Raw genomic sequence first — 57,671 nt, 5'->3', positions numbered from 1 at the left:
GCCGAGGTGAAGCGCGACGTCGCGGACCTGGTCAACCTCATCACCACGGCCCGCCACCGCGCCGCCGCCGGACTGCCGGTGCCCTCGCTCAGCCACCACCTGGTCTTCACCGGGCCGCCCGGCACCGGCAAGACCACCGTCGCCCGCCTCTACGGGCAGATCCTCACCCAGCTCGGCATCCTGGAGCGGGGCCAGCTCGTCGAGGCGGCCCGCGCGGACCTGGTCGGCCGCTACATCGGCCACACCGCCCAGCTCACCCGCGAGGTCTTCGAACGGGCCCGCGGCGGCGTGCTGTTCATCGACGAGGCGTACACCCTCACCCCGCGCGGCGGCGGCGCCGACTTCGGCCAGGAGGCGGTGGACACCCTGCTGAAGCTGATGGAGGACCACCGCGACGAGGTCGTCGTCATCGTCGCCGGCTACACCGACGAGATGGAACGCTTCCTCGCCTCCAACCCGGGCCTGTCCTCGCGCTTCCCGCGCCGGGTCGCCTTCGCCGACTACTCCTCCGAGGAACTGGTCACCATCGTGCGCTCCCACGCCGCGGCCATGGGCTACGAATGCGGCCCCGGCACCGGCGCGCTGCTCAAGGAGTACTTCGACGCGCTGCCCCGGGACCGGTCCTTCGGCAACGCCCGACTCGCCCGCCAGGTCGTCGAGTCGATGATCACCCGCCAGGCGGGACGGCTCAGCTCGCTGGCCGCGCCCACCCTGGACGACCTGCGCATCCTCCTGCCCGAGGACGTCGTCGCCGCCGCACCGAAGGCGGCCGGCCGGTGAGGCGGCCCACCCGGGCTGCCGTCCGCCTCGTGACCGGCGCCGGCCTCGCCGCCGCCCTGCTGCTGCCCACCGCCGCCCCCGCTCCGGCGGCCGACGGCGCCAAGGGCCAGGAACTGCCCGCCATGCCCTCGGCGTTCGACCCGGAGGCGCCCGAGGTGACCTGTACGCCGGCCTCCCGCGAGAAGGCGAAGAAGCAGGACTGGTCGCGCCAGCGCCTCGACCTGGACCGGCTGCACCGGCACACCACCGGCGCGGGCGTGACCGTCGCCCTGATCGGCACCGGTGTCGCACCCGGCGCCGCCGGACTCGACGGCCGGGTCACCGCCCGGGGCCAGGCCGGTGACGACTGCGTCGGGCACGGCACCTTCCTGGCCGGGCTCATCGCCGGGACCGGCGGGGACAGCCCGCGCCTGGCCGGGGTCGCCCCCGGCGCCGAGATCCTGGCCCTGCGCGGTACCGACCGGCGCGGCCGGGCGACCGCCGGCCTGGTCGCGGCGGCGCTGCGCGAGGCGGCCGAGGCGCGGGCCGAGGTGATCGCGGTCGCGGTGGCCCTGCCGGAGCGTGACGCCGAACTGACCCGCGCGGTCGCCGAGGCCCGCCGCGCGGGCGCGGTGGTGGTCGCCGCGGCCACCCCAGACGCGCCGCGCGGCGGCACCGACGACATCCCGTCCCGCACCTACTGGCCCGCCGCCGAACCCGGTGTCCTCTCCGTCGCCGACATGCTCCCCGGCGGCGCCCGCCCGGACGGCGCCCTGCCCACCACCGGCGTCGACCTGGCCGCACCCGGCGCCGGGGTCGTCTCCGGCGGCCCGCGCGGCGCCGGCCACTACCTCGGCGGCGGCGCCTCGGTCGCCGCCGCCTACGCGGCCGGAGCCGCCGCCGTGGCCCGCGCCGCCCACCCCGGTGAGGCGCCCGACGCCGTCGCCCGCCGCCTCACCGCCACCGCCTACCCCGCCGACATCCCCCAACTGGACCCCTACGCCGCCGTCACCGCCGTCCTCGACGACCCCGGCGCCCCGGCCGCCGCCGAACGCGCCGCCGCTCCGGTGACCGTCCGCGACACCTCCGCCGCGGACCACGCCACCGGCCGTGCGCTCCTGTTCGTCCTGACGGGCTCGGCGGGCGTCCTCGCCGTCCTCTGGGCCGCCTACGTCCTCCCCCGGGCCCGCGCCCGCGGCTGGCGCCCGGCGCAGCCGGGCGGAAGCACGGCGAACGACTGACCCGAGGCCGGGCCCACGCACCGGCCGGCCGTACCCGCTCGTGCGCACTGCCGTGAACGGGGTTGCCGACCCCCGGGCGGGCGCCCGGCGCGGCGGCGTACGGGCCTGCCGTACGGGGAGGCGCAGTCGGCGTCCGGTGGAAGGGGGCGGGAGCACGGGGGGCGACTGGACCCAGACCGGGCTCATGCGCCGGCCGTACCCGGCTGGCGCGCTGTGCCGGCCGTATCCGGCTGGCGAGAGGGGCACCTCAGACCTGCCCTGCCATCCGCCGCGACCGCGCCCCAGGGCGGGCGCCTCCCCGGGCCAGCGCCCACGGCCGGCACCCGGCGGAGACGGGTGGGGAGCGGCGTCGCGCCCAACAGGGTCAGCCTCGGCGGTCAGTGGCCGGCCCTGGCCTCCGCCGCGTACCCGCCGCAGGCCGAAGTGCGCCTCCTGCGCCACACCCAACGGCCGCGGGGAGCCACTCAAGTGGCTCCCCGCGTCGCTCAGTTCTCCTGTTCCACCAGCGCCGTCTGTATCAGCCGTGCCCGGCGGCGGGCGACGTGCAGGGCGCGGCCCGGGGGCAGGTTGAGGGGCTTGGCGTCGCCGAAGAGGCGGCCCTCGGTCGGCGGGCAGGACAGCAGGACCGCCGGGTTGTTGGCCTCGTCGAGGCGGCGGAGCAGGGCGTCGCCGAGACCCCGCCCGGCACCCATGGCGCTGCGCGCGACGACCAGGTGCAGGCCCATCTCGAAGCCGAGGGTCAGATGCTCGAAGAGCGGCTCGAAGGGGCTCTGGAAGGAGTTGCCGGAGACCATGTCGTAGTCGTCGACCAGGATGAACAGGCGCGGACCGGTCCACCAGTCGCACTGGCGCATACGGGCCGGGGCGATGTCCGCCCCCGGGACGCGGGTCTTCAGCGCGCGGGCGGCGCCGTCGATGGTCTCCTTGAGATTGTCCAGGGAGATCACGTGCCCGATGCGGTACTCCTGCGGGACCGCGTCCACCAGGGTGCGGCGGTAGTCCACCACGATGATCTTCGCCTCGTGGGGCGCGTAGCGGGCGGTGATGCCCTCGGTGACGCGGCGCAGCAGGTTGGTCTTGCCGCTCTCGGTGTCGCCGACCACGATCAGGTGCGGGGTGCGGCTGAAGTCGTGCCAGACCGGTTCCAGGGCGTCCTGGTCGATGCCGAGCGGCAGGCGCATGCCGCCGCCGTCGGTGGCCTCGGGCGCGGGGAGTTCGGCCAGCGGCAGCCGGTGCGGCAGCATCCGCACCTGCGGGGCGGCCGGGCCCGACCAGTGCCGGGAGACCTCCCCGACCAGGTGCGCCACGCCCTCGCCGAGGTCGTCGAGGGAGCCGCTGCCGTCCAGGCGGGGCAGGCCGGCGAGGAAGTGCATCCCGCTGTCGGCGGTGATGCCGCGGCCGCCGCTGCGCGGCACCGAGCGCGCCTTGCGGGTGTCGATCTCGGAGTCCATCGGGTCGCCCATCCGCAACTCCAGCCGGGTCGCGGCCTGGTCGCGGACCTGGGCGGACAACTCCACCCAGCGGGTCGTCGTGATGATCAGGTGGATGCCGTAGTTGAGGCCGCGGGCGGCGAGTTCGTTGAACTTCGGGATCAGGTCATCGTAGTCCTGGCGGACCGTGGACCAGCCGTCGACGACCAGGAACACGTCGCCGAAGGGCTCGTCCGGGAACTCCCCGGCGGCCCTGCGGCGGCGGTAGGACTGCATGGAGTCCAGGGTGTGGTCCACGAAGAACTGCTCACGGCGGGCGAGCAGCGTCATCACCTCGGCCACGGCCCGGTGCACCCGCTCCGGGTTGAGCCGCGCCGCGACCCCGCCGACGTGGGGGAGGGCGGCGAGCTGGGAGAGGCCGCCGCCGCCGAAGTCGAGGCAGTAGAACTGGATCTCGGCGGGGGTGTGGGTGAGGGCGAGTGCGGCGATCAGGGTGCGGGCGAGCGTCGACTTGCCGCTCTGCGAACCGCCCGCGACGGCGACGTGGCCGCCCGCCCCGGCCAGGTCCACGACCAGCGGGTCGCGGCGCTGCTCGAAGGGCTTGTCCACCAGTCCCACCGGGACCCGCAGCCGGCCGGTCCCGGACCAGCCCGTGGCCGTCAGGCCGCGCTCGGGGTCGGGGGCGATGCCCCGCAGCAGGGCGTCCAGAGGCGAGGGCTCGTCCAGCGGCGGCAGCCACACCTGGTGCGCGGGCGGCCCCGAGTCGCGCAGCCGGTCGAGGGCCACGTCGAGGAGGGTCTCCTCGTCACCGCTCTCCTCGGCCTCCGGCTCCGGCTCGGCGGACGCGTCCAGTGTGCGCGGCACCACCCAGCCGCTGGTCCACGGCACCACCTGGCTGGCCACCCGGGCCTGCACCACCGCGCCGGTGCGCCGCCGGTACGTCCCGGAGGAGTAGGCGGCGCGGAACCGGGTCAGGGCCTCCACCCCGGACTTCAGATAGCCGCTGCCGGGCTGGGCCGGCAACTGGTACGCGTCCGGCACACCGAGCACACCGCGGCTCTCCATGGCGGAGAAGGTCCGCAGGCCGATGCGGTACGACAGGTGGCTCTCCAGCTGGTGCATGCGGCCCTCGTCCAGGCGCTGCGAGGCGAGCAGCAGATGCACCCCCAGCGACCGGCCGAGACGGCCGATCATCACGAACAGCTCCATGAACTCGCGGTGCGCGGACAGCAGTTCGCTGAACTCGTCGACCACGACGAACAGGCTGGGCAGCGGCGCCAGGTCCGCCCCGGCCGCGCGGGCCCGCTCGTACTCCAGGGCGGAGGTGTAGTTGCCGGCGGCGCGCAGCAGCTCCTGGCGGCGGATCAGCTCGCCGTGCAGGGCGTCCTGCATGCGCTCCACCAGCGCGACCTCGTCGGCCAGGTTGGTGATGACGGCGGAGGTGTGCGGGAGTTCCTCCAGGCCGAGGAAGGTGGCGCCGCCCTTGAAGTCGACCAGCACGAAGTTGAGGGTCTCGGAGGAGTTCGTCAGGGCCAGGCCCAGGACCAGGGTGCGCAGCAGCTCGCTCTTGCCGGAGCCGGTGGCGCCGATGAGCATGCCGTGCGGTCCCATGCCGCCCTGCGCGGACTCCTTGATGTCGAGCTCCACCGGCCGGCCGTCCACGCCGACCGCGATCGGCACCCGCAGCCGTGCGGAGCCGGTGTGCCGCTCGAACAGGGTGCGCGGGTCGTGCCGGTGCAGGTCGGGGATGCCGAGCAGGGTGGTCAGCTCGACGTCGGTGTCCAGCGGCTGCGCGATGTCGGTGCCCAGGCTGATGCGGCGGGAGGCCAGCAGCCGGGCCAGGGACTCCGCGCCGAGCGGGCCCAGCCGGTCCGGCCGGCCGAGCGCCACCGAGCGCTCCTTGCGGCTGCGGTCGGTGCGCACCAGGCTCACCCGGTCCGGCCCCACGGTCAGCCGCAGGGTGTTGCGGCCGGGCCGCCAGCGCAGCGCCCCGGACACGTCGAGCGCCAGCGCGTTGCGGTAGCCGTGCCCCTCCCAGCGATGGCCCTCGGGCACGGTGACACCGTCCAGGACGACGATCGTGTACGGCTCGTCACGCCCGGGGCGGGCGTCCGGGTCGAAACCGGGACGCTCGGCGAACTCGGCGCCCAGCAGGTCGTCCAGCTCGGTGAGGTCGCCGGTGATGCGGCGGACCTGGCCGGCACCGTCCTCCTCGTGCGGGTGCAGGGCGTGCGGCAGCCACTTCACCCACTCCCAGTCGGGGCGCCGCTCGTCGCTCACGCACAGGGCGATCCACAGCTCCTCCGGGGCGTGGAACACCGCGAGCTGGCCGATCATCGCCCGCACCAGGGCCCGTGCCGCCTCGGTGTCCGGCGCGCCGCCCGCCGCCGAGGACTCCTCACCGGGCGTCTCCTCGCCCCGCAGCAGCACCCGGGCCGAGGAGCGCAGGTACAGGCCGAGGGGCTGCTCGGGGATGGTCGAGTACGCCCGGATGAAGCGGCGCAGGGCGTGCGCGCACAGCGGTTCCAGGTCCTCCACCGGCCGCGTGGACACCGGCTCCAGCGTGAGGGCGAGCTGCTGCTCGCCGACCGCGAGCCGGACCTCGCCGAAGTCCTCGTCGGCCGGGCGGCGCTCCCACAGCCGTGAGGTGCGCGCCAGCGAGCGCAGCGAGGCGGGCTCCGGGTGGCGCCAGGCCAGCGCCCGCTGCTGCTCGGCGATGGTCGCCCGGACCCGCTTGCGGGTCTGCGCCAAGTACCTCAGGTAGTCCCGGCGTTCGCCCTTGAGGCGCTGCTTGCGCTCGCTGGAGCGGCGCATCAGCTGACCCAGCAGCATGGCACCGGCGGAGAGCGCCATCACGCCCATCGCCAGGTACATGAAGACGCCGTTCCCGCCGCCCGGGCGCAGGAACATCAGCATCATCGACACCGACATCAGCGCCATCGGCAGATAGGTCCACACGGCCGAGGTGTCCGGCACCGTCTCGGCGAGGACCGGCGGCTCCTGGAGGGTCAATTGCCCCTCGGGCATCTCCGGTCCGCGCCTGCGGGCCGGCCGGCGAAAGAGCACCACACTCAAGGAACGAAACCTCCGGTTTCACTGACTTTCCGGCCCGCGCCGAATACCGGCACACCCGGGGGAGCGGGAAACACCGGACCGCGCCGAATCTCCGGGCCCCCCGTGACACGGTGAACGGCGGATGAATGTTTCCGGCGGATTGCGGGGGACGGCCGACTCCCGGGACGGTCGACTCCGAACCGGACGAGGAGTCCGGACCGCAGCACGATCCGCCGGGCGCAGGCAGTAGTCTGCATTCACGGAACACGCCCTGTCCACGCGGGAGGTGGCAGCGCGGGGAGGCAATTCCCGTTTTCGGCCCCCCTGTTCACGGCCGCGCCCGGCTTTCCGTACCCTTCGCACGTTCGCCTTGCCGGGGACAATCCTCCGGTCGAAGCCCCCCACGGAAGACGAGAGTTCAGCTGATGACCGACAGTGCGGTGGCCGAACTGTGCCGCCTGACCGTACGTGCGCCGAGCGTCTCCGTCGATCTGGCCGTGCCCGCCGACGTGCCGGTCGCCGACCTCCTGCCCACCCTCCTGCGCTACGTCGGCGAGGAGGCCGAGGAAGCCGGCCTCGACCACGCCGGCTGGGTGCTCCAGCGGCTCGGTGACGCCCCCCTCGACGAGGAGACCACCCTCGGCCGCGCGGGGCTCGCCGACGGCGCCGTGCTCTACCTGCGCCCGCACACCGAGGCGCTGCCCGAGGCCCGGCTCGACGACCTGGTGGACGGCATAGCCGACACCGCCGGCCGGCGGCTGCACGACTGGCACCCCGGGGCCGCCCGCGGGTTCCTCGTGGGCACGGTGGTGGCGACCGTGGTGGCCGCCCTCGTCCTGGTGCTGTCGCCCGGGGTGGGCGGCTCCGGCTCCCTGCGGGCGGTCTGCGCTGCCGTGATCGGGCTGCTGCTGCTCGCGGGCGCGGGCTCGGCCAGCCGCGCCGTCGGCGACCGGCTGTCCGCCACCGCGCTCGGCCTGCTCGTCGCGCCCTGCCTGGCCCTGGCCGGCTGGCTGCTGCCCGGCGGCGACCTGACCGGCCCGGACACCGCCCGGGTGGTGGGCGCGCGGCTGCTCGCGGCGGGCGCCGCGGGCGCGGGCGGCGCGGTGCTCGCGCTCGCCGCCACCGCGGTCGGCGCACCGGCCCTGCTGGCCACCGCGGTGGTCGCCGTGGCCACCGCCGTCGCCGGGGCCCTGATCGGCTACTCCGGCCTGGACGCGCCCGCCGCCGTGGCGCTGGTGTCGGCCGTGGCCGCCCTGGCCGCCGGGGCCGTGGCACCGTTCGCCTTCAAGCTGGCCGGGATGCGGATGCCCGCGCTGCCGTCCTCCGCAGGCCAGCTCCAGGAGGGCATCGAACCCTACGCCGGCAGCGAGGTCGCCGAGCGCACCGAACTGGCCGGGCGCTGGGTCACCGCGCTCTTCGCCGCCACCGGCGTCATCGCCGCGGCCGCCCTGGTGGTCCTCGCCGAGCACCCGAACCTGCCCGAGGTGCTGACCGCGCTCACCCTCAGCGTGCTGCTGCTCCTGCACTCCCGCGGCCTGGTGCACATCGGGCAGCGGCTGACCCTGACGGTGCCCGGCGTCTGGGGGCTGCTGCTGCTCGCCCGCGCCTGGGCGGTGGACAGCGACGGCGACGGCCGTCTGGTGGTCCTCGCGGTGCTGCTCGCCGCCGCGGCCGCGCTCGTGGTCGCCGCCTGGACGGTGCCCGGCCGCCGGATGCTGCCGTACTGGGGCCGGGCCGCGGAACTGGCCCACACCGGCCTCGCGGTGGCGCTGCTGCCGCTCAGCCTGTGGGTGGCGGGGCTCTTCGGCTGGCTGCGCGGCCTGTTCGGCTGACCGGCCTTCGAACGCCACCACGTCGACGAGGAGTTGAGGAGAGGCCGTGCAGTCCAAGCGCGACCAGGTACACGCCCACACGTTCATGATGGGCAGGCTCAGCTCGGGCCTGCTCATGGCCGACCCGGACGCCCCGGAGAGCCCGCTGGGCCGCACCACCCGAGGCGTGGTCTTCGGCCTCCTGGCCACCGTCCTGATCGGCGCCGGAGCCGTCGTCTACGGACTGCTGCGGCCCGGCGGCAACGACGGCTGGCGCGACGGCGAGCACCTGGTCGTCAACCGCGACACCGGCGCCCGGTACCTGTGGACCGGCAGCGACGGCGTCCTGCACCCGGTGCGCAACTACGCCTCGGCCCGGCTGATCGGCGGCGCGGACCTGCCGACCGCGGACGTGCGCACCCCTTCGCTGCGGGACGTGCCGGTGGGCGCCCCGGTCGGCATCCCCGGCGCCCCGGACACCGTGCCCGAGCCGGGTCGGCTCGACGACGGCCCCTGGCACCTGTGCGTGACCGGACCGGACGGGGCGCTGCCCGACACCTCCGGCGCCGTGGCCGACACCGGCGTGAACGAGCCCGGCGCCACCACCCTGGTCGCCGGGGCGCCCGTGGACTCCCGTGCCGTCGGCGCCGACCGCGGGGTGCTGGTGCGCGGCCCGGACGACACCGAGTACCTGGTGTGGCGGGGGAGCAGGCTGCCCCTGGACCGCGCCTCCGACGCCCGCACCGCCCTCGGCTACGGCGCCGAACGCCCGATGCCCGTCTCCGCGGCCTTCCTCGACGCCCTCGCCCCCGGCCCGGCGCTGAAGCCCCCCGCGGTCCCGGGACGCGGCGGGAAGGGCCCGGACCTCGGCGGCGAGGCCACCCGGATCGGCCAGCTGTTCGAGGTCAGCGTGCCCGGCGGCGGCAGCACCTACCACCTGCTGCGCGAGGACGGCCTGGTGCCGCTGACCCGGCTCGGCGCCGCCCTGGTGCTGGGCGACCCGGCCACCCAGAAGGACGCCTACCAGGGGCGCTCGCCCGAGGCGCGCACGGTCGGCGCGGACGCGCTGCGCGAGCACCGGGCGAAGGACGCGGGCACGGCCGGCTCGGCGGAACTGCCGGACGCCCCGCCCGCCCCGCAGTCCGCGCCGCGCGGCAGCGCGCTGTGCGCCCAGGTGGACGGCGGCGACGGCGGCGCCCGGATCAGGTCGGTACTGGTCCCGCTGGCCGGGCTCGCCCCCGTCGCCGTGCCGGACGGCACCGCCGAGCCGCTGGAGCCGGCCTGCGCGCCGACGGACGCCACCGTGGTGCGGCCCGGAAGCGGCGCCCTGGTCAGGGCCCTGCACGCGAGCGGCGCCGCGCACGCGGGCACCACCTACCTGGTGGCGGAGAACGGCGTGAAGTACCGCGTGGCCGACAAGGATGCGCTGCAGGCGCTCGGCTACGGCGCCTCCGACATCGGCTCGGTCCCGGCGCCCCTGCTCGCCGCGCTCCCCACCGGGGCGGACCTGGACCCGGCCGCCGCCTCGGGCGCCGCCCGGGCGAAGGTCACGGCACCCGCGTGCGGGGCCGCCGGCGGCACCGGGCGATCCACGGCGAAGAACGACGAGCCGGACAAGAGCGGCAAGGCGGAAGCGGCGGGCACCGCGCGCAGAACCGACACCGCACGCTGATCGCGGCAAGGAACACGAAAGGCACCGAAGGAAAGGAAAACACCGGCCGGGCGCGGGAAGACTTCGAGCCGAATGAAAGCTCAGGAAAAGCTCAAGTAATCCGGCCGGCGGGACGCGCGGAAATACCGTGGGTGTGCGCGGATCCGAAACGGTCGTCCCCGATGACCGTTCGGGTCCCCGGCGTGCCCGTTTCCCGCCCGAATTGCACGCCGCCGCCGGATGTCCCAGGTCTTCCCGCCCGATCGGCGGGCCAACCTGTTCACCGCGGCGCAACCTGACCACAACTCCGTTGCCGTAGAACCGAATTCCGTCCGGCTGACCTATGCTCAGAAACCAGCCGATCGCGTTGCGCGGAACTCCGGGTTCTCTTTAGCCTCAACGTGCAACGGTGCGACGAGACCTGCCTGAACGAAGGGAACAAGACATGGCTGACGGTGCCGCGAGGAAAGCGGACTATGCCAAGGGCTTGGGGGGCGTCTCCTCCCTGGAGTCGGCCCGGGACCAGGTCGAGCGGATCCAGAACAACGTCGCCGAGATCGCCGCGCGTTCGGGCGTCGGCGGCGACGAGGGCCAGGCCCTGCTGAAGCTCTTCCGCAGCTGGAACGCCGAGGCGCAGAAGGTCGTCATCCAGATCAGCAAGATGGTCGACGCGCTCCAGGAGAACGTGACCTCCGCCAACCGCCTGGCGAAGGAGAACCAGGATCTCACCGAGATCCTCAACAGCAAGACCAGCCAGGGCGTCTTCGAAGCGCTGCGCTGACCCACCCCCCACCCGCGCGGCACCGGCCCCCTTGCGGTGAGGCCGTACCCCGTGAGCCCGCCGGGCCTTCGCGCCCGGCCCCCCGAGAGGAGACGTCATGGCCGACGGCATCATCGACGTGCAGTACGCCCAGGTCCGGCACGCGGTCGAGGAGCTGATGGACCAGACCCAGGCGATCATCAAGACCCTCAACAACCTGGAGGACGAGCTGAAGCCGCTCGTCATGTCCTGGGAGGGCGCGGACCAGCAGACGTACCGCGAGGTCCAGGCCGAGTGGGACCAGGCCACCAAGAACATGGCCCAGCTGCTCGGCGACAACGGGGAGCTGGTCCAGATGATCCACGACAACCACTCCCGGGACGAGCGCCGCAGCGCGGACAACTGGGGCGGTGTGCGGGCCCGTTAGGGCTACCGGGTCGGCCACGGGACCCGGAACGGCCGGGGCCGCGGGATCCGTCCGGGTCCCGCGCCCGCCGCGCTCGCTCCGGGCTCCGCCCGGCTCGCCGGGAGCGGCCGGGTCCCGCGTTCGCCGGGGGCGGCCGGGGCTTGCGTCCGCCGGGGTGCCGGTTCCGCCGGCTTCCGCGTCCGCCGGGCTTCCTGGTCCCGCCGGCTTCCGCGTCCGCCGGGCTTCCCGGTCCCGCCGGGTTGCGCGTTCGCCGGGGTGCCGGTTCCGCCGGCTCGGCGGGATCCTCCGGGCCTGCGGTTCCGTCGGATTCCCGGCCCGCCGCGGTGGTGATCCCGCTGCTCCCGTCCGTGCAGCCCTTTCGCCGGTCCGGGGCGCTGCCCCCGGGTCGGCTCCGGGTCCCGGTCCCGCCCCGGCGTCTGCCCGGCCCCGGCCTCTGCCCGGCCCCGGTGCCTGACCGGCGCCGCGCAGCCGGGAGACGCCGGGCCGCCCGTACGAACACCGCCGTGCGGGCGGCCCGGCGGCCCCACGGCCCGCCCGAAGCCCCCGGAAACCCGGCGGCGTCGCGGGGGTTCGCCGGACCCAGCCCTCGCCCCGCCCCGGCGCCGCCGACCGCCGCCACCCCCCCCGCCCCCTTCGGCACCGAACGGCAGGAGAGCGTCCCATGGCCGATGAGAAGGCCGACGTCAAGCACTTCGACCTCAAGCAGATGGAGAACTTCCGGGACTACGAGGTGCAGCCGGTGTACACCGCCGCGAAGAAGCACCGCGAAGAGGGCGAGAAGAACATCCGCCCGCTCGGACAGCTCATCGACGGGCACACCACCCCGGACAACCTGGACCAGAAGCAGCAACTCCTGCGCATCGGCAAGATGGTCACCGATCCGCTGGTCTCGGGACCGACACTGATCGAGGACATCCGGGGCGCCGCCGAGGCCATCGACAAGCTGCTCGGTGACCAGATGGAACTGTTCAAGGAGTTGAAGGAGGCCCTCTCCGACACGATCGAAGAGGCCAACAAGACCAAGGACAAGAACCTGGACGCCATCGACGCGCAGACGCTGCTCCAGACCTTCGAGGACGTCGACGGCCTCACGTCCGGCACGTCCGGCACGACGGACGAGGACGACTGAACCCGCGCCGCGCGGACCGGAGCCGGCCACGGCCGTCCGGCTGACCTCCTCACGACAGACGTCCGGCTGCGAACCCGTGTGACCGAGCGGCGCGCCGGCACGGACGAAGACCGACCAGAAAGGGTGCCCGGTGCCCGAGCGGTACGACCCCGAGTCAGAGCAGCACATCGACGACATGGACGAACGGACCGACGCGTCGTCCGACACCTGGGCCACTCTGGTCACCCACATCACCGGCTACCCCGTGCCGGACCGCAACACCGTCTTCGACACGCTCCGCTCCGACCACGGCGGCAAGCTGTTCCGGATGGACATCAAGGAGCGCAGTCTCGGCCTGCTCGTCAAGGACTCCGGGTTCCTGACGAACAAGGGCGAGGACTACGACATCTGGTTCTTCAACGGAGACAAGAAGCGCTCGATCATGCAGGCGCGGATCGTCTTCGAGGGCCGCGTCAAGGTCGACGACGAGGTCGTGTTCGCCGCACCGGGCTCCGACAACGTCGAAGACGCCCAGGTCCGTGAGGGCAACGAGTTCACGGACTACAACAAGGACAAGATGAGCACGATCCCGCTCGCCCGGTACATGAACGGGCCGCGGACGGCGCTCCTGAAGCTTCTGGAGGGGGACACCCAGAGCGCCCGGTTCAGCGAACTGGGCGTGTCCAGCGGCGACGCGGTGGTCCTGGACTCCTTCAACCGCACCGGCGAGTCCTTCGACTTCGCGGCCAAGTTCTTCAAGGACCAGGCACCGAAACTGAAGGACTGGGAGGACCGGTTCGGCCGGGACGACGCGAGCTGGAAGGGCGAGGCGGCGGACGTCTTCCGCAGCCTGCTCAAGAAGATCCGCGAGAACTACGACAGTTACGTCGAGACCTTCAACAAGTCCGTCGCCGGCGACGACACCGGCACCGGCGACACGGTGTACTCCCGCGCCCTGTCCCTGGGCCGGAAGTACCTGGAGGACGCGGCCAGGGAACTGCTGAAGGCGTGGCTGGACTGGGCCAAGTCCCCCTACTACGACCCGCACCAGGTGTTGCGCTACGTCCTGGACGATCTCGCCAGGTGGGCGGACTCGGACAACGTCGCCAGGACGGAGATCAAGTCGTACACCACCCGCTACGGCACCTCCGTCTACCACAGTCCGCAGGCGGGCTTCACGCACGTGCACCCCGATTACGGCGACCTCACCGACATCGCGAACTGGGCGAAGGTCGGCGACGAGGCCGTGAAGATCTGGTATCGGGGGATCGACAAGCACCTGGGTGAACCGGCGGCCAAGGTGCAGTCCGCGCTGAACAACCACTTCCTCGACCTGGGCAAGGAGTTCTCGGGGAACATCCCCGAGCCGAAGTCCACCGCAACGGCCTCCGAAGAGTACGAGAAGCGGAAGCTGGAGGAGGAGAAGGACGAGATCAACCGGCAGAACGAGGAGAACAGGCGCTACCAGGACGAGCTGCGGGAGGAGCAGCGCCGGCAGCGGGACGAGGACAAGAAGTACCAGGACGAGCTGCGGGAGGAGCAGAACCGGCAGCGCGAGGAGGACAAGAAGTACCAGGACGAGCTGCGGGAGGAGCAGAACCGGCAGCGGGAGGAGGACAAGAAGTACCAGGACGAGCTGCGGGAGGAGCAGAACCGGCAGCGCGAGGAGGACAAGAAGTACCAGGAGGAGCTGCGCAAGGAGGCCGAGCGTGAGGCCGAGGAGCAGCGGGCGAGCCTGGAGGACAGCCTGGGCGGCCTCAACGACCCCAACGCGGTCAACGAGCAGAACCTGGACGGCCTCGACGACCTGCTGAACCAGAACACGTCCGCGTTCCTCACCGAGAGCCCCGGCAATCTCGACGACCTGAACACGCAGGGCGGCTCCGGCGAGCAGGGGCCCCTGGGTCCGCTTCCGACCGTCCAGAACCTGGGCAGCCTGGGCGGCCTGAACGACGGCCGGGGCGGCACGGACAACTCCGTCAACGACGCGATCTCCCAGAACCTGGGCAGCCTCGGCGGCCTCAACAACGGCACCGGCGGCTCCCTCAGGACCCCGACCGGCGGCAGCACCCGCCTCGACGACGGCAAGCTCACCACCGCCTTCCCGGACGGCAGCAGCACCAGCTTCGACCCGGACAGCGGAGTGCTCACCACGACCCACCCGGACGGCTCGGTCACCACGCAGGATCTGGGCGACGGCCTGAAGGTGACGAACCCGGACGGTTCGGTGACGTCCCTGGGCGACGACGGCAAGCTGACCACGACGTTCCCGGACGGCACCGTCCAGACCGTGGACCCCACCACCGGCCAGACCGCCACCACCGACCCCGACGGCACCACCACGACGACCGACCTGGGCAGCCTCGACGGCCTCAACGCCGGCCTGGGCAACGGCCTCGGCGGCGGCGACGGCGTGCTCGACACCCCGACCGGCGGCAGCACCCAGCTCACCAGCGGCGGGGACGTGACCACCGACTTCCCGGGCGGCGGCAGCAGCACCTTCGACCCGGACAAGGGGGTGCTCACGACGACCCACCCGGACGGCTCGGTCACCACGCAGGATCTGGGTGACGGCCTGAAGGTGACGAACCCGGACGGTTCGGTGACGTCCCTGGGCGACGACGGCAAGCTGACCACGACGTTCCCGGACGGCACCGTCCAGACCGTGGACCCCACCACCGGCCAGACCGCCACCACCGACCCCGACGGCAGGACCGTCACCGAGAACCTCGGCACCCTGGGCGGCCTCAACGGCGGCGACTCGCTGGGCAGTCTGGACGACCTGGGCGACCTGAACTCCGACCTGACGACCGAGTCGATCGGCGACCTGGGCGGCCTCGGCAACCTCAACAGCGGCCCGGGCGACGGCCTGGAGACCCCGACGGGTGGCAGCACCGCCTACGACGACGGCGATTTCACCACCACCTTCGCGGACGGCAGCACGGCCACGTTCGACCCCGACAACGGGATGCTCACCACCACGCGCCCGGACGGCACCACCACGGTCACCGACCTCACCCACGGGGCGAACGTCACCAACCCGGACGGCTCCCGGACGGCACTCGACAACGGCCGTCTGACCACCACCTTCCCCGACGGCAGCACCCAGGTCATCGACCCCGACACCGGCATCGCCACGATCACCGACCCCCAGGGCAACACCGAGCAGGTCGACCTGCGCGAGCTCGACTCCCAGGGCGGAAAGGACGTCTCGGACCTGCTCGACGGCCTGGACCTCACCGGCGGCGATGGCACGACGAGCCGCGACGTGCCGATGTCCGAACTCGGCATCGGCGGCGGTGGCGGCACGAGCGCCGGGGGCCTCGGCGGCGGCCTGGCGGGGACCGGCTCCCTCTCCCCGGACGTCACCGCCACGACCGGCGTCGCGCCCCTCTCCGACGCCGCCGCGGACCAGCTCGGCACCCCGCTCCAGTCCACCGCCGCGGCCGGCGCCCCCGGCGCTCCCGGCATGCCCGGCACCCCCGGCATGCCCATGGGAGGCATGGGCGGCATGGGCGCCGGAGCAGGCGGCGAGAAGGGCAACGGGGAGCGGGTGCGCGCCGTCCTCGTCGACGCGGTGGAGGAGAGCGAACGCCGCAACCGCCGCCGCCGCAACCCGTGGCACCGGCAGGAGGACAACGACACCTTCCTCGCACCCGCCCCCCGGGTGTCGACCACCGGCGGCGACTCCCCGGAGCGGGAGGAGGAGCCGGACCGCAGGTCCACCAGCTCCGCCGGCTACCTGGAGGAGGACGAGGACGTGTGGGGCACCGAGGAGGGCGGCAGCCCGGCCGTCATCGGCCGGTGAGCACGGCGGCGGCCGCCGCCCGCCGCCCCCGCGAGACGGCGGCGGACCGGCCCCGGCTTCCCCGGCCGGGCACGCACCAGGCAAGATCAGCACAGCAGTTGACGCCGCGGGTGCCGGGGCCGCAGGCACAGACGAAGGTCCGACACGGAAGGGCGGAGCGGGAGTGACGGAGCCGCTGGAGAAGCGTCTGGAGAAGGCGATGGCCGAACTCCGGTCCGCGCAGGAGGCGGTCGCGCGCACCGAACGCGAGCTGCGCCAGGCGTCGTTCGCGGTGCTGTCCTCCGACCGCGCGGTCCGCGCCACCGTGGGACCCCAGGGCGAGCTGACCGGGATCGAGTTCCTGGACCACAAGTACCGCTCCATGTCGCCCCAGGAACTGGCCGCCAGCGTCCTGGAGGCAGCGAGCGCGGCCCGGGTGAAGATGAACCGGCACGTGATGAAGGCGATGGCGCCCTTCACGGAGCCCAGCAGCGGTGTACCGGAGCTGAAGGGCTTCGAGCTGGACTGGGAACGCATCTTCGGCCCCGAGGTCCTGCGCGACGACGACGAGGACAAGACGCGCGGCGACCAGGCCACCCCGGCCTGGCGGGACGCGCTCGGCGAGGACGGGGAGGACTGACGATGGGACAGCGGTACTACGTCGACCCGCACCGCATCGAGGCCCTGGCGGGGCAGTTGGAGGAGATCGGCAACCTGGCCCGGAGCATGACCGAGGAGTTCCTCGACGAACTGGCCCCCACGGTCGGCTGGCCCGGCACGGAGGGCGAGTTCGCCGAGAAGGCCAGGCCGCAGGAGCAGAAGGAGCGGCAGACCACCAAGGAGACCATGATGTCGTTCCGCGACGCCCTGGTGGAGATCACCGACGCGACGGTCGGGCAGGTCCGGATGATGAAGACCACCCGCGACCGCAACCTCGAGGAGATCGAGCGGAACAACAACCTCCTCGACACCCACGGCCTGAACGGCGACGGCGGCCCGGGCGGGCATGGCCGCCGCTGACCTCCGCACCGCCGGCCGCTCCCGTGCCCTGCCGGGAGCGGCCGCCCCGGCCTGCCCGAACGGCCCCCGGAACGGCCTGCGGCCCGGCCACCAGGACGGCCTGCGGCCCGGACATCAGGGCGGCGTCCGGAACGGCCTGCGGCATGGTTGCGAGGGCGGCCCGGGGCTCGGCCACCGGAACGGCCCGCGGCCCAGCCCTCAGGGCGGTCCGAGGCCCGGCCTCCAGCACGGCCCGCAGGACACCCCCCGATGAGCATCCAGCCGTCGCCCGAGGTCAACGCGATGATCTTCATCCTGACCGGGGAGAGGCTCATCGACGCCGACGAGGACCTCGCGTACGAGAGCCGCCGTCCCTACTCGGGGCTGGGCCGCAAGCTCGACCGGATGTCCTCGCTCATCGACAAGTCGATCCACGACATCGCCGAGGTCATGCCGGACGACCTGTCCAAGTCGTACGCCAGGGCGATGGGCATGCTCATCGACGACGGCGGCAAGAACTACCTGCGCGAGTTCGCCGAGCAGCTCGACAAGATCGCCGAGGGGCGCCGCAAGACCTCCATGGACATCATGGAGTCCAAGTGGCAGGTCATCGCCGAGGTCATCCGGCTGCTGATCGAGATCGCCATCTACCTGGCGATGTCCTTCTTCACCGGAGGCGCCACCGCCAGCCAGATCATGATGGCCAAGCTGCGCAGCCGCTTCATGATCCTGACCACGCTCACCCACCTGCTCCAGCGGCTGCACATCGCGCCCTCGCTCACCGAGGCGTTCGCCGAGGCGTTCACCACCTTCGCGGTGCGGCTGGCGATGATGAACTTCGCCCCCGACGGCCGCCGACCCGACCGCTTCGACTGGAACGACATCCTCAAGTCCGCCGCGTTCGGCGCCGCGGCGGGTGGTCTGACCAGCATCTTCGACGACTTCGCCAGGAACATCGTCAAGAGTTACGACAACAACTTCCTCAAGACCGGCCCCGACCTCGACTTCAAGTACAACCCCAACCCGCGCACCATCCCGGACCCCGACCTCAGGACCGACGGCCCGGGCCCCGGGCCGAACCCCCAGGACCGCCCCGATCCCGGCCCGCACGGCAACGGCCCGACCCCCGGCACCAACCCGCCGGTCACCTTCCGGAACGACCCGCTGTCCTTCCGGAACAACCCCGACCTGTGGCGGAACAACCAGCTCCTGCGCCACAACGCCGACCGCCCGGGCGCGCTGGCCGGGCACTACGGGCTGAAGGGGACGTCCGACTTCCTCGCCGCAGGCGCCGGCGAGGCCCTCGCGGAGATCCTCATCAAGGGTGCCTTCGACGGGGACTGGTCCACCAGCTGGTCCACGTTCGTCGGCGCGGGCCTCAGCAGCCAGGTCGAGGCCACGCTCACCGGCATCGCCCAGAACAGCGGCGCCGAACTGCGCCACATGATCGACAAGTTGCGCAACCAGCCCCCGCCCACGGTCTCCGGCGGCAGCGGCGACGGCACCGATCGCCCACGGTCCTCCGACGCGAAGGACACCGACGGCGCCGCCCACCCGGACACCACGGGCGGCGCGGGCAGCGCACCGCTCCTGTCCCCGCCGCTCGGCGCGCAGGGCACCGGCCCGGGCGACGGCACACTCAGCCAGTCGCCCCCGCCGTACGCCGCCGGGAACCCGCCGCCGTACACGACCCCGGCCCCGCCGCCGTACTCCCCGGGCACGCTGCCGGTGACCGCCGCCGAGAACCAGCTGTGGCAGCAGGTCCACCAGGGTCCCGCGGAGGTGCGCGAACAGGCCCTGCGCGACCTCGCGGCCCTGCGCGGCGCCCAGCCGCCCGGCAGCCACGAGATCGGCGTCCGCGACGCCCTGCACGGCGACCTGTCCCGGCGCCCCGAGGTCCGGGTGGCGCCGGTCGGGGACAGCCCCGGCGCCGAGACCGACACCGACGCGGTGCGCCGCGCGCTCGACGGCTTCGGCACCCCGGTCACCGTGGACGCACCGGTCACCATGGACGCGACGGCCGCCGCCCCGCGCTCCTCGGGTCACGGTCCCGCGCCGGCGACCTCCTCCCCGGTCGCCGGCGCTCGCCCCGACACCGACGACAGGACCGGCACCACGCCGGAGCAGCGAGGTGTCGCGTTCGACGTCGCTGACGCGACGGACATGACCGACGTGTCCGATGCGGTCGACCCGTCATCCCGGAACACCCCGGGCGTGGTGGCCGACGTGGGCGGCCACACAGCGGTGGCGACCGGGGACGGGGACAGCGGTTCCGTCACCTCCGACGGACCCGGCGCCTCCGCCACGCCCGGCACCGGTACCGGTGTCCGGACAGGGGGAGCCCCGGCCCCCACCCCCGGAAGTCCCCAGGCCACCACCACCTCCCCCGGCCCGTCGCCCCAGCACACAGCAGGCCGGGGCACCACGGCCACGCCGGACAGCGGGCAGACCCCGGCGGACGACGTCACACGCACGACCGAGTCGCCGCGGACCACGACGGGCGACGTGACCGGGACAGCCGAGCCGTCGCGGACCACGACCTCGCCCCAGCCCCGGTCCGCTGTGCCCGTCGCCGACTCGTCAGGCACCGCCGCCCCTTCGGACACGGACGACGACTTCCTCAGCCCGGACCCGGAGACCACCACCTCCGATCCGCCGAAGGTGCCCACGACCGGCTCCTATCCCTCCACCGGCTCCGGCGGCCCGGACACCCGGAGCGACGCGGAGGCCGGGACCGCCCGGACCCTGCCGCTGACGGTCCTGGTCTCACCGACGCGGCCACCCGTGGACGGCTCACCCGAGGCGACGGGGTTGCTGGACGGCGCCGGCACCGACCACGCCGTGGTGCTCGGGCCCGCGGTCACGCCGGACAGCCAGGCACGCCCGGTCCGCACGGCCGTCGAACTGACCCGCGAGGGACCGGGAGCCCCGGTCCGGGTCCGCCCGCTCATCTCGGCACCGGACGGCATCGCGGACACCGGCTTCCCCGGCTCGGACGTGCTGCTGCCGCTCGCCGACGCGCTCGGCACCGGACCGGCACCGCGGACGCTCCCCGCCACCGAGAGCACCGCAACGAGCACCACAACGAGCACCGCAACGAGCGTCGCCGACTTCTCCGCCCCGCTCGGCAAGGTGCTCACCGAGACGGCGGGCCCTGTCCACGGTGCCGGCCCGGCGCCCTCGTACGCACCCGAGGCAGCGGGCACCCCGCACGACGAAGAGGCGTTCGGGCTGAGCACCTTGACCGGCGCCGAAACCGCCGTGGGCACACGCGCGAATCCCGCCCCCGTGCGGCAGGACGGCACCGTCGTGCCGGAGACCGAGGGCACGACCACCGCCCCGCCGCGCCGCAGGATCCTGGTCGTCTGCGACGAGAGCGGGTTGGGACTGGGCGGCGTGCCCGTATTCAACATGGAGCTGGTCAAGGGGCTCCACCACGACCACGACGTCACCCTGCTCACGGTCGACGACCACGCGGACTACGACCCCGAGAACATGCGGGAGCAGCACGGCGGCGCGAAGATCGTCAACGTGTCGGTCCCCGGCGTGGGGGAGGGGCGCGACCGCCTCGGCGTCCTGGCGAAGGGCTCACCGGACCAGTACGGACTGCCCGGCGAGAGCGACGCCTTCGACATCGTCATCGGGCACTCCCGCTTCTCCGGTCCGGCCGCGCAGGAGATACGCGACTCCTGGTATCCCGGCGCCCGCGTGGTGCACTTCCTGCACACCAGTCCCGTACGGCTGGACAGGATCAAGCAGCAGCCGGAGAAGGGCGCCGCGAAGGCCACCATCGAGCGCAGACTGATGCAGAACGCCGACCTGGTGGCCGGTGTGGGACCACTGCTCGCCCAGGAGGCCGAACGCCTCTCCGAGGAGGTCCTGCGCATCCCCGCGCTGCACGGCTTCGTGCCGGGCACCGAGATCGGCACGCCGGTCGAGCCGTCGGTCATCAACAAGGCCAAGTACCTGCTGCATCTGCCGAGGAAACTCAAGCTGCTGCTGCCGGGACGCGCCACGGACGAGATCAAGGGCGTCGAGGCGGCCGTCCAAGCGGTCGGTATGCTGCGCCGCCCGCGCGCCCGGGGCGGCTACGGCCTCGACGTCCGCCTGACGATCCGCGGCGGGCCGCACCCGGAGAAGAACCCGGAGGAGCACGCCCGCTGGACGTCGATCATCCAGGCCCATGGTGAGGGCGGCGTCACCATGCTCCCGTTCAGCACGAACCCCGCCGATCTGGTCAACGACCGGGAGGCCACCCACGCACTGATCATGCCGTCGCTGCACGAGGGCTTCGGGCTGGTCGCCACCGAGGCCGCGGGACGCAGCATCCCGGTCCTGGTCAACGGGGAGAGCGGTGCGGCCGAGTTCCTGAAGACGGTGACCGAGCACGGCGCCGGGATGACCGTGGACGCCCCCTTCACCATCGACTCCGGCACCGGAACGGAGATCGAGGGCGGCGCCGACGCCCGGGCACAGGCGTGGGCCGCGGCCATCGCGGCCCTGCACGGCAAGCTGCCGGAGGCGCGCGGCGAGGCCCGTCAGCTGTACCGCACCCTCACCGGTTTCACCTGGCGCCATGCGGCGCAGGCGCTGGTCGAGGCGGCCATGGCGACCGCGGCCCCCGTGCCGGACAGAGCGCACCCCGAGAGGTACCCCCACCGCGGCGCTGTCACCCAGCAGGGGCCGCACGGCAGTGTGGAGAAGCTCAAGGACCGGTCGGACTGGCAGCCGCACGACTTCTGGGACGGCTCCACCCCCAAACCCACCACGGGGCTGTGGAGTGAGGCGGAACAGCTCGCCCGGCTGTCGGAGTTGGCAGGTGTCCTGGACCTCAGCGGAGTGCCCGCCTCGTCGTCCCCGCCGGCCGGCCCAGGCAGGCCGCGGTCACAGTCCGCGCTGGGACCGGCCCCCGAAGCCACCCCGCATCCCTCCGGCTCGGCGCCTGCCCCGAGCCGGTCGGCCGAGCCCGCCACCGACCTGCGTCTGGAGTCGGGCGGCCGCGACGGTGTGGACGCCGGCGACCACGTCCCCGGCCCCGGCCCCGGCGTCGAACTCGGCTCTGCGCGGAGCCTCGGACGCCACGCCGGAGACGGCCTCGAGGACATCGACCCGGCCCCGGAGCCGCCGGCCCCGACCGGTGGACACGACGGCGCGCAGGGTCTCAAGGACGTCGGCGAGCACAGCCGCGGAGACGGCGGCACCCCGCCACCTGCTCCGGCCACCGGACCGGACGACTCCGCGGCCGTCCCCACCGCGACGCCCCCGCCGTCGCCGGGGCGGATCATCGTGCGGCCCCCGGACGGTGGCACGGCCGACGCCGACAGCGGCCCACGGCGCCCGGCCGACGAGCCCGCCGTCACCACCCTGGACGGCCACACGGTGCCCGTCGCGCAGCTGCGGCGCTGGGTGCCGGACACGGCCGTGACGCCCGAACCGGGCCGTGCCGTACGGACGTTGACCATCTCGCAGGGCCCGGCCGAGGACGGCACGGCGCACAGCGCGGGGCGTCGCGCGCTGCTCGGCCAGGACACCTTCCGGGGCGTACGGACCATCTCCACGGCATCGGCCACCCCGCCGGACTCACCGGCGCGCATACCCGACTCACCGGCCGGCATACCGGGCTCACCGGCGGGCACCCCTGGCTCCCCGGCGGGCACCCCTGGCTCCCCGGCGGGCACCGAGGCGCCGGTCGTCCGCCGTACCGTGTTCACCGGGCCGCCCGCCCCGCTCCCCGGCTCGGGCACCGAGCACGGTGCCGACTTCTTCGTGTCGCACGGCACGCCCCGTATCGTCGTCCTCGGCACCAACGACCCCGCGCGCCCCACCGTCAAGGTCAGCGGCGTACAGCTCGGCGAGGTGCTCAAGTCCTGGGCGGGGGACGGCGATCAGGACCGGCCCCTGGTGCTGTTCTCCTGCGAGACCGGGCGGCAGCCGGAGGTGGCGGGTCTGCCCGTGGCGCAGCACGTGGCGAACCGGACCGGCCGGCCGGTGTACGCGCCGACCAGCGAGGTCGGCACGGCCCGGGACCGGCAGGGCGAGGTCCGTGCGGTGCTCACCGAGGGCCCGGACGGGCCCGGGCGGTGGCGGCTGTTCACGCCGGAGCCCGGCGGTGCCGACCTGGACGAGCTGGCGCGCGTGGCCGGACTGCACGCGGGCCCGGAACCGGCCGACGCCTTCGCCCGGGCCCGTACCCTCCAGCAGATCCGCACGCTGCGCGACGCCCTCGGCCCGGACGCCGAACAGCGCCCTGAGAACCACGAGTTGCTCGCCGGACTCGCCTTCGTGGACGGCCTGCGCTGGCTCAGCCCGGACACCGCGGCCCGCTACGGCGACGGCCGGATGACCCCGGACCTGCTGCGCCGGATGGTCCTGGACCGGCCCGGCGCGGCGAACGGCACCGGCTCCGATCCGGCGACGGCCGGTCCCACGGCCGAGCAGTACACCGAATTCCTGCGCGCCGCCGCGGAGTTGCGTGCCACGGCCGGTCCCGGCACCACCCTCGACGCCCTGCTGCCTCCGCCGCCGCCCGCGCTCCCGCCGAACACCCTCGTCTCGCCGGAGGACGTGCGCGGGCTCTCCTACGCGCCCTCCGCCCAGATCACCTGGTCCCTGTCCACCACCCCGCTGCCCCTGTCCGAGCTGGCCCTCAGCCCCGAGGACACCGCCGAACTGGCCCGCCGCAGGCCCGACCTGGTGCCCGCGACGAGCCGCCCGGCGACCCTCGCCGAGGACATGACCCTGCTCAGCAAGGACCCGGCGGCGCCCGGTCCGGCGGACCTCGTGGACGCGGACGGCACGGCCTTCAGACGGCTGGACACCCCGGGCGGCGGCGACTGCCTCTTCCGCTCGCTGCTCGACAGCGCGCGGAGCCTGGACGTGCCGCCCGCCTGGGCCGCGCGCAACGTCACCGGGCTGCGCACCCTGCTGCGCGACCGGCTCGCCGGGTCGGAACTGCTCGCCGCGGCGACCGAGGCGACCCCCGACCCGGTGCTCGCCGTGGTGGACGACCTGCGGGTGCGTGCCCTCGCCGGCGAGAGCGACCCGGACCGGCAGCGGCGGCTCAACCGGCGCTGGAACCGGATCGCCCGGGCGGTCGTCACCGGCGGTGACGCCGACCAGTGGCGGCGGATCCTCCGGGACAGCGCGTACCCGCACCTCGCCCGTGTGGCGCCGACTCCCGCCGACGCCCGTCGCCTCGGCACCGGAGGCCTCGTCACGGCGGCGGCCGAGCAGCCCGGTCTCTGGGCGTCCCCCTTCGGCGACCTGCTCCCGCAGGCCCTGGCGCACACCCTCGACCTCGACCTGCGGCTCGTCCAGCCCGACCCGCACGCGCAGGGCAGCACCTTCGTCGTCCCCCTCCATCCGGGAGGACAGGGAGGCACCCTGCACCTGGCCTACAACGGCCGCGACCACTTCGACGCCCTGGTCCCGGCCTCGGCGCCGATCACCGCCGTACCCGACCCGGCCCCCACATCCGACGAGACCGGCACGGCTGCCCCGCCGTCCCCGCACGGCCCGGAGACGAAGCCGTCCACCGGGACCCCGTCCACCGAGAGCACCCCCACCCCGGACACCCCCACCCCCTCAAAGGAGAGCACCCCCACCCCCTCAGAGGAGGGCACCCCCACCCCGGACGGCTCCGTCCAGGACGGCTCCGGCTCCGACCCCTTCGGGGACTGGCTGCGCAGCATGGGCGGGATCACGGATCTCGACGGCCCCGGCACCGAGGCCCCCGACAAGGGCGACCCCGTGCCGCTGGAGACCCAGCTCGACCGGTACCGCCCGGCACGGCTGCTGACCGGCGAGGACGCACCACCCCCGGGCCCGGCCCCCCGCACCGTCACCTTCGAGGACGGCAGCAGGCTGCCCGCCGTACTGATCAGCCCGGACGCCGACCCGAGCGGCGGCGACCCCGGTACCCGTACGGACGGCACCCGGCGCACGCCGCCGAGCGGGCTCCTCACCGGCCCCGGCGTCCTCACCCTGCGCTCGCCCGAGGACGTGGCCCGGCAGATCCTCGGGGAGTTGCCGAAGAGGCTGCGCGACCAGTTCGACGAGGCGGAGCTGCTGCGCCTGCTGACCACGCAGCCCGGCGCCTTCACCGCCCCGCGCGGCGCGCGCCTCGTGGGCCGGGAGAAGTCCGGGGTCGGCCACGAGATGACGATCGAGGCGATCCCGTACCACCGTTGGGAACGGTTCTCCGACGTGGACGGCTCGACCGTGCGGGTGGACACCATGCGGCGCGGCCAGGCCGGTACGGGCGGCGGGCGCAGTGTCGGCTTCGGGCGCCGGATCGCCGCCGGGATCAGCATGGGCCCGCCGCTCAGCTGGCTGGTGAAGATCGGCGTGTCGCTGGGCTGGACCCGCAGGACCGACTACTCCCAGGGCACCCAGGCGTACAACCAGTCCGAATACCGGGCCGTGGACGGCTCGCACCTGCACCTGGACGACGTGCACTACCGGGTGCGCGTGGAGCGGGTCACCGAGGCACCGGCGGCCGGCGGCCGGGACACCGCGTCCGGCCCGCCCGCACAGGGACCCCACTGGCAGCGCAGCGAGGTCCACACCGCCCGGTTCGCCGTCCGGGACGGGCTGAGCTGGCGACTGCCCGACGATCTCACCGTGCCCTTCGAGGGCCCCCGTCGCGCACCGAAGACGCTGACCTTCCCCGACGGGCAGCAGCCGCGGGCCACCGACATCACCGGACTGCACTTCACGGACCCGCCGGAGGACCTGGCGATCGCCGTCTCCGGGGCGCGGCCCGGCAGTTCGGCGCACCGCACGATCGTCTCGTACGTCAGGCCGGGGCGGCTGCTCGCGCTGTTCGGCCGGCTCGCCGGGCCCGTCAGCGGTCCCGAGCTGACCCGGGGCAGCGGTCACCACCCGCTGGGGCACCTCATTGTCGAGCGGTCGATCCCGCACCGGGCCACCCTGGTGACCGAGTCGGTCAAGGCGGAGATACGGGACCTGACCCAGACCACGTACCAGAACGAGCGCGGGCACGTCCGCGACACCCGTTTCGGCATCCAGGTCACCTCCGGCCCGAACCACACCTTCATCGGACCGGAGACGGACGTACGGCTCCAGGGCGGCCCGCTGGTGCGCGCCGACTTCAGCAGTGGGCGGGGCCACTACCTCGGTACCGACGCGGCCCGCAAGACCACCGGCCGGGTCCGCAACCACCCGGTCGCGCTCTACCGCGTGGAGCGCACCCTGATGGTGCGCAAGGCCGGCGAACCGCCGTCCGCGGCCCGGCCGGTCCGGGTGGTCAGCCTGGACTGGATGTCCACCCAGGACGCACGCCGGCTCGCCGGCTGGGACAGCCGCACCCCCGGGCAGGCGGGCCCCGACCCGGACGCCCGGCCCCCCGTGCCGTGGTACCTGACCCGGGAGGACCCGGTCCACCTGAGCGGCCAGGTCCGCGCCGAGGGCTTCCGCCCCGACCGCCCGCAGCCACCGGCACCGGGCCAGGAGCAGATCCAGGAGCAGATCCAGGACCAGAGCCAGATCCAGGATCAGGAGCAGATCCAGGACCAGAGCCAGATCCAGGACCAGAGCCAAAGCCAAAGCCAGGACCAGCGCCAGGACCAAAACCAGAGCCAGATCCAAGACCAGAGCCAGAGCCAGAGCCAAAACCAGCCCCAGACCGGGCAACCGCCCGCCCCCCAGGACCCCTTGCGGGTCTTCACGGACACCGTCCTGGACACCCTGCACCGCTCGTACCCGTCGATGTTCGTACCGCCCCTGATGCTGCGCCACCAGCGGCTCGCCAGGTTCTGGTACGGGGACGGGCGGATGCGGACCGCGCTGCACAACGACCGTCAGGTCCGCGAGGCGCTGAACCGGCCCAGCCTGGCCCAGAGCCTGGACGACCTGACCACCACCGGCGTGCCGGTCACCCTCACCGAGGACGGCAAGGTGACCCGCGGCCACCACACCCTGATCCTCCGGGCCCGGCTCACCGACCGGCGGTTCGAGAGCACCATGAGCGAGCGCTCCCTGCGCAACGCGGTGATCGGCACCGAGGTCTCCGGCCAGGGGCAGCAGGCCTCCAGCACCCTGTCGGGCGGTGCCGAGCTGGGCATCTCGCCGCGCGACCACGACAAGGTGCCGGAGGCCGGGCTGCCCCGGCAGACCGGCAACGTGTCCCTCGGCGCGCGCTACTCCCACACCGAGCAGAAGGCCACCCGGAACACGGTCGCGGTCACCCACGACCACCTGACCTTCCAGAACGGCGCCCACCTCTACAGCTACCGGGTGGAGCTGAGCGCCTCCTTCGAGGGACACCGCCGCCCGCGCGGCTGGGCCCGTCTGCTGTCGGTCGGCCTGCTCGGAGCGGGCGTCTTCGTCAGCAAGGCCGAGGAGCGTCCGCTGTTCAGCGAGGGCACCGAGACCGTCGGCCGGGTGGAGCTGGCCGTGCCCGCCGCGCACGGCTCCGAGCGCCACGCCCCCGTCGAGCCCCCGGCCGCGGCGCCGCCGACGACGCCCGCCGCCCCGGCACCGGCGCCCCGGCCGCAGCGCGTCTCCGCCACCGAGGCGGACCAGCTGCTGGACGGGACACGCCCCCTGCCGAGGCGGGAACCGGCCGACCGCGGGCTCGTCCGGCGGCTGCTGAGCGCCCCGCACGTGGTCCTCAGCGTCGAGGGCGGCCCACAGCGCCAGCAGCTCGTGCAGGACACCGCCGACCGCGCCGCGGGCGGCACCTGGCACGTCAGCGCGCCCGGCGCCCCGGTGCGCACCGCTCTGCGCCGCGCGATGGCGAACCTCAGCGTGGCCGGGCAACTCGGGCAGTACCTCGGCCCGTTCGGCTCCCGTGTCACCGGACTCAACGGCGCCGGACCGTTCCGCACCCACTACCTGAAGGCCGCGGTCCGCGGCGAACTGCACAACCTGCGCGTCAAGAGCGACCCGAAGCCGGCCAGTCTCGAGGCCACCATCGGCAACGAGCACCGCGTGGTGGGCACCGAGGGCACCCTCTCGCACACCACCCTCGGCCTCCAGGGCGCCGACATGCCGCTCCAGCAGGCTCCCGGCCAGCAGGCGGTGGTCGGCTCGTACGCGACCGCCCTGCAGTACGCCTGGGGCAAGGGCCGCAGCCTCTCGCAGACCCTGACCCGGGGACGCAACACCACCCTCACCTTCGCCGGGCGGATGTACCTGGTGGTGGCCGACGCCACCGAGACCGTCGCGGTGCGGGACCGCTGGACGGGCGCGATGGGCATGGCGGGCACCCGGGCGGCGGCCCGGATCAGCTCGGCCGCCGGACAGCTCTCCGGGCGCCTGGCCCGCGGCCTCGCCCCGCGGCGCGCCGCCGCCGCGCTCCAGCACCTGCGCGACGCCGTGATGTTCCACCTGCCGATGCAGGACGTCATCGAGGCCGGGCTCGCCCCGGACGGCCTGGGCACCACCACCCCGGACAACCTCGGCCGCGGCTACCGGGTCCCCGGCTTCCTGCGGGGCCGCCGCTTCCCCGGCCACCCCAGCGGGCAGCTCGACGCGAGCCACGCCGCACAGCGGCTGATGGGGCAGCTCGAGCGGATCGGGGTGCCCTCGCACGACCGGGAGCAGGTCCTGCAGCGGCTCTCCCCGGACTTCCTGCGGGCCAACCTGCACGAGCTGACCACCGACGGGATGACCCTGCCGGTCCGCTACCGCACCTGGCACCACCCGACCCACCTGCCGGCCGGCGGCAGTCCCGCGCAGCTGCGGTTCAAGCTGACCCCGGTGACCACCACCGTGGAGCGGCTGCGGACCGGCTTCGAGCTGGAGGACTACCGCACCACCGCCCGCGACGACGCCGACGGCTCCGCGCAGGACCGCGGCGCCGACGTGACCCTGAGCGCCGGTCAGCGCGCGACGGAGAGCGGTGTCCTGATCGCCGCTCCCTCCCTCCAGGGCACCGCCGCCAAGAAGAGGGGGACCACCCGCACCGAGACCGCCGGACGCACCTCGATGCCCAACATCGCCACCGTCCAGGCACACGCCGAGATCGTCACCGGCTACACCCTGACCGTCACCATGGCGGACGCGGCCGGCGATCCGCTGCGCCCCCGTGCCGTCGCCGCGGTCGGCAGCCTCCGCGAGATCGTCCCGGCCAACCTGCTCACCCCGGACGGCGACGGCGCCGACGGCGCGATCACCGAGCAGGACGTGCCTCGACCGGAGCGCGCGGTGCGCCTGCTGACGGCCGATCAGGCCCGTCCGGAGGGCATCGCCGCCTGGCGCGCCTCGTCCACCACCCCCGGTGACTCCTCCGGCAGCACCGGCACCTCGGACATCCTGCCGTTCGACGACGACCGGATCGGCTCCGGCATCCTCGCCGTGGACATCCACGGCGCGGCCAACGTGCAGGACGCCCTCACCCTCTCCACCGCCCGCGCCGACGGCTTCGGCGACAGCGACCTCGGCAGGCGGCACAGCGGTGACGCACTCGCCGCACGGGTGCGCATGGCCCGCCACACCCCGCTCACCGCTCTCGGCACCGCCCCCGCCCAGGCCCAGCAGGAGGCCACCACACAGGCAGGTCTCACGGCCGGTTTCCGCGAGGCCCTGAGCGCGAACGGCTCACCGCTGCCCGCGCAGGCCTCCGCCCGTCTCGTCGGCCAGTTCCACACCGCCGACTCCCGCCTCTACGCGAAGATGCACCGCCGCGGCGCGCGGCTGCTCGCCGTGGAGAACAAACCCCGCATGGAGGCCATGCAGCGCGCGAAGACCTCCGACGCGCTGGAGTCGGGCATCACCGACAACATCGAAGGCGCCGTGGGCTCCGCCCCCCTGGCGGGCAACAGCAACGCGGGCCTGACCAACCCGGGGGCGACCGTCCCGATCGGCGGCGCGAACGACGGCACCGCGCTCAAGGGCGCCGCGGACACCACCCTCGGCACCCACATCAAGGTCGTCACCAACCGCAGCATGCTGTTCGCGCTGCCGGTGAGCTGGCTGTCGGTCGCCGAGGTCGACCACCGGCTCACCGACAGCCGCCCCCTGCGCGCGCTCGGCAAGGCCCGGCGCGGCCCGCGCGCCGCCGAGGCCGAGACCACCGCCCTGGTGTGGCTGCGCGAGGACGTCGCCCGCGACTACGGCCTGCTCGACGACACCACGTTCCCCGACGAGGTCGGCAGCGCCTGGGACGACCTCGCCAAGGCGGCCGGCGACCTCGCCACGGCCGAGCAGCGCTACTACGACGCCCGGGCCCGGGCCCGTGAGACGTGGCTCGACCTCGCCCCCGAGGAGCAGGCCGCGCTCGGCGACGGCGACCCCGACCGGCCGACCGCCCTGCCCCGGGCCCTGGCCGAGTCCCCGGCCGTCACCGCCTGGCAGGCCGCCCGCGACGAGGTCCGCCGCTGGCGGGAGCGCACCGACGCCGCCGCCGCCGACCACCACCGGCTGCACCTCGCCGCCTCCCGCCTCACCGCCCACCACCAGGGCCTGCCCTCGGTCCCGGTGCCGGACCGGCCGCAGGAGTACACCGAGCCCGGCTGGCGTTCCGAGGCGCCCGCGCCGTACACGATCACCGACGCCACCGACTCCGCCCCGCGCACCCTCACCTCCCCGGACGGTGCCACGGTCCGCGAGGTGCACGACGTGCCGCACGACGGCGCCTCGTTCTTCCACGCGCTGCTCGCCACCGCCGCGGCCCGGGGCCGGCTGCCCCACCTGCTGGGCACCGGCCTCGCCGACCGGTTCACGGCCGCCCCCGGCGACCCGGCGGTCACCGCCGAGGCGGTCGGCGCCGCCCGCGACCGCCTCGCCTGGGCGCTGGGCGAGGACGGCAACGAGGACCTGCTCGACGGCCTCGCCCTCGACGTGTCCGACACCTTCACCCAGGACGAACTGGACTCGGCAGGCGTGCAGTTCACCCCGGCGCAGCAGGCCGAGTTCGACGCCTTCGGCCGTCTGCCGGTGACCTTCTGGCCCACTCCGGAGCAGCGGATCGCGCTGGCCACGACGGCCCTGTCCCGCCCGTTCGCGCCCGAATCGCGCCAGGACGGCGACGAGGGTCCCGACGACGACCCGGCGCCGCAGCCCGCGCGCCGGGCGGGCGACCACGGCGGCGCCGACCTGCTGCCCGCCCTCGCCGCCCGGGTCCTGGGCACCCCCCTCACCGTGGTGACCGGCGAGGGCCGCGAGCAGCTCTTCCTCCCGCACGGCACCGATCCGGCCGCCGTCGACCCGGCCGGCGATCCGGTCCTGTTCGCCGCCGACGGCTTCTTCCACGCCGCCCTCCCGCCCGGCAGCCCGGCCCCGGTCACCACCGCACTGCCGAAGCCGCCCACCGAGGCCACGTCCGACGCCGACACCCCGGCGACCGCGCGACCGGCCACGGACGGCTCGGGCGCGCCCCGGCAGCCGCAGGCCCACCGCAGCCACGCCACCCCGCCCTGGAGGCCGCCCGCTGACAGCACCGGCCCGCGCTACCGCCTCGACCGCACGGGAGTCCTCACCGCGCCCGACGGCGCCACGTACACCCAGGGCGCCCCCACCGGCCGCGGCAACGGCTTCTTCGGCGCGCTCTCCACCGCCCTGAACCACGCCGCCGACCAGCCGGGCCTGGACCGGCGCGACGCCGCCCGGCTGCGGATGCGCGCCAGGTGGTCGCCTCTTCAGCTGATGCGGCTGCACGGCCTGCCGGGCGACCCGGCCGAGCGCGACGCGCTGTTCGCGCCCCCGCCCCCGGCGCAGCGCCGCGGCATGCCCGCGCCCGGCCCGGAAGCGCTGGAGGCCCATGTGCGCCGCCACCTCACCCAGGCCCCGTGGGGTCCCGACGCCGACCGCGCGGTGGCCGCGTGGGCCGCCGCCGCGACCTTCACCACCGTCACCCTGATCGAGGAGAACGGCACCGCCCACACCTACCCCGGCCCAGCCGGCGCCGACGGCCCGCACCTCCGCCTGCGCCGCCGCGGCGGCGACATCGTCCCCCTGATCCTCCGTACCCCGGCACCCGAGCCGAGCCGACCGGAGAGCGCGGACACGCCGCCGGTCGTGGAGGAGGAGGCGCACGAGCTGTCCACCCTGACCGGCGCGGACCAGACCCCGGCCGCCCCCGCGAACCCGGCACCGGTGCTGCGCCCCTTCAAACTGGGCAGCTACGAGTTCACCAACCTCAACCAGACCGACGCGTACGTCGACAAGGCGGTCAGGATCATCGAGCTGCTCGACGAGCACTCCACGATCAGTGACTACGTCGGCGGCCGTCCGGTCCGGATCACGCTGCACCTGCGGACGACCGAGACCCCGGCCGACGTGCGCGACCTGGGGCCCGAGGGCGTGCAGATCAACCTGGCGAGCTACTACTTCGAGAAGTACGACACCGGTTACGTCATGGGCATGCTGGCCCACGAGATCGGCCTGCACCCCCTCGCTTCCCGCAACGCGGACATCGCCGAGCAGGAGGAGGCGTACCGGGGCATGCCGCTGCCGGTGCCGGGACTCACGGACCTGAAGCAGCCGCGGACCATGAACACGGAATCGGCGGGCCAGGCCGACCACATCATGGCGGCCTACCCGGCCACCATCCGGCACGGCGTCTACCGCGACATCGTCGTGGAGATGGCGAGGGTGCTCGCACGACGCGCACGGGTCGGAGTGCCGGGAGCCAAGAACAAGGACGTCACCGACCTGTTCGACACCTATCTCATGGACCTGGCCTCCATAGCGGTCACCAGCGACTACCGGATGAACGCCGTCAAGGAGCCCAACTACACGGCGAGGGTCTACAACGCCTACAAGGAGCTGCTCCGCGCCCGCCTGGCGGACACCCCGGCGCTGCAAGCCCTCCTGCCGCCCGACAAGGGCCTGTTCGGCGTCGCACGGGACTTCACCCAACTCGCCACCAGCATCGCGGCCAACAACCGCGGCGACAGCATCCAGCAGCCCGCACCGCCGTCCGACGAGGCACGCCCCCGGCTCCCGGGCACGAGCATGGGCACGCGGCCACAGCCCCTCGCGCCCCCCGCACGCGGCGCGCGTGACAGCCGCCCCCGTTTCGTGGTGCGCTCCGGCTTCGACGCCCGCCGGTTCTCGCACCAGGGGGACCCGGTCACCGACCTCACGGTCCGCGTCGCGCTGCGCGGCACGGACGCCCAGGCCACCCACGTCTTCGATCAGCTCGCGTCCGGGGTGGAGGAGTTCCTGAACGCCCCGGGCCACCGTCTGCCCAACGGCGACCGGCTGCACGTGACGGTGGAGTACGTGGATCCGGCGGCGTCCCCTCACCTGACGGTGGACCTGACGGGCCGGGACCGGGCGATGGACCAGACGACGTGGTGGACGGACGCAGCGCCGGTCCAGCTCGTGCACGAGCTGACGCACCAGCTGGGGCTGCGGGACGAGTACCGGGACGCCGACTCCCCGCACCGCCCCCACGTCCTGGGCAGCCTGCTGGGCGACCTGGACGCGGACCCGGAGGACTCCTCACTCTCCCGCGGCGGTCTCCGCGACCGTCACCTGGCGCTGCTGGGCGCGCTGATCGGCGACGTGGACGCCCGGCCCGCCGAGCGCCACGACGAGCAGGACTGGGAGACGGCCCGAGCGGCCGCCGAGCCGGTCACCCGCCGGGCGGTGTGGGTGGACCCGGTGTCCCTGCCCCGGCCCGCAGACGGCACCGTGGCCACCGACGTACCCGCGCACATGCCGCAGGACGTGACCTTCGTTCCCTTCACGTCGGGGAACTTCGAGTTCACCAACCTCAAGCACACCGACGCCAGGTACCGGGACAAGGCGATCCGCATCATCGAGCTGCTGGGTGAGCACGCCACCATCAAGGACTACCTGGGTGACCGTCCGGTCCGGATCACGCTGCGGCTGAGGACGACGGAGACCCCGGCCGACGTGACGGACCGGGGTGATGACGGGGTCGACATCAATCTCGCGAGTTACTACTTCGAGAAGTACGACACCGGTTACCTCATGGGCATGCTGGCTCACGAGATCGGCCTGCATCCCTTCGCCTCCCGGAACGGGAACATCGCGGAGGAGGAGGAGCTGTTCGCCGGGATGCCGCTGGCGGTTCCGGGGCTGGAGTCGCTGAGTACGCCGCGTTTCATGAACACCGAGGGGGCGGGTCAGGCCGATCACGTCATGGCCGCCTTCCCGCACACCATCCGGCACGGCCTCTACCGCGACATCGTCGTGGAGATGGCCGAGGTCCTGGAGCGGCGCGCACAGGCCGGTGCGGAGGGAGCCACGGCCAAGGACGTCACGGACCTGTTCGACACCTATCTCATGGATCTGGCGTCCATCGCGGTCACCAACGACCACCGGGCGCGGGCGATCACGGATCCGAGTTGCACGGCGAGGGCGTACAACGCGTACAAGGCGCAGTTGGCCGAGCATCTTCCGCAGGACAGTCCTCTGCGTGCCCTGCTGCCCGGGGACAAGGGCAGGTTCGGGGTGCTGGGTGACTTCGCCCAGCTCGCCGCCAGTGTCGGCACGAACAACCGCGGCGACAGCATCCAGCGGCCCGCGCCGCCGGCCGAAGCCCCGCCCAGGCTTCCGCAGGCCGGCGGACCACACGGCGGGCCGTCCGGCACACCGCAGGTGAACGGGCCGCGGGACAGCCGTCCCCGGTTCGTGGTGCGGTCGGGCTTCGACGCGCGGCGGTTCACACACGACGGCGAGCCGGTCACCGACCTGACCGTGCGGGTGGCGATGCGGGGTGCGGACGGGCAGAGCGCACGGGTCTTCGGGCAGTTGAGCGCGGGAGTCGAGGAGTATCTGAACAACCGGGGTTACCGCTTGCCGAGTGGTGACCGTCTGCATGTGACGGTCGAGCCGGTCGACGCGGACGACTCGCCGCACCTCACGGTGGACCTGGTGGGCCGGGACCGGGGCATGGATCAGAGGACCTGGTGGGTGGATGCCGCGCCGGCGCAGTTGGTGCACGAGCTGACGCACCAGCTGGGTCTGCGGGACGAGTACCGGGACGCCGACGCCCCGCACCGCCCCCACGTCCTGGGCAGCCTGCTGGGCGACCTGGACGCGGACCCGGAGGACTCCTCGCTCGCGCCCGCAGGTCTCCGCGACCGGCACCTGGCGCTGCTGGGCGCGCTGATCGGCGACGTGGACCCGCACTCCGGCCGGCAGGAGGATCAGTCCTGGGAAGCCGCTCGGGGCGCCGCCGAGCCGGTCACCCGGCGGTCGGTGTGGGTGGACCCGGTGTCCCTGCCCCGGGCGGCCGACGACACCGCCGTCGTCGACGACGTGCCGCCCCGGGTGCTCACACCGTTCAGGTCGGGGAACTTCGAGTTCACCAACCTCAACCACACGGACGAGGGGTACCGCGACCGGGCGGTCCGCATCATCGACCTGCTGCGGAGGCACGAGACCATCCGCGCCTACATCGACAACCGGCCCTGCCGCATCACGCTGCACGTGCGCACCACCGAGCCACCGGCCGACGTCGTGGACCGCGGTCCGGACGGCGTCGACATCAACCTCGCCAGCTACTACTTCGAGAAGTACGGCATCGGCCACGTGATGGGCATGCTGGCCCACGAGATCGGCCTGCACCCCCTGGCCTCGCAGAACGCCGGCCTTCCCGACGAGGAGGCGATGTTCGAGGACTTCCCGCTGCCGGTGCCCGGACTGGAGGACGTGAACCCGCCGCGCACCATGAACACGACGGGCGCCGGTCAGGCCGACCACATCATGGCGGCCTACCAGAGCAGCACGAGGCACCGCATCTACCGCGACATCGTCCTGGGCATGGCCCGGGTGCTCGCGCAGGACGCCCGCAACGGGGAGGACGGCGCGAAGCCCCAGGACGTCACGGACCTGTTCGACTGCTACCTGATGGACCTCGCCTCCATCGCCGTCACCAACGACCACCGTGTGAACGCCGCCATGGAACCGGGGTACACGGCGAGGGTCTTCAACGCCTACAAGAGGACGCTGCACGACCTGCTGGCGGCGGACCCCGGCATCCAGGCCCTCCTGCCGTCCGACAAGAGCAGGTTCGGCGTGATGAACGACTTCCGGCGCATCGGCACCTTCGTCTCCCTCAACAACCGCGGCCCCAGCATTCAGCGCGAGGAGACGTCCTGACCGGTGCCCCGGCCCTGGCGGCTGCGGGCGTTGACCTCCGCGAGGAGGGCGCTCAGCAGCTCGTCCTGGCTCAGGGGCCGGACATCGCGGGGGTCGGCGTCCCACTCGCGTCCGCCGCCCAGCGGGCGCACCCGGAGGCAGCGGCCCTGGTGGCCCACGACCCGGCCGACCCGGTCGCGCACGGTGTCGCGGACGGCCGTGCCGAGCTCCGGAACGCCGTCACCGCACCCGTCCACGTCGTCGGTCCCCCTCATGCGCGGGCCCCCTTGCGGATCACTTCCGCGAGCATCAGGGCCACGGGCGCGGAGCACACCCCGAGATGGACGAGCGCGTACCGGGGCTCCTCCTTCCGGTCGTCGCTGTAAGGGGTGCGGATGTCCATCGCCGGGAGCTGGATGCCGGCCCGGCTGAGGGCGGAGGCGAGGGCGTCACGGGCATCCAGGGCTTCCTGGATCTTCGCGGGCGTGGAGGGCATCGGCGTCGTCCTGTCGTCCTGGCCGGTCGGGTCCGGCGGAATGCGTCCCCCGGCTGCGCTGGCTGAATTACGCTGCGTAGTCCGGGCGTTACGAGCATGCGTCCGGACGGGAGCGGCCGTGCCGTGGACCGGGCCGTGCTTCCCCGGGTCCCCGGGGTCGTTCCACACCCTCCACACGCACCTCTCGGAAGGGAGCCAGCCGTATGCCGCAGCGCCGTGTCATCACCGGCCGCAGTCAGGAGCCCCGTCAGCGTTTCGCCGAGGAACTGCGCACGCTGCGGGCGAGCAGCGGGACGAGCCTGCGGCAGCTCGGGGAGCGGCTGGGCTGGGACTGGTCCCTGTTCGGCAAGATGGAGAAGGGCGAGACCCTGGGCAGCCCGGAGGTCGTCCAGGCCCTCGACACGCACTACGGCACGCCGGGACTGCTGCTCGCGCTCTGGGAGTTGGCGGCCGGGGACCATACGCAGTTCCGCGAGCGGTACCGGCGGTACATGGCCCTGGAGGCGAAGGCGGTGAGCCTGTGGCACTTCGCGGTGAGCGTGCTGCCGGGGCTGTTGCAGACGCCGGGGTACGCCCGGGAGGTACTGGCGGCAGGCGGGCTGAAGGGAAAGGAACTGGAGCAGCAGGTCGAGGCGCGGATGGGGCGCCGTGAGTTGCTGGAGGGGGAGGACGCACCGCCGTTCCGGACGATCCTCTCGGAGGCGGTGCTGCGGACGCCGTTGCGGGATGTGGGGGAGTGGCGGGGGCAGTTGGGCTACCTGGCAGAAGTGGGAGAACGTCCCAACGTCACAGTTCAGGTGCTCCTGCAGAGTGCGGGGTTGCACGGTCTGCTGGGGGTGGATGTCTGGTATTTACTCCTTCCGGAGGGGCGGACTGTGGCGTATACCGAGAACGGCTACTGGGGTGAACTCATCGAAGACGCCGGTCCGGTCGTTCGTTTGCAGAAGACGTACGATGCGGTGCGCGATCTGGCCCTCACCCCGGCTGACTCGCGCAAGTTCATCCTGCGGATGTTGGAGGAAGCGACGTGCGATCCATCGACCTGAGTGCGGCGTCTTGGCGCAAGAGCAGTTACAGCAACCAGGACGGTGGCGCTTGCATTGAGGTCTCCGACGACTTCCCCGCCGTCGTCCCCGTACGGGACAGCAAGGTTCCCCAAGGTCCCGCCCTCGTCTTCCCCGCGAGCGGCTGGGCTCACTTCATAGCGGCTGTCCGGAGCGGTCGGCTGAGAGGCTGACCCGGGACGTGCCGATGGGGGCGGCGTCGTAGCGACGCCACCCCCACCCTTGAGGTGATGACACCGTCATGACCTGCGTCCGGCCGCCCGTCCGAGCATGCCGGTGGCGACGGCGAAGGCGAACGCCAAGCCGCCGATGACGGCGTTGCTGACGATCACCGAGGCGGGGTGCGAGTCCCGCGCGCCGGACACGACGAACGGTGCCACGACGGTCCACGCCGCGACGCACGCCGCCGCCCAGCTCATCGCGTGGGTGCGCTCGAAGGCGGAGCCGAAGCCGCCCCCCATGAAGAACGCGTACGCGATCCCGGCGATCAGGTTGGTGACGGCGAGGGTCGGCAGTGTCGCGTCGAAGCCCACGATCCACGCCGAAGCCGCCAGATACAGACCGGCCAGCAGGCCGAGTCCCTCCAGAATCTGCGCTGCGAACGTCGCGGTCGCCCGCTCTGAGCGGGCACGCAGCGCGAGGATGTCCGGGTGTTGCTCAATGCCCGGGAAAGTGCGTTCGGCCACGTCGAACACCTCCTGTGTCCGCCGGATCCATTGCGCTCGTCTCTCGTGAGCCGAAGGGGGAACAGAGGGATGCAATGGGTCGCGGTCCTTTCGTCTTCCACTTTCAGCGTGGGACGGGGCCCCGCCCGTGTCGTGGGCCGAAGGGCCCTGCCCGGGTCCCGGACGTCCTCACGTGACCGAGACGGGCACCTCAAGGAGGCGTCCGAGACGCGTGGCGACACCTGAGGGACTCAGTCCCTCACGGCCCGACGAGGGGCGCCGCCGCCTCCGCCCCGGCCTCCGCCTCGTGGTCCCCCCGGGTGCCGAGCGTGAACGCGCGGGTGTAGACGGCCTCGCCCATCGCGTCGCGCAGGCGGGCCGCGATGCGGTCCACGTCGCCCCGTTCCGCCGGGGGGTGCGGGGCTCCGGCCCGCTCCCGGGTGGCCGCCGCCGTGCCGAGCAGGCGGGCGGCCCGCTCCGGGGCCCCCGCCAGGGAGTACGCCCCGGCCAGGCCCTCCAGGGCCAGGGCGACCGAGCGGGGGTCCTTGGTCGTCGCGGCGGCGGCCAGGCCCTCCCGGTGGTGGGCCAGCGCCCGCCCGGCGTCACCCCGCTGTTCGGCGATGAAGCCCAGCTCGGCCAGGACGAGCGCCAGGCCCGGGCTGTCGCCGCGACGGCGGTTCCAGGCGAGCCAGGGCCGCAGCCACTCCTCCGCGGCGTCCAGCCGGCCCTGGCGCCGGGCGCTCAGCGCGAGGCCCAGCGCGGCGAACTGCTCGGCCGGCTGGTTGGCCTGCTCGACCGCGATCCGCAGGGCGCGCGTGTGCAGGTCGTCGGCCTCGTCGTAGCGCCGGGTGAGCAGGGCGATCCTGCCGAGGCCCGACAGCTTCACGGACATCTCGGGCCAGGTCTCCAGGGCCTGGGCGATCCGCAGGCTCTCCCGGTGCAGCTGGGCCGCCAGGTCGTAGTCGCCGTTGATCTCGGCGAGCCTGCCGAGCACGTCCGTCGTCTTCAGGCGGCCCCACAGGTCGCCCAGTTCCGCGAAGTGCGCGCGGGCCTCCTCGGCGTTGCCGCGCAGGGATTCGAGATCACCGCGGGCCAGCGCGAAGCAGGCGCGCGTGGTCAGCGCGGCGGCGGTGCCCCACGCGTCGCGCAGGGTGCGGAAGCGGACCAGGACCCGCTCGACCCGCTGCTCGCCCTTGACCAGCGCTCCCACCGTCCACTGCGCGTGCGCCAGGAACCACTGGGCCCGGGTCGACTCCAGACTGGACTCGGGCGGAGCCTCCTCCAGGGTCTCGCAGTCCCGGCCCTGCTCCCCGAGCAGCAGGCGGATGCCCGCGTACCAGAACCCCGCCTCCACACGCTCCTCGGGCGTGGCCTCGCCCCGCGTGTCCAGGGCCGTCGCCAGCGCCCTGCGGGCCTCGCCCAGGCGGCCGCGGACGTACCAGTACCAGGTCAGCGAGTTGACCAGCCGCAGCGCCTCCTGCGCGGCCCCGGCCCGGTCGGCCTCGGCCAGCGCCCGCTGCACGTTGGCCGCCTCCAGATCGAGGTACTGGAACCAGCGAGACTGCTCCCGCTCGTGCAGATGCGGCCGGGCCCGCTCGGCGAGGCGGACGCAGTGGCGCAGGTGCCGGGCGGCGGTCTCGGCGTGCTCGCCGGACGCGGCGAGCTTGTCACGCGCGTAGACCGCGACGGACTCCAGCAGCCGGTAACGCGGGCCCTGCGGCCCCTCCGTGCGCACGGCCAGCGAGCGTTCCACGAGCAGGCTCAGCGCGTCGAGGACGTCGGCGGGGGAGACACCGCCACCGGAGCACACCTCCTCGGCGGCCCGCAGACCGCACCCCTCGCCGAACACCGACAGCCTGCGCAGCACGGTCCGCTCGCGTTCGTCGAGCAGGCTCCAGCTCCAGTCGAGCGTGGCCTGCAGCGTCCGGTGACGCGACGGGGCGTCCCGGTAACCGCTGTTGAGCACCCGTAACCGGTCGTCGAGCCGGTCGTGCAGCTCCCTGATGCCCAGCGAGCGCACGCGCGTGGCGGCCAGCTCCAGGGCGAGCGGGATGCCGTCCAGGCGCCGGCACACGTCCGCGACGAGCGGGGCCGTGTCGGCGTCGAGCTCGAAGTCCGGGTCCGTCGCCCGGGTCCGGTCCAGGAAGAGGCGTACGGCGGCGGAGCCCGTCAGCGCCTCCGGGTCCGGCTCGTCCCTGGCGGGCAGCGACAGCGGCGCGACCGGGTACACCGACTCCTCGCGGGTGCGCAGCGGTTCCTGACTGGTCGTCAGGATGCGTAGCTGCGGGGCCCGGCTCAGCAGCAGGCCGGTGAGCCGCGCGACGGCCTCCACGACGTGTTCGCAGTTGTCCAGCACGAGCAGCAGCCGCCGGCCCGCCAGCGCGTTGGCCAGCCGCTCCGTCGGACCCTTGGCGTCGTCGTCCGAGGTGTTCTCCCGGATGCCCAGCGTCGCCATGACCTGCTCGGCCAGCGCCTCCGCGCCGGCGAACCGCTCCAGGCCGCCGGCGTCCGCGAGCTCCACCAGCTTGACGCACTCGCCGAACGTGCCCGTCAGGCTCTCGGCCGTGGCCCGGGCGAGGCGGGTCTTGCCCACGCCGCCCGGGCCGGTGAGCGTCACCAGACGGCGCTGCGCCAGCAACTCCCCGAGGGCGCGCACGTCCTGGTCGCGGCCCACCAGCGGCGAGGCCGAACCGGCCGGCCCCGGACCCGGCCCCGCCTGCGCCCCCGCGGCACGCGGCGCGCTCCGCCGCGGCCGGGCCAGGACCGGGTCGTGGCGCAGGACGGCCTGCTGCAGCGCCTCCAGGGCCGGGCCGGGCGTCAGCCCCAGCTCCTCGTCGAGGCGGCGCCGCAGATCGTTGAAGCAGTCGAGCGCCTCGGAGGAGCGTCCCGCCTGGTACAGCGCCCACATCAGCGCGCCCCGCAGCCCTTCGCGCAGCGGATGCTGCTCCACCAGCTCCGTCAACTCGCCCACCAGCAGGCTGTGCTCGCCCAGCTCCAGCCGCACCCCGGCGTGTTCCTCCACCGCCGTCAGGCGCTCCTCCTCCAGGCTCGCCGCCGCCGGCCGCACCGACGGCTGGTCCGCGAACTCGGCGAACGCGGGGCCGCGCCACAGCGCCAGCGCCTGCGTGTACAGCGCCGCCCGGGCCTCCGGGTCCCCGCCCGACCGGGCCCGGGCGACCAGGTCCCGGAACCGCCCGGCGTCGAGCGCCTGCGCGGGGACGTCCAGGACGTAGCCGGGGGGCCGGTGCGCGACCAGCTCGCGGGCGCCCGGCTCCGCGTCCCGCAGCGCGCGCCGCAGCTGGGACACCTTGGCCTGGAGCGACGCCGAGGGCCGGGCCGTGAACGTCGAGCCGCCCCACAGGTCCTCGATGAGCCGCGGCGCCGGGACGACCTGCCCGTGGTGGGCGAGGAGATCGGCCAGGAGCATGCGTACCTTGACTTCGGGTACCCGCACGACACGACCCTCGTCCGTGCGCACCTCCAGCGGCCCCAGCACCCCGAATTCCATGATCTCAGCGTAACCGGCGGGCGACCGGCGCGAGTTGCGACGAAAAGGGCTCGGCCACCGGTTCCGAAGGGCCTTCCGCGGCCTTTCCGAAGCCGTCCGAAGCGAATCCGAAGCGGCATATGCCAGGGTTCCCCGAGGAATGCGGTTCGGCGCTGGTGCGGAAGGCGGGGGCAGGTGGCCGAGAATGAACGACTGCGGCTGGCGATCATCATCGGCAGCATCAGGAAAGGCCGGTTCGGGCACGTCGCGGCGGAATGGCTGGCCTCGCGGGCCCGGCTGCGGCACGACTTCGACGTCGACGTCATAGACCTCGCCACGGCCTGGCTGCCCGACGTCATGTCCGCCGAACCCACGGCGCCCCGGCCCCAGGCCGTCAAGGACCTCGCGCCCTGGCTGGAGGCGGCCGACGCGTTCGTCGTCGTCACCCCCGAACACAACCGGACGTTTCCCGCGTCCCTGAAGAACGCGATCGACTGGTACGACGAGGAATGGCACGCCAAACCGGTCGGGTTCCTCTCCTACGGCGGTCCCTCCAGCGGCCTGTGCGCGGTGGCGGCCCTGCGCCAGGTCTTCACCGAGGTCCACGCCGTCACCGTGCACGAGACCGTCAGCTTCCACAACTACTGGGAGCGGCTCGGGCCCGACGGCACCCTGGCCGCCTCCGACGACTGGGACGTGTCGGCCCGGCTGATGCTCGACCGCCTCAGCTGGTGGGCCGGTGTGCTGCACCGGGCCAGGGCCGAGCGCGGATATCACGTACCGCAGGTGAACAGACAGGAGCGCGACGCGCCATGGACGGCCAGTGGTTCCGACGTTTCGGCGATCCCGAGCCCGACGCTCTCAGGCTGATCTGCTTCCCGCACGCCGGGGGCGCCGCCAGCGCCTACCTGCCGCTGTCCCGGGCGCTCGCGCCGCACGTCGAGGTGCTGGGCGTGCAGTACCCCGGCCGCCAGGACCGCCGGCGGGAGACACCCGTGGCGGACATCGGGGAACTCGCCGCGATCGTCGCCGGGAAGCTGGAGGCCGACGCAGGGGAGCAGGGCCGGGACACGGCGGTGCCCTTCGCGTTCTTCGGGCACAGCATGGGCGCGCTGGTGGCCTACGAGACCGCCCGCGTCCTGCAGGAGCGCGGAGCCCGGCCTCCCCGCAGGCTCTTCCTGTCGGCCCGGGGGGCGCCGGGGCCGAAGCCGAGTCCCCACGACGTGCTGCCGGACGACGCCGCGATCCTGGACGCCGTACGCCGGCTCGGGGGAACCGGCGTGGCCTTCCTCGACGACCCCGAGCTGGTGGCAATGGTGCTGCCCGCTCTGCGAGCCGACTACGCCGCCCTCGCCGCGTACTCCTGGACGCCCCGGGAGCCGCTGCGCACCCCGGTCACCGTGCTGTGCGGCGACGCCGACCCGGTCGTCCCCGTCGAGGAAGCGGCCGGCTGGCGGGCGCACACCCGAGCCGAGACCGAGATGCTGGTCCTGCCCGGCGGTCACTTCTATCTGGACCAGCGGCTCGGCGACGTGGCCGAGGTGGTACTGCGCGGCGTCCGCCCGGCGGACGCCGCTCCTGCGGGCAACGGCGCCTGCCATGACTGAACACGCGTGTTCGACCTACGGGGGTAGTCGTGGAATTCAAGGTTCTCGGGCCGCTTGACGTGGTGAGCGGCGGGCGCAGCCTGCCGCTGGGCGGCGTCAAGCAGCGAGCGGTGCTCGGGCTGCTGCTCCTCCACGCCAACCAGGTGGTCGCCACCAGCCAGCTCCTCGACGCCCTGTGGCCCGAGGACGCGCGGCCGGTCACCGCCCGCAAGATGGTGCAGAACGCCGTATGGGGGCTGCGCGCCCTGCTGGAGAGCGGCGACGGCGGGGGACACGAGCCGCCGCGGCTGCTCACCCGGGCGCCGGGCTACGTCCTGCGCGTCGACCCCGAACAGCTCGACGCGACCCGCTTCGAACGCGCCGTCGCCGCGGGCCGGGCCCGTCTGGACGCGGGCGAGGCGGCCGAGGCCGCCGAGCTGCTCGGCGAGGCCCTGGCGGAGTGGCGTGGCTCCGCCCTGTCGGACCTGGCCGAACAGGGCGTGCGGTGGCCCGAGTTGACGGCCCTGCGGCAGCTGCGCCTGGACGCCATGGAGGACCGGTTCGAGGCGGAGCTGGCGTGCGGCCGGCACCACGCCGTGCTGGGCGAGCTCACCTCGCTGGCCGAGGCCGAGCCCTTACGCGAGCGGCTGTGCGGGCAGCTGATGCTCGCCCTGTACCGCTGCGGGCGGCAGGCGGAGGCGCTGAGCGTGTTCAGCAGGGTGCGGCTTGCCCTGGTGGAGGAGTACGGGCTGGAGCCGTCCGCCGCCCTGCAGAGCCTGCAGCACCGCATCCTGCGCCACGACCGGGCGCTGGCCTCCCCCGCGGAGGTCCGCCCGGAGCCCGTCGCGCCCGGGGCGGTGCCCGAACGGGCACCGGTCCGGCTCACCGCGGACACCGGGGCCTCCGTCCTCGCGGCCGCCGGCGGCGGGCCGGCCGCGCCGTCACCGGCCCCCGGTCTTCCGGGCACCGGCGGGGCCACCTCCCTTGACGGCGCGCAGGGCACCGGCCGCCCGCCCGGCACGCCGCATTCCGGGACGGACGACGGCAGCGGCCGTGCGGGCGGCGTGCCCGCGTACGGTGCCGAGGGGGCCGACGGATTCGCGAGCGCGGCGTCCGCGCACGGCTGGGGGGAGGACGGCGACCACGCGCGTGCCACGCCGTCCTTCTCGGTCGCGGAGCGGCGCGGTGACCGTCCCGAAGAGGCGGCCTCGGACGAGGCCGCCCCGGACGCCGCTCGCGCCGGCGGGGCTCTCCCCCACGGGGACGCCGAATGCGGCGGGCTGCCGGGCGCGGCGACGGGCCTCGGCGCCGCCGAGGCGGGCGCGGTCGCCGAGCGCCGGGACGTGTGCGTGCTCGTGGTGTGCACCGAGTCCGCCGGGGACGCGCCGGACATGGAGAGCGAGCAGCTGGACTCCTCCCTGCACGACGCGGTCACCGTGCTCACCGAGAGCGTCGAGACGCGTTCCGGGACGGTCGTCGGCTCCATGGGCGGGCTGTGCGCCGCCCTGTTCGGGCTGCGCTCGGACCGCCCCGAGGCCTCGCTGAACGCGGTGCGCGCGGCCTTCGCGGCCCGTGAACGGCTGGCCTCCCGGGCGGGCATGGTGATGCGCGCCGTGGTGATCTCCGGAAAGGCGATCGTGCGGCACGACCCGCACGACCCGCGGGCCGCCGTCTCGGTGGTGGGCACCCTGCTCGACAAGGCGCACGGACTGCTCACCGGAGTCCCGGAGGGCGAGGTCCACGTGAGCGAGGAGGTGGCGGGCGACACCGCCGCGTGGGTGCGCTACGACGACACCGTCCGCGCCGCCGACGGCTGCGCCGGCATCCGCAGGGCACGGGCCCTGCACACCGGTGAGCCCACCGCACAGCACGGCACCGACACCTGGCGCCGGCCCGAACTGGCCCTGCTCGAGAACCTCCTGGAGTACTCGCACCACCACCACGTGCCCTCCCTGCTGACGGTGCTCGGCGGTCACGGGGCCGGCAAGACGGCCCTGCTCACCCAGTTCGAGCGCCGCGTCACGGGCGACTTCGACGCGGTCCGCTTCGTACGGCCGCGTGTGCCCGGGGGCGGCCGGGACGCCGCCGGCACGGCCGCCGCACTGCTGGAGGCGTGGACCCCCCGGCACGGGGCGCGGAACGACTCCCCGGAGCAGCGCCTGCGGGCCGTGGTCCGCTCCGCGGTGGACCTGGACGTCGACGCCGCGCGGCTGCTGCGCGTGCTGAGCCCCGCGGCCCACTCCGGCCCGCCCGGACGCGGCCCCGACCTGCTGGCCGCCTGGGGCGAGGTCATCCAGCACGAGGCCCGCCGCCGCCCGGTGGTCCTCTGCCTGGACGACCTGCACCTCGCCGACGACGCGGTGCTGGACTGGGCGGAGAGCCTGGCCGGCGCCCGCACCGGCCCGCTCGCCGGTGCGCTGCTGGTCGTCGCGTGCGCCCACCCCGACCTGCTGCGCCGCCGGCCCTTCTGGGGCAGCGGCTGTGCGCACGCCGGCCGGCTGACCCTGCCGGGCCTGCGCGAACCGGCCGCCGCCCCGGTGCAGCGGCGCACCCTGCCCTTCCCGGACTGCCGCCCGCGGCGGCAGGACGAACGGGCCCGGCCGGCCGGCCGCATCCACGCCGGGTTCCGGGGCAAGGGGCCCGAGCCGGCCGAGGTGCGGCCCGGCCGGCGGGCCGTGTGATGACCGGGCCGAGGAGTCGCGAATGGGCGGCGTGTGGACGGGAGTTGATGTGCTGTCCGCATGGACATCGCATCCCCGCAGACCCACCGTCCCGCCCACGCGTCCCCTCGGCCCGGGCGGGCTTCGGCCCCCGCCGACATGGACACCCCGCTGGCGGTCTTCGTCGGCACGCGGTTCGCCGCGGCCCTGCATGAAGGGCTGAGCCGGGCGGGCCGTCCCCGGGACGCCGGACCGGCGCGCCCGGACGACTCCGAGCGCCTCGCCCGGCCGCCCGGGAACCCCGCGTCACGGCACACCGCGTCACTGCACACCACGTCACGCCACGACGCGCTGCTCGCCGAGCACGCCGGGGAGATACTGGCCCGCTTCCGCGCCGGCCTCCGGGCCGTGCCGGGCGTCACCGGGGCGGACCGGACCCGGATGACCGGGTGGGCGCGGCGGGTGCTCGCCGAGGAAGGGGGTCCCGGCCCGGCGCGCGCGGGCGCGGCGGCCCCCTGGGCGGCCCTGGCGGGGTCCCTGCTGATCGAATCGGCCGCGGACGTCCTGCCCGACGGGTCCTCGGACGCCACCCGGGCCCTGGGCGCCCTCGCCCGTGCCATACGTCTCACCGGCACGGGCGGGACGCGCTCAGGCGACCTCGGACTCCCGGACCGGCGGAAGCAACGACTCCAGTAAGCGGTCCAGGGCGTCGTCCGTCTCCGGGCTGAGGCTCAGGGTCACCGTGCGCGGGTGCGCGGTGGCCCAGCCCGGACGCCGGCCCGGCAGCCGGGAGTCCGCGCCGACGACGACGAGCAGCGGCACGCCCGCATGGGTCTGCGTCAGCCGCTCCACCATCTCCAGCAAGGGCTCGTCGGCGTACTGGAGGTCGTCCCAGATGAGCACCAGGGGCTGCGCGCGCGCCGCCCGGGCCAGGAACGCCGCCCACGCCCGCAGCAGCTCGCCGGGCCGCTCCGCCTCGTACTGCGCCCGCCGCGGCGACAGCAGCCGGGCCAGCGGCGCGTACAGGTCCTCCCCGCAGGCCGGTTCACCGCCGAGGCGGTTCAGTGTGGCCCGCAGCCGGTCCGCGGCGTAGGCCTCGGGGCTGCCGGGGCCGATGCCGCAGTAGGCGGCCAGGATCTCCGCCGGCACCGACAGCGCCGAGCCGGCGTCCGGCGGCGGGACGGTACCGGCCAGGACCCGTACCGGGCCGCCCCGGTCGCCCCGGTCCTCCTCGACGCGCCGCTGGAACTCCATCAGCAGACGGGTCCTGGCCCGGCCGGACCCCTCGATGAGGGTGATCAGATGCGCCGCCGAGCGCTGCCGGGTGTGCAGCAGGGTGTGCCGCATCAGCTCCAGCTCGCTGACGTGACGGCCCGCGCCCGCCCGACCGGACGGCAGATCGGTGACGTCGTCGTGCAGCGCGTGCAGTTCCCACGGGGCGAGGGCCGACGCACAGGCCCGCCGGAACGTCGCCGCCCGCTCGACCCGGCGGTGGGTCTCCGCGCAGACGTGGATCTCACCGGGCTGCACATGGGCCAGCATCGAGCGGCAGGTGTCGACCAGCCGGCCGCCGCTCCAGGGCGCCGGCGGGTCACCCGCCGGCAGACGCGGCACCCTGGCCTCCCCGGAGGCCACGGCCGCGTGCACGGTGAGTCCGCGTACGGCGGCCTGCGGGGGAGTGAGCGTGCCGGTGGGGACACTGAGACTGTCGCGGACGGCGGACGCGGTGCGCACCGCGCGCTCGGCGCTGTCGGCGGGTTCCGTGCAGTCGGCGAACACGGCGAGCACGGTCGAGCCGAGCACGGCCGTGACCCGGCCGCCGTGCAGTTCCGTCTTCTCCCGGGCGACCTGGGTCAGCGCGTCGAGGACCCGGTCCCGGTCCTCGGCCAGCACCCGGCCCAGCTCCGCGCCGAGCCCGAAACGGAACATGACCACACTGGCGGTGCGGGACTCCGGCCGTCCGGGCGAGGGGGCGGAGCCCGCGGCGGGTCGTGCGGTCGGCACGCGGGGCGCGGTCGGCACGGACGGTGTCGGCGGCGAGGGACGAGCGGGCGGTTCGCTGCACGCGGCCCGCTTCGCGGGCGCGGGGGAGGCGCTGCCCGTGGTGTGCCGGGTGGGCGCGGAGGGACCGGGGTGCGGGGCGGGTGGGGTGGGAGCGCTCCACTCCGCCGGCGGGGTGGGCGGGGTGGGCGCTGTCCACTCGGTTCGCGGGGTGGGCGGGGTGGGGGTGGTCGGTCCGGGGTGCGGGGCGGATACGGCCGGTGCGGTCGTGCCGGTGAGCGGGCCGGGCGCGGTCGGCGCCCCGTGCGCTGCCGGCTCGGTGTGCGCGGCGGGCGTGGTCGGGGCTGCCGGCTCGGTGTGCGCGGCCGGTGTGGTGTGCGCAGCCGGTGTGGTGTGCACGGCCGATGCGGTGATTGCGGCCGGGGCGGTGTGTGCCTCCCGGGCGGGGCGTGGCATCGGTCGGCCCGGGACCGGTGCCGGGCCGGGTGCGGCCGCGGCGCCGCACGCGCTCAGCACGCCGCCTGTTGCCGAGGCGCCGTGCGGTGCCGATGCCCCGTGCGCCGCCCGCTCGCCGTGCGGTGCCCAGTCTCCGTGCGGTGCCGACGCGCCGTGTGCCGCCCGCTCGCCGTGTGGTGCCGAGTCTCCGTGAGCCGCCGGGCCGCCGTACGGTGCCGAGTCCCCGTGCGCTGCCCAGGCGCCGGACGCGCTCAGCGCGCCGCCTGCTGCCGACGCGCCGTGCGCCGCCGGAACCCCGTGCGGTGCCGAGGCGCCGTGCGGTGCGGATACCCCGTGCGCCGCTGGTTCGCCGTACGGTGCCGAGCCTCCGTCCGCTGCCGACGCGCCATGCGCCGCCGGGTCGCCGTACGGTGCCGAGGCGCCGCCTGTTGCCGAGGCGCCGTACGCTGCCGGCTCGTCGTGCGCCGCCGGAACCCCGTGCGGTGCCGATGCCCCGTGCGCGGCTGGCTCGCCGTACGGTGCCGAGACGCTCCCTGCTGCCGAGCCTCCGCCCGCTGCCGACGGCCCGCACGCCGCCGACGCACCGCGCACTGCCGACGCACCGTGCAGCGCCGACGCTCCGTGCACTGCCGACGCACCGCGCACTGCCGACGCGCCGTGCGGTGCCGCCGCACCCCGCACTGCCGAGGCTCCGTGCGCCGCCGGTCCCGCGGGCGCCGTCGTGGGTGCCGAAGGCGGTGGCGGGGTGGCGGCGGGGTGCGGGAAGCGCGCCGCACCGGGCGCGGGGGCGAGGCGCGCCGTCTCCCGGGTGCCCGCCGCGCGCGGCGCCTCCAGCGCCGGGTCCTGGGTGAGGATCGCCTGCTGGAGCCGGTGCAGTTCGCGCCCCGGTTCCAGCCCGAGGCCCTCCACGAGCGCGGTACGCACCCGGCCGAACACCGCCAGCGCCTCGGCCTGCCGCCCGCACCGGTACAGGGCCACCATGAGCTGCCCCGAGGCGCGTTCCCGCAGCGGCTCCGCGGCCACCAGGCTCTCCAGCTCGGGCAGGACGAGCTGGTGCCGGCCGCAGGCGAGGGCGGCCTCGAAGTGATCCTCCATGACGTCCAGGCGACGGTTCTGCAGGGCCGTCAGCTCCGGCCAGCAGATGCCCTCCTCCACCAGGTCGGAGAGGACCGGCCCGCGCCACAGCGCCAGCGCCTCACCGAGGGAGCGGCGGGCGCTGTCCACCTCGCCCGCCGCCAGCGCGGCCCGGCCGGTCACCACCCGCTGCTCGTAGTCGAGCAGGTCGACCCGCTGCTGGGGCACGCGCAGCAGATAGCCGGGCGCACGGGTCAGCAGCTCCGGGCTGTGCTCGCCGCGCGGCGGCCGGGACAGCACACCGCGCAGCTTCCAGACGGCGTTCTGCAGTATCTTGCGCGCGGTCATCGGCGCGTCGTCGTCGGCCCACAGGGCCGCCAGCAACTGGCTGGTGGACACCACCTGGTTCGCCTGCAGCAGGAGATACGCCAGCACGGCGCGCTGCCTGTGCCCCCCGAGGTCCACCAGGCCGCCCGGCGGCCCTCCCGCATGCTCGACTTCCAGCGGCCCCAGTAATCGGAACTGCATGAACTCCCCCGCTCCGCTTGCTCCGGCGTGCTGTGGTTCCCCGGGACCGGTGGGGCGCGCGCAGGCAGGTCGCCGTCGCGCTCCGTTCCCGTACTGCTCCGGCCGGCGCACCGGCCCGGTCATGGCCGGCGCGCGGCCGGAATACGCTGGGGGCCCGCCGGTGGGGGGTGGCGGCGGACCCACCAGGGGTGGATCAGCGGCCGACGGCGGTGAGTTCGTCGCCGGCCTGCTTGCGCAACAGTGTGCACACGTCGTGCAGTCCGGCGTACAGCTGACCCAGTTCGGCGTCCGTGACGAAGATCGAGGGTTCAAAGCGCAACGTGTTGACCGCGCTGGCCGTCGGGAAGGTCCGTACCCGGTGCCGGCGCAGCAGGTGGCCCGCCAGGAAGTAGCCGAACAGGCCGCTGCCCGCGATCTCGCGCAGCTCCGGCGACGACGCCTCGGACTGGTCGTGGAACTCCAGTCCCTGCATCAGCCCGTGTCCGCGCACGTCCGCCACCACGTCCGGGAACTCCGCGCGCAGCGCGTCGAGTTTCGCGCGCAGCGCCGCACCGCGCTCCTCGGCCCGCCGGTAGGCGGCGCCGCCGTCCCGCTCCAGCAGTTCGAGGACCTTCAGCGCGATGTGGCAGGAGAAGCTGTCCTTGGCGAAGGTCGAGCTGTGCACGATCTCGAAGTCCCGGCGGTAGCGCTTCTCGCGCACCAGCATCACGGCCGCCTTCGCGATGCCGCCGCCGAGCGTCTTGGCGAGGGTGTAGTAGTCACCGCGCAGGCCGATCCGGGAACTGGCGAGCAGCGCGCCGGTGCGGCCCATGCCGCTCTGGATCTCGTCGACGACGACGGGGCAGTCGATCCGGGCGCAGAACTCCTGGATGTCCCGGGCGAACTCGCGGGACAGCACGCGGATGCCGCCCTCGCCCTGGACGGGCTCGACGAGGAACGCGCAGAACACCGGGAACTCGTGCTCCGTCACCGTGATCCTGCCGTTCTCCGTGCTCAGTCCGAGCAGGACCCGGCGCTCGCGGGCGTAGAGGGCGTGCAGGTCCTCGGGGCTGTCGTGGGGGACGAACCGGGCCTGCGCGCCGAGGGACTTGAAGGGCAGCCGGTAGTTCTCGTTGTGGGTCAGCTGCACACTGCCGGCGAGCTTGCCGTGGAAGCCGCCCTCCAGGGCGAGGAACAGCGGCGGGGCCGAGGCGGTCTCCTCGTTGCGGCGCCTGATCTCCGCCGCCAGCAGGCGGACCGCATCGTTGTCGTCGGCGGTCGGGGCGATCCCGAGCCGGGCCGCCGCCTCACCGTGGACGGTGGCCGACCCGTCCGCCACGGCGGCGCGCGCCGCCGCGAGCCCGGAGTCGACGGCGCCGAGCAGCTCGGAGACCCGTATGCCCCGGTCCAGTTCGGCGTGTTTGACGGCGGCTTCCACCGCTTCCGCGCCACTGTTGCCGAAAATGGCGTAATAAGGCTCGTCGTCGGAGAGCTCACGCGCGATGATGCGGTTCAGTTCGGCGGCGAGCCGGTTGGCGTACGGGTGGCGCGAGAACTGGGCGTGGACCGGTGTATGTTCGGCGAGCAGCTGACGGGCGTACGCGGTGATCTCGGGGTGGTGGTGGCCGAGCAGCACCGAGCCGTACCCGCCGGCGAAGTCCACGACCGGGAACTCGTCGCCGTCCTCGTCGCGTACGTACAGGGTGTTCGCCTCGGCGCGCACGTATTCCACCGCCAGTCCCGCGGTGTCGAGTACCTGGCGCAGATAGGGCTCGGCGAGTTCGCGTTCCGCGGCCGCGGCGGAGGTCTCAGTCATGTCCTCAGGGTCCGATGGGCGGGTAAACATCCGGTCACTGAAAGGTCATCGGCCACGCCCCGCCGCAGGAGGCCGACCGGTTACCCGGGCATGAAGGAACCGCGAGACGCCGCGGCTACGTTGAGCGAGCCGGCTGCCCCTCCGCGTGCGGACGGCACTGACGTGTCCCGTGACCCCATCGGAGAGTGGCATGAATTCCGCGTCCGCCGAACTCGATCACGCTGCCGTGCGTTCCGGTCACGAGCCGGTACGCCCGGACCGGTTGCGCGGGGTGATGTCCCGCTTCGCCACCGGTGTCACGGTCCTCACGGTGGGCGGGGAGCACCTGCACGCCATGACGGCGAACGCCTTCAGCTCGGTCTCCCTGGACCCTCCGTCGGTGCTGTGCAGCGTCGGCCACAGCGCGGTCATGCACGGCGCGCTCACCGGGGCCGGCCGCTTCGCCGTGAACATACTCGGCGCCCACCAGGAGCCGCTCGCCCGGCACTTCGCGGACAAGAGCCGCACGCTGGGCGCCGCCCAGTTCGAGCGGGTGGACTGGCGCGCCGGCGAGCACACGGGCGCGCCGCTGCTCGAGGACTCGGTGGCGTGGCTGGAGTGCGAGCTGACCGAGTCGCACGCGTTCGGCGACCACACCATCTTCATCGGCACCGTACTGGCGGCGGGTCAGGGTACGACCGGTGAGGAGCTGCTGTTCGTCAACGGCCGGTTCGGAAGGCCCGCCACCGCCTCCTGAGCACCGCCCGGCGCCGGCGTACGCGACGGGGCGGCACCACCTTCGACCGGTGGTGCCGCCCCGTCGTGCGTGCCGTGGCCCGGCCTCCCGCCGTCGCGGGAGGCCGGCCGTCACAGGAAGTAGGTGCCCGGGTCCATGCCGAGCAGGACCCGGCCCTGGACCTCCAGGTTGGCGTCGCGCTGGACCAGGGCGTGCAGCGAGAAGCCCTGGATGTCGCGGTGGAACCGCTGCAGCGCGACCTCGCGCCGGATGACCGAGCCGCCGCTCGCCGCGTACAGCAGCTCCACGGCCTCCTTGGACAGCTGCGCCGCGTACGCCGTCCGGCCGCGGATCACGGCCTTGTCCTCGTCGCTGGGCTGCTCGCCGGCGTCCGCGGCGCTCTGCAGCACCTCCAGCCAGCGGTCCGCGAGGGCCTCGGCGGCGTCGATCTTGTTGGCGGCGGTGGCGACCTGGATCTGGGTGAGCGGGTGCAGCTTCTGGTCGGTCCAGTCGGTGTAGGTGATGCCCCGGCCGGGGAGGCGCTCCAGGAACAGCTCGCAGGCGCCGCGCGCGATGCCGGTGAACGCGGCCGCGACGCCGGACAGGACGTAGCCCAGCAGGCCGTAGTTGCGGCCGGTGGCGCCGGTGTTGGAGCGGTCGCCGGTCGCGCTGACCATGGCCTCCTCCAGGGAGACCACGCGGTGCGCGGGCACGAACACGTCCCGGGCGCCGGTCGTGCAGCTGCCGGTGGCCGCTCCCGAGCTGACGTGCCAGTCGTCGGTGATCTCCAGCTCGGAGACCGGGACCAGCGCGACGAGTTCCTCGGTGGTCCCGTCGGGGCGCTCCACCATCGCGGCGAGCAGGTCCCAGTCGGCGCCCCGGACACCGGAGTTGTAGCCCCACTTGCCGTTCAGGCGGTAGCCGCCGTCGACGGGGGAGAGGGTGCCGGTCGGCGCGAAGACGATGGAGACCCGGGCGCTGCCGCCGGCGAACACCTCCTGCTGCGCCCGGTCGGGGTAGAGGGAGGCGCACCAGGTGCTGGTGAGCCACACCATGGTCAGCCAGCCGGTGGACGGGCAGCCGCGCGCGACCTCGGCGATGACCTTGAACTGCTCGGCCACGCCGAGGTCCAGCCCGCCGTGGGCGCGGGGCACCGCGGCGCGGAACACCCCCGCCTTCTCCAGCAGCCGGATGTTCTCGTCGGGGATCCACCGCCGCTCCTCCGCCTCGGCGCCGTTCGCGCGCAGCGTGGGGACGACGTCCCGTACGGCGTCCAGCACGGACGCCAGCTCTTCCTGGTCGGTCACTGTCTCTCCTCGGCATTTCTCGGCAGGGCGGGGGCCGTGGCGGTTGTTCCGGCACGGCGGAGCCCCCCTGGCGGACCAGGGGGGCTCCCGGGGGCACTAGTCGGCGACGAGACCCGTCGCGGCCACCGGACGGTCGATGGCCATCAGCCACCGGCCGTCCGCGGTCTTGCGCAGCACGTCGGTGCAGACGCCCTCCAGGCGGACCGGCTCACCGTCCGGGCCGGTGGTGTCGATGGAGTACTCGACGCCGATCAGCGCCACGTCTCCGGCCACGTACGAGTGGGTGACGCTCGCCTTGAGGGTCGGCTTCGAGGCCAGGAACTCCTTGAAGAACGCCAGCCGGTCGGCGCCCGTCAGGGGCTCGCCGGAGAAGTTCGATATCGAGTCGTCGAGGTAGAGGCGGTTGAACAGCTCGCCGTCACCCGAGTTGAAGACCTGGATGAAGATCTCGTTCTGGATGTCGGTGTCGGACGTGAGGTCGGGTCGTTCCGGGTCGAAGGGGACGGTGAAGGACGTGGCTGACATGGGTGTGCTCTTCCCTTCCGGGGGGTGGGTGGGTGACGTGCCGGGGGTCATTCCTCGCCCGCTGCCTGCCGGGCGGCACGCAGACCGGACTCGATGGCGCCGTCGATGTAGCCGCTCCAGCCGTTGGCTATGTCGCCGCTGGCGAAGGAGAGCCGCCCGCTGGTGAAGGTGACCTCCGGGTAGAGCGTGGTGAGCTGACGCGGCTTGCGGAACGCCCAGCCGCCGCGCGCGTAGGGGTCGCGGCCCCAGTCGTGCACCTTGACGCCGATGACGTCCAGGGTGGCGCCCAGCTGCTGCACGGCCTTCTTCACCTGGGCGACACTGGTCGGGTCGAACGTGGGATCGGTGCTGAAGGCGACGTAGAGCATGCCCTCGGACGTCTCCTTGAACGGCAGCAGCATGGGGATCGGTGAGCCGCCCTCGGCGCCCTGCCCGTAGACCCGGCCCGCTCCCTTGCGGGCGTGGATCCACAGCTTGACCGCGTTCGACACGGCGACGCCCTGACTGGTCGCGGTGGTGAGCGACGCGGGCAGGGACGGGCTGAACTTCACCGTGTTCAGGGCGTTGACCGGCATCGCCACGACGACCGCCGCGGCGTTGTACCGGGTGCCGGAGGTGGTGGTGACGTACACCAGCGATCCGGACTCGCTCACCGAGGCGACCGGCGAGCTGAGCTTGATCGTCGGCTTGGCCTCGTCGATCATCGCCTGCAGCAGCGCCTTGGTGCCCTTGGCGATGCGCCAGCGCATGGTGTCGTTCCAGCCCGCGTTGGTGTGGCCGGCCAGGGCCCACCAGTGGGCGAACATCGTGAAGGCGCCGGCCGTGCTCGCGCCTCCCGCGTAGACCGCCGTCTGCCCGTTGACCAGCAGTTCCTCCGCGGGCGTGAGGGCGAGCTGCGTCAGACGGTCGCGCAGCGACAGCTTGTCCAGGCTCTGCAGCAGGTCGGCCCGGTACAGCGGCTGGAACGGCTTCTCGAAGTACGTCCGCGAGCCGTCGAACATGCGCTCGAAGATGGTGCCCATCCGGCCGAACCCGTCCTCCGGCGTGAACTGCCGCGGGCCGTCCGGCGTCGGCAGCCACGTCGTCGAGATCGGCTCGTCCTCCTCCAGCGCCAGGTTGTAGCGCGTGAGTTCGGCGCCGAGGTAGGGCTGGGTCGGCTCGACCCAGGTCCCGCCGCGCTCGATCAGCTGACCGCCGTAGGTGTCGGTCCAGGTGCGGCCGCCGATGCGGTCGCGGGCCTCCAGGACCAGCACCCGCTTGCCCCGGGCGCGCAGCTCCCGGGCGGCGGTGATGCCGGCGAAGCCCGCGCCGATGACGATGACGTCCCAGTCCGCCCTGATGTCGGCGCCGACGGCCGTGGCGGCCGAGGCGGCCGGGGCGAGGGCGGGTACCGCCACGGCGGCCGCTCCCGCCGCCTTGAGCAGGGTGCGGCGCGTCGGCCGCCGCCCGCCGATGGGTCCGGTGGTGTGCATGGTGCTGTGTGTCCCCCGTGTACTCGGTGCTGGCCCGCCGTGCGGAGCCGGCGTCTCACTCATGTGCCAAGGTGCTTTCGGTCCTGCGTGCCCCCTCGTGCCCGCCGGTCAGCTCTCCTGGCCGTACGGGTCGTCGATGGCGTAGCGCCACACGCCGTCCTCGCCCCGGGTCAGCACGTCCACCCCGACCCCGGACAGGTGCTCGGTGGTGCCGTCGGCGCCGGGGAGGTCGATCGTCCAGTCGACGATCATCAGCGCGGTCTCGCCGGTCACGAACACCTGGCGGGGCTTCGCCGCCATGCGCGGTCCGGCCTCCAGGAATTCCCGCTGGTACCGGCGGCGTTCGTCGCCGCTGAGCGGCTTGCCCGGTTCCCAGACGGCCACGGCGTCGGCGGTGTAGAACTTCTCGACCGTCTCGTAGTCGCCGGAGTTGACGGCCTCGACATAGCGGGCGGTGTGGTTTTCCAGTTCCGCGACGATCTCGGACATGGCGGAAATCGACCTGCCTTCTTGGCTGGGGAAACGTTTGAGGGGAACGTCCAGGAGAAAAGAACGCTCCATGCCGGTGCGTGCACGGGCAGTGCGGGTGCTCGTGCGGCTCGTGCATTTCGTGGCCGACACTATTCGGGCGGGTTCAACGTTCCGGCCACGCTGCGGTAATGGCGTGGTCTCCCCGCGGGCGGGGCCGACATGACAGTGCCGCCGGGCGACTCGTGCGAGTCGCCCGGCGGCACGTGATCGGGTGAGCGGGTGAGCCCTACGCCGGGCGCACCCGGCCGTCCCAGCGCCAGGCGCCGCGGCGCGGCAGCCCCGGCAGCGCGGTGCGTCCCGTGCACCACAGCAGGGTCTCGGAGGGGGAGTGGCCGGCCGGCGCGTCGGGGAAGAGCCGCTCGACCGCGGGCGCCGCCAGGGCGTCCGAGGGCGTGTACTCCACGCCTACGGCCTGGGCGATGTCCCGCCCGTGGACGACGAGTTCGAGCACGCCCATGGCGGCGAAGCCGGCCGCGTCGGAGTGCCCGTACGGGTGCCAGGCGCGGACCTCCGGCGGGGTGTCGCGCACGGTGCCGGCGAGCAGCGTGCCGGCGATCCGGATGCCCTCCAGGGCGGCCGGCACCGGGGCGTGCCCGTCGATCGAGGAGAACAGCGTGATGTAGCGGTCGGTGGGGCGGGCGATGAGCAGACCCGCGTACCCCACCACCCCGAGCGCGATGTGCGAAAGGGTTTCACGGCAGCTCCAGTCCAGCTCACCCGCCTTTCCGCGCCAGTCCTGATCGGCTCCCTTCTCGAGTGCCGAGGTGGTGTCCTCGGCCGCGGTGAGTACGAGTTCGGGCCATGAAAGAGTCATGTGGGGATGTTCCCACACGAGCCCTTGCGGGCATCGCCCGATCATTTCCCGGTCAGTGTCCGGTCATTGCGCGGTAATCGAGCGCCGAATCGCGTTTCCACGGAGGTCGGTGTGGGGGCGATGACCGGGCGATGAGTGTGCCCTTACTCTTTTCTCCGGGCCTTTCAGTAAGGTTTCGAACTGCCGGAGAGCGTCGGTTTGTCGCGCTTCTCGACCGGCAGTTGGAATCTCACTCGAGGAGCCGGACATGGCCACGAACGACGACCTGGCAGCCGTACTGGAAGCCGTGGACAGCATCGTCCCGACCCTGCGCGAGAACGGCCGCGCCGCCGAGGACCGCGGCTGGCTGCTGGACGAGAGCATCGAACTCCTGGAGAAGGCCGGGGTGTTCCGCATGGCCGTGCCGCGCCGCTTCGGCGGGCTCGACCTGCCGCTCGCCGACCAG

Annotated in this window: 31 protein-coding genes (2 of these 31 running past the window's edge); 19 read left to right on the top strand and 12 right to left on the bottom strand. The window is 73.9% G+C overall.

Features of this window, described 5'->3' with window-relative positions; genetic code table 11:
- Together ABZY20_RS10655 and ABZY20_RS10650 are read left to right on the top strand one after the other, a co-directional pair.
- Nucleotides 1–780, top strand: the end of a protein-coding gene (locus ABZY20_RS10655) for a right-handed parallel beta-helix repeat-containing protein (protein ID WP_356439558.1). Its footprint begins 2,538 nt before the window's first position; the window shows 780 of its 3,318 coding nt (coding positions 2,539–3,318); its start codon lies beyond the left edge, outside the window; its stop codon occupies nt 778–780.
- A 29-nt stretch (nt 781–809) separates the two neighbouring features.
- Nucleotides 810–2,000: a S8 family serine peptidase gene (locus tag ABZY20_RS10650; RefSeq protein WP_356439556.1), complete on the top strand. Its 1,191-nt coding sequence runs from the start codon at nt 810–812 to the stop codon at nt 1,998–2,000.
- A 485-nt stretch (nt 2,001–2,485) separates the two neighbouring features.
- Here ABZY20_RS10650 and eccCa read toward each other — a convergent pair whose 3' ends face one another.
- Complete coding sequence (gene eccCa / locus ABZY20_RS10645) at nt 2,486–6,457, bottom strand: type VII secretion protein EccCa (protein WP_356439553.1); 3,972 nt, start codon at nt 6,455–6,457, stop codon at nt 2,486–2,488.
- A 452-nt stretch (nt 6,458–6,909) separates the two neighbouring features.
- On the opposite strand from eccCa, the gene eccD reads away from it, so the two are divergent.
- From eccD to ABZY20_RS10600, 9 genes are all read left to right on the top strand, one after another.
- Nucleotides 6,910–8,316, top strand: coding sequence for a type VII secretion integral membrane protein EccD (gene eccD / locus ABZY20_RS10640; RefSeq protein WP_356439551.1), 1,407 nt, complete (start codon nt 6,910–6,912; stop codon nt 8,314–8,316).
- Nucleotides 8,317–8,362: 46 nt separating this feature from the next.
- Nucleotides 8,363–9,967 (top strand): type VII secretion protein EccB, encoded by a 1,605-nt coding sequence (gene eccB, locus ABZY20_RS10635; protein ID WP_356439549.1) that lies wholly within the window; start codon nt 8,363–8,365, stop codon nt 9,965–9,967.
- 424 nt (nt 9,968–10,391) lie between these two features.
- The gene (locus ABZY20_RS10630) at nt 10,392–10,727 is read left to right on the top strand and encodes a hypothetical protein (RefSeq protein WP_356439548.1); all 336 of its coding nucleotides are present in this window, start codon (nt 10,392–10,394) and stop codon (nt 10,725–10,727) included.
- 97 nt (nt 10,728–10,824) lie between these two features.
- Nucleotides 10,825–11,133, top strand: coding sequence for a WXG100 family type VII secretion target (locus ABZY20_RS10625; protein WP_356439546.1), 309 nt, complete (start codon nt 10,825–10,827; stop codon nt 11,131–11,133).
- A gap of 661 nt (nt 11,134–11,794) precedes the next feature.
- The gene (locus ABZY20_RS10620) at nt 11,795–12,262 is read left to right on the top strand and encodes a type VII secretion system-associated protein (RefSeq protein ID WP_356439543.1); all 468 of its coding nucleotides are present in this window, start codon (nt 11,795–11,797) and stop codon (nt 12,260–12,262) included.
- A gap of 130 nt (nt 12,263–12,392) precedes the next feature.
- Nucleotides 12,393–16,049: an AAWKG family protein gene (locus tag ABZY20_RS10615; protein WP_356439540.1), complete on the top strand. Its 3,657-nt coding sequence runs from the start codon at nt 12,393–12,395 to the stop codon at nt 16,047–16,049.
- Nucleotides 16,050–16,212: 163 nt separating this feature from the next.
- The gene (locus ABZY20_RS10610; protein WP_356439538.1) at nt 16,213–16,668 is read left to right on the top strand and encodes a YbaB/EbfC family nucleoid-associated protein; all 456 of its coding nucleotides are present in this window, start codon (nt 16,213–16,215) and stop codon (nt 16,666–16,668) included.
- Nucleotides 16,669–16,670: 2 nt separating this feature from the next.
- On the top strand, nt 16,671–17,048 hold the full coding sequence (locus ABZY20_RS10605; protein ID WP_356439536.1) for a hypothetical protein: 378 nt from the start codon (nt 16,671–16,673) through the stop codon (nt 17,046–17,048).
- 249 nt (nt 17,049–17,297) lie between these two features.
- Nucleotides 17,298–36,071, top strand: a complete 18,774-nt coding sequence (locus ABZY20_RS10600) for a glycosyltransferase (protein ID WP_356439534.1) — start codon at nt 17,298–17,300, stop codon at nt 36,069–36,071.
- On the opposite strand, the gene ABZY20_RS10595 is transcribed toward ABZY20_RS10600, so the two are convergent.
- Together ABZY20_RS10595 and ABZY20_RS10590 are read right to left on the bottom strand one after the other, a co-directional pair.
- On the bottom strand, nt 36,050–36,325 hold the full coding sequence (locus ABZY20_RS10595) for a hypothetical protein (RefSeq protein WP_356439531.1): 276 nt from the start codon (nt 36,323–36,325) through the stop codon (nt 36,050–36,052). The two genes, ABZY20_RS10600 and ABZY20_RS10595, sit on opposite strands and share 22 nt — an antisense overlap.
- Nucleotides 36,322–36,546: a hypothetical protein gene (locus ABZY20_RS10590; protein ID WP_356439528.1), complete on the bottom strand. Its 225-nt coding sequence runs from the start codon at nt 36,544–36,546 to the stop codon at nt 36,322–36,324. The genes ABZY20_RS10595 and ABZY20_RS10590 overlap by 4 nt, the downstream gene beginning before the upstream one ends.
- Before the next feature lie 203 nt (nt 36,547–36,749).
- Between ABZY20_RS10590 and ABZY20_RS10585 the strand changes: the two genes are divergently transcribed.
- On the top strand, nt 36,750–37,592 hold the full coding sequence (locus tag ABZY20_RS10585) for a helix-turn-helix transcriptional regulator (RefSeq protein WP_356439526.1): 843 nt from the start codon (nt 36,750–36,752) through the stop codon (nt 37,590–37,592).
- The gene (locus tag ABZY20_RS10580; RefSeq protein ID WP_356439524.1) at nt 37,574–37,783 is read left to right on the top strand and encodes a DUF397 domain-containing protein; all 210 of its coding nucleotides are present in this window, start codon (nt 37,574–37,576) and stop codon (nt 37,781–37,783) included. The genes ABZY20_RS10585 and ABZY20_RS10580 overlap by 19 nt, the downstream gene beginning before the upstream one ends.
- 66 nt (nt 37,784–37,849) lie before the next feature.
- On the opposite strand, the gene ABZY20_RS10575 is transcribed toward ABZY20_RS10580, so the two are convergent.
- Complete coding sequence (locus ABZY20_RS10575) at nt 37,850–38,296, bottom strand: SPW repeat protein (RefSeq protein WP_356439521.1); 447 nt, start codon at nt 38,294–38,296, stop codon at nt 37,850–37,852.
- Nucleotides 38,297–38,534: 238 nt separating this feature from the next.
- Nucleotides 38,535–41,783 (bottom strand): BTAD domain-containing putative transcriptional regulator, encoded by a 3,249-nt coding sequence (locus ABZY20_RS10570; protein WP_356439519.1) that lies wholly within the window; start codon nt 41,781–41,783, stop codon nt 38,535–38,537.
- 174 nt (nt 41,784–41,957) lie between these two features.
- On the opposite strand from ABZY20_RS10570, the gene ABZY20_RS10565 reads away from it, so the two are divergent.
- From ABZY20_RS10565 to ABZY20_RS10550, 4 genes are read left to right on the top strand one after another with little or no spacing between them, the layout of a single operon-like run.
- The gene (locus ABZY20_RS10565) at nt 41,958–42,632 is read left to right on the top strand and encodes an NAD(P)H-dependent oxidoreductase (protein ID WP_356439517.1); all 675 of its coding nucleotides are present in this window, start codon (nt 41,958–41,960) and stop codon (nt 42,630–42,632) included.
- Nucleotides 42,575–43,369 carry an alpha/beta fold hydrolase gene (locus tag ABZY20_RS10560; protein ID WP_356439515.1) on the top strand — a complete coding sequence of 265 codons (795 nt, stop codon included), beginning with the start codon at nt 42,575–42,577 and terminating at the stop codon, nt 43,367–43,369. The genes ABZY20_RS10565 and ABZY20_RS10560 overlap by 58 nt, the downstream gene beginning before the upstream one ends.
- Before the next feature lie 29 nt (nt 43,370–43,398).
- A complete protein-coding gene (locus tag ABZY20_RS10555) occupies nt 43,399–46,029 on the top strand; it encodes a BTAD domain-containing putative transcriptional regulator (protein WP_356439512.1) in 2,631 nt (876 codons plus the stop codon).
- A 60-nt stretch (nt 46,030–46,089) separates the two neighbouring features.
- Nucleotides 46,090–46,704 carry a hypothetical protein gene (locus tag ABZY20_RS10550; RefSeq protein ID WP_356439509.1) on the top strand — a complete coding sequence of 205 codons (615 nt, stop codon included), beginning with the start codon at nt 46,090–46,092 and terminating at the stop codon, nt 46,702–46,704.
- Here ABZY20_RS10550 and ABZY20_RS10545 read toward each other — a convergent pair.
- Both ABZY20_RS10545 and ABZY20_RS10540 read right to left on the bottom strand, forming a co-directional pair.
- Entirely contained in the window at nt 46,657–50,067 is a 3,411-nt protein-coding gene (locus ABZY20_RS10545) for a BTAD domain-containing putative transcriptional regulator (protein ID WP_356439507.1), read from the bottom strand. The two genes, ABZY20_RS10550 and ABZY20_RS10545, sit on opposite strands and share 48 nt — an antisense overlap.
- Before the next feature lie 193 nt (nt 50,068–50,260).
- Nucleotides 50,261–51,862 carry an aminotransferase class III-fold pyridoxal phosphate-dependent enzyme gene (locus tag ABZY20_RS10540; RefSeq protein ID WP_356439504.1) on the bottom strand — a complete coding sequence of 534 codons (1,602 nt, stop codon included), beginning with the start codon at nt 51,860–51,862 and terminating at the stop codon, nt 50,261–50,263.
- Nucleotides 51,863–52,052: 190 nt separating this feature from the next.
- Here ABZY20_RS10540 and ABZY20_RS10535 point away from each other — a divergent pair, with 190 nt between their 5' ends.
- On the top strand, nt 52,053–52,598 hold the full coding sequence (locus ABZY20_RS10535) for a flavin reductase family protein (RefSeq protein ID WP_356439502.1): 546 nt from the start codon (nt 52,053–52,055) through the stop codon (nt 52,596–52,598).
- A gap of 110 nt (nt 52,599–52,708) precedes the next feature.
- Here the strand turns inward: ABZY20_RS10535 and ABZY20_RS10530 are convergent, their stop codons facing one another.
- The 5 genes from ABZY20_RS10530 to ABZY20_RS10510 all read right to left on the bottom strand — a co-directional run bounded on the left by ABZY20_RS10530 (nt 52,709) and on the right by ABZY20_RS10510 (nt 57,226).
- On the bottom strand, nt 52,709–53,884 hold the full coding sequence (locus tag ABZY20_RS10530) for an acyl-CoA dehydrogenase family protein (protein ID WP_356439499.1): 1,176 nt from the start codon (nt 53,882–53,884) through the stop codon (nt 52,709–52,711).
- A 96-nt stretch (nt 53,885–53,980) separates the two neighbouring features.
- Nucleotides 53,981–54,409, bottom strand: coding sequence for a nuclear transport factor 2 family protein (locus tag ABZY20_RS10525; RefSeq protein ID WP_356439497.1), 429 nt, complete (start codon nt 54,407–54,409; stop codon nt 53,981–53,983).
- 47 nt (nt 54,410–54,456) lie between these two features.
- Nucleotides 54,457–55,881 carry an NAD(P)/FAD-dependent oxidoreductase gene (locus tag ABZY20_RS10520; protein WP_356439494.1) on the bottom strand — a complete coding sequence of 475 codons (1,425 nt, stop codon included), beginning with the start codon at nt 55,879–55,881 and terminating at the stop codon, nt 54,457–54,459.
- A gap of 108 nt (nt 55,882–55,989) precedes the next feature.
- Nucleotides 55,990–56,370: a nuclear transport factor 2 family protein gene (locus ABZY20_RS10515; protein WP_356439491.1), complete on the bottom strand. Its 381-nt coding sequence runs from the start codon at nt 56,368–56,370 to the stop codon at nt 55,990–55,992.
- 268 nt (nt 56,371–56,638) lie between these two features.
- A complete protein-coding gene (locus tag ABZY20_RS10510) occupies nt 56,639–57,226 on the bottom strand; it encodes a maleylpyruvate isomerase N-terminal domain-containing protein (protein WP_356439488.1) in 588 nt (195 codons plus the stop codon).
- 247 nt (nt 57,227–57,473) lie between these two features.
- Between ABZY20_RS10510 and ABZY20_RS10505 the strand changes: the two genes are divergently transcribed.
- Nucleotides 57,474–57,671: the beginning of an acyl-CoA dehydrogenase family protein gene (locus ABZY20_RS10505; protein WP_356439485.1), read on the top strand. Its footprint extends 978 nt past the window's final position; only the first 198 of its 1,176 coding nucleotides appear in the window; the start codon lies at nt 57,474–57,476; the stop codon falls past the right edge of the window.

Origin of the sequence: Streptomyces sp. NPDC006624, assembly GCF_040611555.1 — a bacterium.
Taxonomy (GTDB): Bacteria; Actinomycetota; Actinomycetes; order Streptomycetales; family Streptomycetaceae; genus Streptomyces.
This window is presented reverse-complemented; position numbering and strand designations above follow the sequence as displayed.

Coding starts and splice junctions, on each gene's coding strand:
- eccCa (WP_356439553.1), bottom strand. CDS start 6,457: ATGCCCGAGGGGCAATTGACCCTCCAGGAGCCGCCGGTCCTCGCCGAG.
- eccD (WP_356439551.1), top strand. CDS start 6,910: ATGACCGACAGTGCGGTGGCCGAACTGTGCCGCCTGACCGTACGTGCG.
- ABZY20_RS10630 (WP_356439548.1), top strand. CDS start 10,392: ATGGCTGACGGTGCCGCGAGGAAAGCGGACTATGCCAAGGGCTTGGGG.
- ABZY20_RS10625 (WP_356439546.1), top strand. CDS start 10,825: ATGGCCGACGGCATCATCGACGTGCAGTACGCCCAGGTCCGGCACGCG.
- ABZY20_RS10620 (WP_356439543.1), top strand. CDS start 11,795: ATGGCCGATGAGAAGGCCGACGTCAAGCACTTCGACCTCAAGCAGATG.
- ABZY20_RS10605 (WP_356439536.1), top strand. CDS start 16,671: ATGGGACAGCGGTACTACGTCGACCCGCACCGCATCGAGGCCCTGGCG.
- ABZY20_RS10600 (WP_356439534.1), top strand. CDS start 17,298: ATGAGCATCCAGCCGTCGCCCGAGGTCAACGCGATGATCTTCATCCTG.
- ABZY20_RS10595 (WP_356439531.1), bottom strand. CDS start 36,325: ATGAGGGGGACCGACGACGTGGACGGGTGCGGTGACGGCGTTCCGGAG.
- ABZY20_RS10590 (WP_356439528.1), bottom strand. CDS start 36,546: ATGCCCTCCACGCCCGCGAAGATCCAGGAAGCCCTGGATGCCCGTGAC.
- ABZY20_RS10585 (WP_356439526.1), top strand. CDS start 36,750: ATGCCGCAGCGCCGTGTCATCACCGGCCGCAGTCAGGAGCCCCGTCAG.
- ABZY20_RS10570 (WP_356439519.1), bottom strand. CDS start 41,783: ATGGAATTCGGGGTGCTGGGGCCGCTGGAGGTGCGCACGGACGAGGGT.
- ABZY20_RS10560 (WP_356439515.1), top strand. CDS start 42,575: ATGGACGGCCAGTGGTTCCGACGTTTCGGCGATCCCGAGCCCGACGCT.
- ABZY20_RS10550 (WP_356439509.1), top strand. CDS start 46,090: ATGGACATCGCATCCCCGCAGACCCACCGTCCCGCCCACGCGTCCCCT.
- ABZY20_RS10545 (WP_356439507.1), bottom strand. CDS start 50,067: ATGCAGTTCCGATTACTGGGGCCGCTGGAAGTCGAGCATGCGGGAGGG.
- ABZY20_RS10540 (WP_356439504.1), bottom strand. CDS start 51,862: ATGACTGAGACCTCCGCCGCGGCCGCGGAACGCGAACTCGCCGAGCCC.
- ABZY20_RS10535 (WP_356439502.1), top strand. CDS start 52,053: ATGAATTCCGCGTCCGCCGAACTCGATCACGCTGCCGTGCGTTCCGGT.
- ABZY20_RS10525 (WP_356439497.1), bottom strand. CDS start 54,409: ATGTCAGCCACGTCCTTCACCGTCCCCTTCGACCCGGAACGACCCGAC.
- ABZY20_RS10520 (WP_356439494.1), bottom strand. CDS start 55,881: ATGCACACCACCGGACCCATCGGCGGGCGGCGGCCGACGCGCCGCACC.
- ABZY20_RS10515 (WP_356439491.1), bottom strand. CDS start 56,370: ATGTCCGAGATCGTCGCGGAACTGGAAAACCACACCGCCCGCTATGTC.
- ABZY20_RS10510 (WP_356439488.1), bottom strand. CDS start 57,226: ATGACTCTTTCATGGCCCGAACTCGTACTCACCGCGGCCGAGGACACC.